Consider the following 56,431-nt stretch of genomic DNA (forward strand, 5'->3'; position numbering starts at 1 on the left):
GATGGATTCCATGTTGAGGTTGCGCTGGCCGTTCCAGGCCTGCCCGCCGACAATTTCAGACAACAGGCATTCGGACGCGGCATCGCCGTCGAGAATGCAGTTCTCGGCGCCTTCTTCGTAATTGACCACGAACTGGACGGCTATATTGGCCCCGCCGGGCCAGCGCGGATCAGGTGTGTTCCGGCCATAGCCGATCAGATTGCGTGGGTAACTCATGCCATATCCCCTTGATGTCAGCGCCAGCGCATTCCGAAAACCGTTTAACGGCATGCGGATCACGCTTTGGTTTTGCCCATGATAATAAAGATTTGCGGTGTGAATTCCCCTTCAAAATTTTGAAAGACATCCAATGAGAAAGCTCTTTCTTAATGCCGAATAAGGCGGAATACTTCACGATGGGAACAAAAGCGGGAACGCCGCCGGTCTGCCATATAAATGTGTTTTGATAGCAAAAACGATACTGGCAAACCGAGTGAAATCAGCGACTTGCAGCGGATCCGTTTCATGGACAAGGTTCATGGGCCGGAGAATCGCGCAAGGGGTCAGGAGTGCAAATGGGTCAGGGACATCACGGCGACGAGGGCAAGACGGGTCGGTTGACGACCCATGTGCTCGATACGGTCAGCGGCAAACCGGCTGCTGGATTGCGTATCGAACTGCGCCGGATCGAGAATCACACGCCGCACAGCATCAAGGAAATCCGCACCAATCAGGACGGGCGCAGCGGCGAGCCGCTACTTGCCAATGGCGACCTGCAACGTGGTTCCTATGAACTCCTGTTTCATGTCGGCGAATATTTCGGCAAAGACGAAGACGGCGTGCCGTTTCTCGATGTGGTGCCGTTGCGCTTTGGTGTTTCTGATGAAAAGGCGCATTATCATGTGCCGCTTCTGGTTTCGCCTTTTTCCTATTCGACCTATCGCGGGAGCTGAGCAGGATGGTTCAGTCTGTGAGAAACAGAATATGTTTTCTTCTCAATGGCGAGCGGGTTGAACTCGACCGGGTTTCGCCAACGGAAACGCTGCTCGATTATCTGCGTCTGGCCTGCAAGCTGCGCGGCACCAAGGAAGGCTGCGCCGAAGGCGATTGCGGCGCTTGCACGGTGCTGGTCGGCAAGATCGTGGGCAGCGAGCTGGTTTATGAAAGCGTCAATGCCTGCATTCGCTTCGTCGGTTCGCTGGATGGTTGCCATGTGGTAACGGTCGAGCATCTGCGCGGGGCGGATGGCGGTCTGCATCCGGTGCAAAAGGCGATGATCGACTTTCACGGGTCACAGTGCGGCTTCTGTACGCCGGGCTTCGTCATGTCGCTTTACGGGCTGTGGATGCGCAATCCCAAGCCCGCCGATCCGGCCATCGAAAAGGCGCTGCAAGGCAATCTCTGCCGCTGCACCGGCTATGAGGCGATCATTCGCGCCGCTCGCGCCATTTCCGATTACGGTAACACGACGGAAGATCCGCTGGCGGCAGAACGCGCCCATGTGCTCGAACAGTTGAAATCCATGCGCGACGGTTCGCGCGTCGAAGTGGGCGAGGGCAAGGACCGTCTGGTTGTGCCTGCCGATCTCGATGATTTCGCAGCACTGCTGGCCGATGAGCCGAAGGCGACCGTGGTGGCCGGTTCCACCGATGTGGGCCTCTGGGTCACGAAGATGATGCGCGATATTTCGCCGGTCGTCTTTATCGGCCATCTCACGGAATTGCGTTCTATTTCCGAGGACAACAACGTCGTCACCATTGGCGCGGGCGTAACCTATACGGAGGCCTTCTCCTTCCTCGCCAGGCGCATTCCGCAGCTCAGCGGTCTCATCAACCGCATCGGCGGGGAACAAGTGCGCAATATGGGCACCATCGGCGGCAATATCGCCAATGGTTCGCCGATTGGCGATACGCCACCACCGCTGATCGCACTCAATGCACGTCTGACGCTGCGCAAGGGCGATAGCCGCCGCACCATTCCGCTTGAAGATTTCTTCATCGCCTATGGCAAGCAGGACCGTCAGCCCGGCGAATTCGTCGAGGCGGTGCATGTGCCAATTCCGGCGGAAGGCAACCACTTTGCGATCTACAAGGTGTCCAAGCGTTTCGAGGAAGATATCACCGCAGCGCTGGGTGCATTCCATATGACGCTCGACGCGGCAGGCAAGGTCGCTTCCATCCGCATCGCCTATGGCGGCATGGCGGCGACGCCGAAACGCGCCTTTGCAGTTGAGGCTGCCCTGTTGGGTCAGTCATGGAGCGAAGAAACGGTGGAGGCCGCAATCGGTGCCTATGAGCAGGACTATCAGCCGCTCAGCGATATGCGCGCCACGGCGGATTATCGCCTGATGGTCTCGAAGAATTTGTTGCGCCGTTTCTATGACGAAACGCAAGGGCAAGCCGAACCCTTGCGCGCTCAGCATATCGAAGCGGTTTGAAGGAGGCAGGCATGAACAAACATCCTGCAAGCACGATCAAAGCTGCCGCTATCAAAGGTGGTGTCGCCACCGATCAGAGGCATGATTCCGCGCATAAGCATGTGACGGGCGATGCGGTCTATATCGACGATATTCCGGAACCCGAAGGCACGCTGCATGTCGGTGTCGGCCTTGCGTCGGTCGCCCATGCCAGTATCAAGTCTGTCGACCTTTCCGCCGTGCGTGCAGCGCCCGGCGTTGTCGATGTGCTGACCTATAAGGACATTCCCGGCGAAAACGATGTCTCGCCGTCCGGCATGCATGACGATCCGATCTTCGCAGTGGACACGGTACAGTTCCACGGGCAGCCGATCTTTGCCGTCATTGCCCGCACCCGCGATCAGGCCCGCCGCGCCGCGCGTCTGGCCAAGGTTGAATATGAGGAAATGCCGGGCCTGTTTTCCATTGCAGGCCTTGATGGCGCCAAGGACCGTCTCGTCTTCACGCCGCTCACGCTCAATCGCGGCGATGCCCGCAAGGCTATCGATGATGCGCCGCGCAAGGTGAAGGGCCGCATGATGGTTGGCGGTCAGGACCATTTCTATCTTGAAGGGCAGGCTTCGCTGGCTGTTCCCGGCGAGGATGAAGATGTCACCATCTATTGCTCCACACAGGGACCGAGCGAAACGCAGCATCTGGTTGCCCATGCGCTGGGCGTGCCGAGCCATTCGGTCACGGTTGAAGTGCGCCGCATGGGCGGCGGCTTCGGCGGCAAGGAAACGCAGGCCAATCAATGGGCTGCCATTGCCGCTATCGCCGCCAAGAAGCACAAGCGCGCGGTGAAAATCCGTCTCGACCGCGACGAGGACATGACTGCCACCGGCAAGCGTCATGATTTCATGATTGATTACGAGGTCGGCTTCGACGACGAAGGCAATATTCTGGGCGTCGACTATATGTTCGCGCTTAATGCCGGTTTCTCGGCGGATCTTTCGGGGCCGGTCGGCGATCGCGCGCTGTTCCATTGCGACAATGCCTATTTCTTCCCGGCAGTGCATGCGCAGTCCGCGCCGCTTTACACCAACACCGTGTCCAATACAGCGTTCCGCGGTTTTGGCGGTCCGCAGGGCATGGTCGGTGCGGAACGTGTCATCGAGGAAGTGGCCTTTGCGGTCGGCAAGGACCCGCTCGACATCCGCAAGCTCAATTTCTACGATGCGATGGGGACCGAAGGCGCAACGCGCAATATCACGCCCTATCACCAGAAGGTGGAAGACTGCATCATCCAGCGCATCGTCGCGGAACTGGAAGAGAGCGCCGATTACGCCGCGCGGCGTGAGGCAATCCGCGCATTCAACGCCAAAAGCCGCACTGTGAAGCGCGGCATGGCGTTGACGCCGGTGAAATTCGGCATTTCCTTCACCAAGACCGAGTCCAATCAGGCTGGTGCGCTGGTGCATGTCTATAATGACGGCTCGGTGCATATGAACCACGGCGGCACTGAAATGGGGCAGGGGCTCCATCTGAAAGTGGCGCAGGTCGTGGCGGAAGAATTCCAGATCGATCTCGACCGGGTGAAGATCACCGCGACCACCACTGCCAAGGTGCCGAACACTGCGCCAACGGCGGCATCGTCCGGCGCTGATCTCAACGGCATGGCGGCGCAGGATGCCGCGCGTCAGATCAAGAAGCGGCTGATCCGTTTTGCTGCCGAGCAGCATCAGGTGCCCGAAGATCAGGTTGTCTTCCTGCCCAACCGCATCCGCGTCGGCAATCAGGAAATCAGCTTCAACGAACTGGTGAAACAGGCCTATATCGGCCGCGTACAGCTTTCCGCTGCCGGGCATTACAAGACGCCGAAAATCCACTGGGATCGTGCCAAGGGCAAAGGCCATGCCTTCTATTACTACGCTTATGGCGCGGCCTGTTCGGAAGTCTCGGTCGATACGCTGACCGGCGAATATGTGGTGGAACGCACCGATATCCTCCACGATACCGGACGGTCGCTCAACCGTGTCATCGATATCGGCCAGATCGAAGGCGGCTTTGTGCAGGGCATGGGCTGGCTCACCACAGAAGAACTGGTCTGGGACAATAAGGGGCGGCTGCGCACCCATGCGCCGTCCACCTACAAGATCCCGCTGGCATCCGACCGGCCCAAGATTTTCAATGTGGCGCTGACCGACTGGTCGGAAGCCTATGAGCCGACCATTCATCGCTCAAAGGCGGTGGGCGAGCCGCCGCTGCCGCACGGCATGTCGGTGCTTTATGCACTGTCGGATGCGGTGGCGAGCGTTGCCGATCACAAGATCAGCCCGCGTCTCGATGCGCCAGCCACACCTGAGCGTGTGCTGATGGCTATCGAGCGGCTGCGCGGGCAAAAGGGGTAGCACCATGAGCAGCGGCACGCTGGGCAGGCGGGACGATATCCGGGCGTTCCTGAACCGTCGCCACGACAGCGTGCTGGTGGAGGTCACGGATGTGAAGGGCTCTGCGCCCCGCGATGCCGGGGCCTGGATGCTCGTCGCCCGCGACATGATCTTCCGCACCATCGGTGGTGGACAGCTCGAATATATGGCCATCGACCATGCCCGGAAAATACTTGCTGGCGGTCGCGATTCACCGATGGACGTGCCTTTAGGGCCGGAGATCGGCCAATGCTGCGGTGGGCATGTGGCCTTGAATTTCAGACGCGTCAATCGCGGCCTTGCGGATGAACTGGTCAGCAAGGTCGATGCGGAAATCGCCACCCGTCCACATGTCTATGTCTTTGGCGCAGGCCATGTCGGCGATGCGCTGGCCTATGCGCTGTCGCTGACGCCGGTACGGGTGGTGCTGGTGGATACGCGCGAGGCGGAGCTGATGGCTGTCGACGCGCCGGGTGTCGAAACCTGCCTCGCGGCGATGCCGGAACAGGTGGTGCGCTCCGCACCGCCGGGCAGTGCGTTCATCATCCTCACGCATGATCACGCGCTTGATTTTCTGATCGCCGCCGAGGCGCTGCAACGCCGCGATGCGATCTATGTCGGCATGATCGGCTCGAAGACCAAGAAGGCGACTTTCAAAAATTGGTTGAAACGCGAGTTCGGCAGCGATGATCTGTTTGAAGATCTGATCTGCCCGGTCGGCGGTGCTGTCGTGAAGGACAAACGCCCCGAAGTCATCGCAGCGCTTGCGGCGGCCGAAGTGCTGACCGCCGCATTATGCTCTGTTCGTGTTTTAGAATCTCAAGCATCAGATGCACGTTAGCATTTGCTTAATGGCTCGTTGCAGTTGGTCGCACTTGTCGTAAGACACGCATCGAATACGGCCTGGAAAAATCTATGTTAATACCGTTATGGGCCTCTACCCGCTTTAGATCCCAATTTTGTACAAACCCTGAAAAATCAGCAATCCGATTATATGAGAGATTATCCCAATCCGATAGCCTCACCATAGTTTCAGGCGCTGCCTGCACCTGTACTTCATGCCCATATATCCAAGACGGCAACGAGTAAGGATAGTCCTGTTCTATCGTTCGGCAATATTGCGCCGAGGATGTCAGGCTGATAATGCAGCTGACGGGAATTGTATTAGACAAAACTTGCATCGAATGCGGTCTCGAGAAATCGAGAACTTGGCCGTTATTTGCTTCTACACTCTTAAGTTCATCGTTTAAGACAGTTCCGTGAAATTCCGCCAAACGGTTGTATGCGAGGTTCTCATAATCTGACAACATCACAGTAGTGTCCGGTCCGGCATCCACGTAAATCTCCTGTCCATAAAAATCCGGTGGTAATTCGCTTATCTTTTCTCCGATCGGCAAACAGTACTTCAAATCTGTATTCAAAGTTACGATGCAGCCCTGTGGCTTCTCATTGGATAAAAAGCGAGCGTTCGGGTAAATTGACTTAATCCAATCCACGTATTTGGAAACACGCGCACCGGTAGAATTTTTTGATCCACCGCCGTTGGTGGTTGCAATGATGACCGGGTGGTTTCCACGAATTTGCCACCAAGCTGACCCACTATCTCCAGCTGCTACTCGTGCCCAAGACGCTGAGGGCCCGTCTGGCTGGTATGATGCGCCAATCCCGTACTCTAGCTCAAAAATACTATCAATCCGACTGCGTGCATACAGTCGTCTTTCGCCTTTCTCCGGCCAGTAACCACTGCTTTGATTCAAGCCAACGCCCCATGTACCATAGCCAGCAAAGATGACATCGCGTCCTTCTTCGTCCAGCGCATCGTTCAAAATTGGCCGTTCAATCGGCTGACCAGCGGCATCTACTATAGGATTTTTTGAAGGTAGCTTCAGGATAGCGATATCCGTTGATGCGCCACCCATGCCGGTTGGCACATTGACGCGTTGCGGCGGCACGTATGCTCGACCTTCGCCCGACGCAATAATGGTTCCATCCCACGCCCAAAAAAGACCTTCGTAGGGCGTGTCGGTTCCCTGATACCCGGAGCAATGGGCTGCAGTGAGGATATAACTCCAACCGGCCTCATCGCCCAACCAGGTTGCAGTGCATTCGCCAATGTTACCAACAGCAAGCCAAGGGGTTTCGTAACTAAACTCGCGTAGCTTATCATTGTGAGTTTTGAGACCGTCTTCTATATCGGCTGTATCTCCGCCATAGTATTTGAAAGTCGCTTCGTCAATAACCAAAGAATAAGCATTTGAGCATAAAAATAATAGAAGAGATGCAATCAAACCGGCGCATAATGAGCCTTTTTTCATTTTTTCCTCAAAAAAATATTTTAAATTTTTCTAGAATAGGTTACCGTTGATTTAATATTTAGAATTATCCTTTAAAAAAATTCAGAGTAGATATAGCGGTAATTTGTATTTATTGGTAGCTGGAATGTTTACTCACTTGTAAGCCTGTTGATTACTCAGGCCAGCGCTTCCCGTATCAGCCGCTGGCAGCGCTCCGTCATGAAATCGATGATCAGACGCACCTTCGGGTCCTGAAAACGCTTGTGCGGATAGATCGCCGCAAGCTGGATCGGTGCCGGCGGCGTGCTTTCGAGAAGCGGTATCAGCCGACCGTCGCGGAGATATTCCTTCACCTCGAACAGCGGCTTGTTGATGATGCCGCGCCCGCCCAGCGCCCATTGCGTCAATACGTCGCCATCATCGGAATCATAAGGCCCGGTTACTTCGAATTTGCGAAGACCTTCCGATGTTTGAAGCGACCAGTAATATTCCTTCGACCCCGGAAAACGCAGCAGCAAACAGTCATGCGTGTCGCCCAGAAGCTCTTCCGGCGATTGCGGAACTCCATGTTTTTCAAGATATTGCGGCGCAGCGCAGATTACGCGCTCACAATTCAGGATGCCGCGCATGCGCAAGTTGGAGTTTTCCAGAACCCCGAGTTTGAAGGCGACATCCACGCTTTCGCTCATAATGTCGATCTCGTGGTCAGATAGTCGCAGGCGCACTTCGATGTCCGGATATTTGTCGTGAAACTCCGGAATGCCCGATGCGATGAGCCTGCGGCCAAGCCCCAAAGGCGCGGTAATGCGAATCGATCCCTTGGGATTTTTCGCAAGTTCCGCGACGGCTGCTTCCGCCTCATCTACCGCTTCAAGGATTTTCAACGCGCCGTCATAGAATATGCGGCCATGCTCGGTCGGGGTCAGCTTGCGCGTGGTACGGTTGAAGAGCCGGACGCCAAGATGCTTCTCCAACTCCTTGATTCGATTGCTCGCAACCGCCGGAGAGGCGCGCTGGTCGCGCCCGGCGGCAGAAAGATTTCCCAATTCGACAACGCGCACGAAAACGCGCAGATTATCAAGATAAGACATGCGTCCCCTCCACGATTGTCTAGTTTTTTTTGAAAGTGATGGTCGTGTTGTGACGTTCCCTCGGACGCAAAGCTTTGGCACATAATAGGATAACGAACAATGGGGCGAACAATGGGAGTGCCTGATGTATGATTTTGCCGTAGCCTGGGACTGGCTGGGCTTCGCAGCGCGGTGGCTGCATGTCATTACCGCGATTGCGTGGATCGGCTCGTCTTTCTACTTCATCGCGCTTGATCTCGGTCTGCGCCAGCGTCCCGGCTTGCCGGTTGGCGCTCATGGCGAGGAATGGCAGGTCCATGGCGGCGGCTTCTATCACATCCAGAAATATCTGGTTGCGCCAGCCGAGATGCCGGAACATCTCACCTGGTTCAAATGGGAATCCTACGCCACCTGGCTGTCGGGCTTCACGCTGCTTTGCATCGTCTATTACACGGGCGCCGATCTTTACCTGATCGATCCGAATGTGCTCGATGTGTCTGTTCCGGTCGCCATTGCAATTTCCATCGGCTCGCTGGCGTTTGGCTGGGTCGCCTATAACACCATCTGCAAGCTGATGCTGGGCAAGAGCGATACGCTTTTGATGGTCATGCTCTATGTCGTGCTGGTGTTCGTGGCCTGGGGCTATACGCATCTGTTCACGAGCCGCGCAGCCTTCCTGCATCTGGGCGCTTTCACGGCGACGATCATGTCGGCCAACGTGTTCATGATCATCATCCCGAACCAGAAAATCGTGGTGGCCGATCTCATCGCCGGCCGCAAGCCCGATCCGAAATACGGCAAGATCGCCAAGCAGCGCTCGACGCATAACAACTATCTGACGCTGCCGGTTCTGTTCCTGATGCTGTCGAACCACAATCCGCTGGCTTTCGGCACGCAGTATAACTGGATCATCGCATCGCTGGTGTTCCTGATGGGCGTGACCATCCGCCATTGGTTCAACACCCAGCATGCCCGCAAGGGCAAGTCGACCTGGACCTGGCTGGTGACGGTCATCCTGTTCATCATCATCATGTGGCTTTCCACGGCCCCGAAGATTCTGACCGGCCAACCGGAAGAACAGAAGGTTTCCGCTTTACAGCAAACTTTCATCTCGGACCCGCACTTTGGCAAAGTGCGGGATACCGTTTTGGGACGCTGCGCTATGTGTCACGCGGCGCAGCCCGGCTGGGAAGGCATGATCACGCCGCCAAAAGGCGTGACGCTTGAAACGGACCGGGAAATCGCCGCCCATGCGCGCGAAATCTATTTGCAGGCCGGTCGCTCCCATGCCATGCCGCCCGCCAATGTCACCGGGGTAACGGATCAGGAGCGCCAGCTTCTCGCCTCCTGGTATGAATCCGCTACTGCTGGAGCAAAGTAACAATGACCAGACTTCTCATCCGTGGCCGCGTGCTGACCTTTCGCGATGAGCCGCAAAGTCTCGATGACAGCGCTTCCTATCGCTATATCGAAGATGGCGCCATTTTGGTCGAAGACGGACGCATTGCGCGCCTTGGCGATTACGCCGAATTAAGCGCGGAAGCGGGCAGCGATGTGAAACTGGCCGATCATCGCCCGCATCTGATCCTGCCGGGCTTCATCGATACGCATATCCATTATCCGCAGACCCAGGTGGTCGCGTCCTATGCCGCCAATCTTCTGGAATGGCTTAACACCTATACATTCGTGGCCGAACAGAAATTCGCCGATGAGCAGCACGCGGAATTCATCGCCGAGCGCTTTCTGGACGAACTGATCCGCCACGGCACCACCACGGCTGTCGCTTACTGCTCGGTGCATCCGCAGAGCGTCGACGCCTATTTCCGCGCTTCGCAGCATCGCAACATGCGCATGCTGGGCGGCAAGGTGATGATGGACCGCAACGCGCCGCCCGCTTTGTGTGATACGGCGCAATCCGGTTACGACGACAGCAAGGAACTGATCGCGCGCTGGCACGGCAAGGACCGCCTCGACTATGTGATCACGCCACGCTTCGCCATTACTTCGACCCCGGAACAGCTCGAAGCCAGTCAGGCGCTGGCCCGTGAACATCCCGAATGCTTCATCCAGACGCATCTGTCGGAGAACCACGACGAAATCGCCTTCACCAAGTCGCTCTATCCGGATGCGCCGGATTATCTCGGCATTTACGAGCATTACGGGTTGCTGGGAAACAAGACGCTGCTTGGCCATTCCATCCATCTGGAAGAACGCGAAGTGGGCGTGATGTCGGAAACCGGCTCGGTGGCCGTGTTCTGCCCGACCTCGAACCTGTTTCTCGGTTCCGGCCTGTTCGACCGTGATCGCCTGAAGGCGTCGGGCGTGCGCATGGCTGTGGCGACCGATGTCGGCGGCGGCACAAGCTTCTCCATGTTGCGTACCATGGACGAGGGTTACAAGATTTTGCAGTTGCGCGAACAGCGTCTGAACCCGTTCCAGTCCTTCTACATGATGACGCTTGGCAATGCTCGGGCGCTGTCGATGGAAGACAAGATCGGCACGCTGGACGAAGGCACGGAAGCCGATATCGTGGTGCTGGACTCAGCCGCCACATCGCCGATGCGTCTGCGCATGGCAGCAGGGGCTACGCTGGAACAGGAGCTGTTCCTGCTGCAAACGGTCGGTGATGACCGCGCGATTGTTGAAACCTATGTGGCGGGTAGGCCGCTCAAGGCGGAACTTGCCTAGGATTTGCTGATATTCCGGCTCTGACGGCCTGCAAATGGCGCTTTTCTGCGCTTCCGGTGCTCATGTACCTTTAAGTACACTCCGCTCCGGTTCTCGAAAAACACCATTTTCGGCTCGTCATAACCAGAATCTCAACAAATCCTCAGAGTTCTTCCGGCCGCTTGCCGCCAATGACGCGGGTCAGTTGATCGGCGGTCGCGCGGATGAGCGGCCCCAGCTCTTCAAGCTTCTTCTTTGGCAGGCGCACGGCGGGACCGGAAACGGAAATGCCCGCAATGCCCTCGCCATATTCGTTGAAAATCGGCGCGGCGATACAGCACATGCCGAGCGTGTGTTCCTCGTCATCGATGGACCAGCCGCGCATACGCGTCGCCTGAATGTCTTTCAAAAGTGCGGGCAGGCCATCGAGCGTGCGCTGGGTGAAATGCTCCAGCACCTTTCCCGAAAGCGCGCGGGCAATTTCGCCATCCGACCACGTTGACAGAATTGCCTTGCCGATGCCCGATGCGTGGATCGGTCCACGCCGCCCCGGACGAAAGAAGGCGCGCATCGGCGCGTGACTTTCGATCTGCGAGATGAACACGACATCGCCATCATCCTCGACGCCGATATTCGCGGTCTCGCCGCTTGTTTCCATGAGCTGCTTTAAATAGGGGCGCGCCAGCGTGCCCAGCTTGCGGAAACGGCGAAAGGCATTGCCAATCTCGAAAGCCTTGACGCCGATGGTCCAGTCGCCGGTTTCCACATCGTGGGAAACCATGCCGTGATTGGCGAGCGAGGATAACAGACGGTGCACCGTGGAAGGGGCCATGCCGCTCGCGTCAGCAAGGTCTGTCAGGGTCGAACCGTCATTATCGGCGATCAGCGCCAGAAGCTTGAGGCTGCGGTCCAGAACCTGCACGGATGAGGGCGCGGCATTCTCCGCCGCCTTGCGGCCCCGCTTTGCTTTGGCCTGTTCCATCACCCGTCTCCGAATCCCGCCTGAACTTCAGAGTTACCACTATCGCATCCATTGTCAGTCGGAAAGGCGCAGAGGGTATCGCCGATTATCTCCATTCCGTTGAAAATCTTTATTTCCATATAATGGTATGCATTTCCATTTTTAAATTATAGCTTTTGTAAATGGAGAATGTTTCCATAGGAGGATTGGCCATGGCCAGAATGCGTGCAGTCGATGCAGCCGTGCTTGTGCTGGAGAGGGAAGGGATCAATTGCGCTTTCGGCGTGCCGGGCGCGGCTATCAATCCATTTTATTCAGCGATGAAAGCGCGCGGTTCGATCCGCCATGTCCTGGCGCGTCACGTTGAGGGCGCTTCGCATATGGCCGAAGGCTATACGCGGGCAAAGCATGGCAATATCGGCCTGTGCATCGGCACCTCCGGCCCGGCGGGCACGGATATGATCACTGGCCTTTATTCGGCATCCGCTGATTCCATTCCGATCCTCTGCGTGACGGGTCAGGCGCCACGCGCGCGTCTCGACAAGGAAGATTTTCAGGCGGTCGATATCGCCAAGATCGCGGCGCCTGTCACCAAATGGGCGGTCACGGTCATGGAACCGGCGCTGGTGCCATTTGTCTTCCAAAAGGCGTTTCATATCATGAAGTCGGGCCGTCCCGGTCCGGTGCTGATCGATCTGCCAATCGACGTGCAGATGGCCGAAATCGAGTTCGACATCGACACCTATCAGCCGATGGAAGCCTATAAGCCAGCCGCCACGCGGGCGCAGGCCGAAAAGGCGATTGCCATGCTGAATGCAGCGGAACGTCCGCTGATTGTCGCAGGCGGCGGCATCATCAATGCCGATGCGTCGGATCTTCTGGTCGAATTCGCCGAGATCACCGGCATTCCGGTCATCCCGACCCTGATGGGCTGGGGCGTCATCCCGGACGATCACCGTCTGATGGCGGGCATGTGCGGTCTTCAGACCTCGCACCGTTATGGCAATGCCAACCTGCTGGCTTCCGATGCGGTCATCGGCATCGGCAATCGCTGGGCCAACCGGCATACCGGCAATGTCGATACCTATCGCAAGGATCGCACCTTCATCCATGTCGATATCGAACCGACGCAGATCGGGCGCGTCTTTGCGCCGGATTTCGGCATCGTGTCCGATGCGGGCAAGGCGCTGAAGCAGTTGCTCGACGTCGCAACCGAATGGAAGGCGGCAGGCAAGCTGCGCGACTGGTCCGGCTGGGCGAAGGAATGCGAAGGCCGCAAGCGCACCATGCTGCGCAAGACGCATTTCGACCAGACGCCGCTGAAACCCCAGCGGGTTTACGAGGAGATGAACAAGGCTTTCGGTCGCGACACCTGCTATGTCACCACCATCGGCCTCAGCCAGATTGCGGGTGCGCAGTTTCTGCATGTCTATCGCCCGCGCAACTGGATCAATTGCGGACAGGCTGGCCCGCTCGGCTGGACCCTGCCTGCGGCTCTGGGTGTCCGCGCTGCTGATCCGGAGCGGCCCATCGTGGCGCTGTCGGGCGACTATGACTTCCAGTTCATGATCGAGGAACTGGCGGTCGGCGCGCAGCACAAACTGCCTTACATCCATGTCGTCGTGAACAATTCCTATCTCGGCCTGATCCGTCAGGCGCAACGCGGCTTCAATATGGATTTCGAGGTCAGCCTTGCCTTCGACAACATCAATGCGTCCGGCGATGCAGAGAAGGGGTACGGCGTCGACCATGTGGCAGTTGCGGAAGGCCTCGGCTGCAAGGCAATCCGGGTGCGCAGCCCCAACCAGTTTGCAGAAAGTTTCGAGCAGGCCAAGGCGTTGATGCAGGAGCATCAGGTGCCGGTCGTGATGGAATTCATTCTGGAACGCGTCACCAATATTTCCATGGGAGCCGACATCGATCAGGTGGTCGAGTTCGAGGAACTGGCCGAACGCGGCGAGGATGCGCCGACTGCGATTGCGGCTTTGCTGGATTAGAATTGGAGAAGTTTAACATGCCAAGATTTGCAGCCAATCTCACCATGCTTTTCACCGAAGCGCCGTTCATGGATCGCTTCGCGCTCGCCGCCAAGGCGGGTTTCACCGGGGTGGAATATCTGTTCCCCTACGAGTTCAACCGGCATGAGCTGAAAGCAGCATTGACCCGTCACAATCTGGCGCAGGTGCTGCACAATCTGCCTGCGGGCAATTGGGCGGGCGGCGAGCGCGGCATTGCGGTGCTGCCGGATCGTGTAGACGAATTCCGTCGTGGGGTGGCCGACGCCATCGATTATGCCACGACGCTCAACTGTTCGCAGGTCAACTGCCTTGCCGGTATCGCACCGCAGGGCATCGACCCGGATGTGATGCGGGCGACTTTCGTCAGCAATCTGCGGCTGGCGGCGAAGGAACTGGGAAAGCACGGCATCCGCCTGCTGATCGAGCCGATCAACCATTACGACATTCCCGGCTTCTATCTGAACACGGTGGAGCAGGCGGTTTCGATCATCGATGAGGTGGGCAGCAACAACCTGTTCATCCAGTATGACCTTTATCACCAGCAGCGCACGCGCGGCGAACTCGTCGCCACCTATGAGCGCTACAAGCCGCTGATTGCGCATGTGCAGCTTGCCGACAATCCGGGGCGCAACGAGCCCGGCACCGGCGAGATCCATTATCCGAACGTCTTCGAAGCGCTGAAGGCAGCGGGCTACAAGGGCTGGATTGGCTGTGAGTATAAGCCGAAGACAACGACCGAGGAAGGTCTGGGCTGGTTCAGAGCATTTCCAGCAAAAGTGCGAAGCGGTTTTGCGTTGGATAATGCGTGAAAACAAAGACTTATATGAAGCCGAGCGTCTCAGCGCTTAATAAAATAGGGAGTAAGCGAAATGGCCAAGATCGGCTTTATCGGACTGGGTATCATGGGCAAACCGATGGCGCAGCATTTGCAGAATGCAGGCCACCAGCTTTTCACCTCGAAACATAGCCAGCCGCCACACAAGGACCTGCTGGATGCGGGGCTGACGGTTCTCGATACGCCCAAGGCGGTGGCCGCGGAATGTGAAACGACCATCCTCATGCTGCCGGATACGCCGCAGGTGGCCGAAGTCCTTTTCGGCGAAAATGGCGCGGTTGAAGGTCTGGGCAAGGGCAAGACGCTCATCGACATGAGTTCGATTTCGCCCATCGAGACAAAGGAATTTGCGAAAAAAGTCCGCGCTGCCGGGGCTGAATATATCGACGCGCCGGTATCGGGCGGCGAGGTCGGCGCGAAAAATGCCAGCCTCTCCATCATGGCTGGCGGCGCGCAGGCAAGCTTTGATGCGGCGTTGCCGCTTCTCAAGCTGATGGGCAAGAATATCACGCTGGTCGGTGATTGCGGCGATGGCCAGACCACCAAGGTCGCCAATCAGATTATCGTGGCGCTCAACATCGAAGCGGTTGCCGAAGCGCTGGTTTTTGCCTCAAAAGCGGGTGCAGATCCGACCAGGGTGCGCGAAGCGCTGATGGGCGGCTTTGCCTCCTCGCGCATTCTCGAAGTGCATGGAGAGCGCATGATCAAGCGGACCTTCGATCCGGGTTTCCGCATCTCCCTGCACCAGAAAGACCTCAATCTGGCGCTTCAGGGCGCGAAGGCTCTGGGTGTCTCGCTGCCCAACACGGCCACGGCGCAGGAACTGTTCAATTCCTGTGCGGCGCATGGCGATGACGGTCTCGACCATTCCGGTCTGGTGCGCGCGCTGGAGCGTATGGCCAATCACGATGTTGCCTGAGCCTCGGGCCTGATCGGTTCTCTGGAGGGGAGAGCGTGGAGCTGGCTATCTGGAGGGAGATGGCCGGCTCCATTGATTTTATATGCCGCGCGGGGAATAGTGCCGCCGTTGATTTGTGAAGCCGGGATTCTCATGACTGCCACGAGCGCCATCGCCGATCCGAAGAAATTTCTGACCAGCCTTTTCGATGCCGCCGTGGCGGCTGCCGATCCCGAACTGGTCATCCGCGCCAATTTGCCCGCCAAGCCAAAGGGGCGCACGATCGTCATCGGCGCAGGCAAAGGCTCCGCACAGATGGCGGCGGCTTTTGAAAGGGCGTGGGATGGCCCGATTGAGGGCATCGTGGTGACACGCTATGGCTATGGCACGCCTTGCGAACGCATCGAGATTATCGAGGCGGCGCATCCGGTTCCGGATGAAGCGGGACTTGTGGCATCCAGACGCCTGTTCGAAGCCGTATCGGGTCTCACGGAAGACGATCTCGTGGTGGCGCTGATATCCGGCGGCGGCTCGGCGCTGCTGCCGTCGCCCCCGGAAGGGCTGACGCTGCAAGACGAAATTGCCGTCAACAAGGCCTTGCTGGCGTCGGGCGCGCCGATCTCGGCCATGAATGCCGTGCGCAAGCATCTTTCGACCATCAAGGGCGGACGCCTTGCCGCTGCCGCCCATCCGGCCAAGGTGTTCTCACTGGTCGTCTCGGATATTCCGGGCGACAATCCGGCATTTGTGGCCTCCGGCCCGACGGTGCCTGACCAAACCAGCCGCGATGACGCGCTCAAGATCATCGAACGCTACCGGCTGGAATTGCCGGAGGCTGCACTTGCCCATATTCGCGGCGAAGGAGCGCATGCGCCAAAGCCGGATGACGCGGTTTTCGCGCAAAACGAAGTGCGGGTGATTGCATCTGCCGCCGTATCGCTGGAAGCGGCAGCGAAAGAGGCTGCCCGGCACGGCGTTGAAGCAGTGATCCTGTCGGACGCTATGGAAGGGGAATCGCGCGAAGTGGCGCATGTCCATGCTGCAATTGCGCGTGAAGTGGTCGAACGCGACCGTCCGTTTAAAAAGCCGGTGGTCATCCTGTCCGGCGGCGAAACCACTGTCACCATTCGCGGCAAAGGTGGTAAAGGCGGGCGCAATAGCGAATTCCTGCTGTCCTTTGCGCTTGATATTGATGGCTATGCCAATATTCATGCGCTCGCCGCCGATACGGACGGGATTGACGGTTCGGAAGACAACGCCGGTGCCTTTGCCGATGGCAGCACGGTTTCACGTCTGCAAAAGGCGGGCGAGGATGGTGCGGCGCGCCTCAACAACAACGATGCATGGACAGCCTTTGACGCCATCGGCGATCTGTTCATACCGGGTCCGACCGGCACCAATGTCAACGATCTGCGCGCGATTCTTGTAACGGGGTAAAGGCCGTCAGAGCCAGAAGATCAATCAGGCCGTGCGTCGTCGTCGAGCAGGATCCGGTTCGCCGCGCCGTCGAGGTCTTCATACTGGCCGTTTTTCAGCGACCAGAGAAAGGCGGCAAGCCCCACCGCGCCCATCAGCAGGGCGACGGGGATGAGAAAGAGAAGCCCGCTCATTTGTGCGCTTCCTTGATGACGGTAACCGGGGCGGCACGCTGCTGTTGCGCCTGCGGCTTCTGCTTCCCGGCCTTCAGCCGCAGTGCATTGCTGACAACCACGATGGACGACAGCGACATGGACAGTGCTGCCACCAGCGGCGTGACATAGCCGAAGATCGCAATTGGCACGGCGATGATATTATAGCCGATGGACAGCGCGAAATTCTGGCTGATCAGCCGACCTGCCTCCTTCGAGACCGCAAAGGCCAGCGGCACGGCGGCGAGGCTCTCACGCAGAAACACGAAGTCGGCGGCATTGCGCCCGATATCGGCGGCGGTTGCCGGAGCCATGGAAACATGGGCTGCGACGAGGGCAGGCGCATCGTTGAGACCGTCGCCAACCATCAGCACCTTGCGGCCTTCGCCGGAAAGCTCCTGCACGAGCTGCGACTTGTCGGCAGGCAGAACCGCGCCGCGATAGTCATCGACACCCAGATAATCCGCGAGCTTCCTAACGGCTGGCAATCGGTCGCCGGAGATGATGCCAAGCTTCAGCCCATCCGTTTTCAGGGCGGCGATGGCGGCGGCTGCGTCTTCGCGCGGGCTGTCCTCGAAATGGAAGGTTTCGACCAGCATGCCGTCGATGGAAAGGCAGGTTTCCGGCCCGTTTGCGGCAGTAGCATCGGCCATGCCGCCAGCCCATTCGGATTTGCCGAGACGATAAAGCTTGCCGTCGATTTCCGCCTCGATACCCGATCCCGGAACTTCCTCGATCCGGGTGAAGGCGCTCATCGGCCCCTGACCGGAAAACTGCGCCAGCGCCCGCGACAGCGGATGGCGGGAATAGAGCGACAGTTCGGCGGCGATTTCGAGATTGTGCGTATTGACGCTTTCAAGGCCGATCAGGCGCGGCTGGCCGAGCGTCAATGTGCCGGTCTTGTCGAAGATCGCGGTGTCAATCTCGGCCATGCGTTCCATGGCGGAGCCGTCCTTGATCATGATGCCGTTTTCGAACAGGCGGCGCGCTGCAACCACCTGCACAATCGGCACGGCCAGCGCCAATGCGCAGGGGCAGGTGATGATCAGCGTGCAGATGGCGATATAGATCGAGCGATACCAGTCGCCGCCGGTGTAGACCATCCAGCCCGTGAATGCGAGGAAGGCAATCGTGTGCACCATCGGCACATAGAGTTCGGAAGCGCGGTCGGCGAGGCGGCGATAATAGGCGCGGCCACCTTCAGCCACATCCATCAGGCGCACCATTTCGGCAAGGAAGGAATCCTTGGCTTCCGCCGTTGCCCGAATGACGAGTGGCGTGGAGAGGTTCAGCGTACCGGCGCGAATATCAGAACCGGGGCCAACCGGCACCGCATCGCTTTCGCCGGATGCAATGGCGCAATCGAGTTCGGAGCAGCCTTCCTCAATTCTGGCATCCACCGGCACGCGCTCGCCTGCTGCCAGAATGATGCGCATACCGGGGCGGATTTCATTGACCGGCAGATAGTTCCGCTCACCATTGTCGGCGATCACCACCGCGCCACGACTGCCAAGCTGCGCCAGACCGCGCACGGCGGAACGGGCACGGGCGCGCATCATATAGTCCAGCGTGCGACCGATCAGCAGGAAGAACAGAAGTGTCACCGAGGCATCGAAATAGGCATGATGACCATGGTTCATGGTCTCATAAATGCTCATCGCAAAGGCGAGCGAGATGGCCAGCGCAATCGGCACATCCATGTTCACACGCCTTGCGCGCAGTGCATTCCATGCGGAAACATAGAAGATGCGGCCCGAGAAGATCAGCGTCGGCAGGGCGATCAGGCCGGAGACCCAGTGAAACAGGTCGCGGGTTGCTGCATCCGCACCCGACCAGACAGCCACGGAAAGCAGCATGACATTGCTGGAGGCGAAAGCCGCGACACCAAGGGCGATCAGCAGGCGCGTGAAGGCTGGGTCCTTCTCCTGCGCCATGTCGAAAATATGCGCTTCATAGCCGAGGCGACGCAGCGGATCGACGACATTGGGCGGCGTTTCGCCGTCCTTCCAGCGGATCGCGACCCGTCGTGCAGTCAGGTTGACGCGCACATAGGCAACGCCTGCGATCTGCGCCAGCGCTTCTTCAATCGTCTTGATGCACAATCCGCAGTGAACGCCCGGCACCGACAGGTCGAGCTGGCGCAGCCCGTCGCCCAGCGTGCGGCTGGCGAGCTGCATTTCATCCGGGGAAACGGTCTGGATGACCGTCGCAATCTGTGCATTCTCGACGCAGCAGCTCATAACAGCTTCCCGTTCTTGATCAGAATGCGGACGATATGGCGATAGGGGTCTTCCAGACCCGCATCGGCGTTGATTTCCATGACCCACGCGCCATCGGCGAGGTCAATGTTTGCGCCGAGCACGCCCGCTTCCCGGGTGGCAAGTGCTGCCCTGGTATCGTTCACATCGCCAACGGGACGCTTGAACTCCACCGTTCCGCCCGTCACTGCAACCGGCTTGCCGTCGCGGTCGGCGAGCCGCCAGGTGAAGACACCCCCGGCATAGGCAGGCGTCGACTGCCAGTTGAGGGCTGCCTGCTCCTTGCCGGTCTGGGCCTTTTCGTTGAATTCCTGGCTTGCGACATAGGAATTGGCGACGACCAGCCCGCTCCAGCTGTGAATGGCGAGATAGGCCATGGTCACATTAACGGCGATGATCACCCCGAAAAACGCCACCATGATGCCCAGCATATGCCAGCCGGTGAATGTGCCCGACGAATTTGCGGATGCAGTCTTGGTTTCTGCCGACATTATCGTCCCTCCGGAGCCATGAAGGTTGCCTTGTAGCGGGCGTGTTCAGCGCCGTCCGCGTCGCGCACTTCGATTTCGTAATCCTTGCGGTGGTCCGAGATGGCGCTGTGCGGCAAGGTCACAAAGACACGCAATGTCTTCAGCCGGTCAGGTTCCACGGGCACGGCATAATTGCCGTCTGCGTCTGCCGTCTCGTCCTGCACGGTCAGGGTCGCGCCGGGCAGTCCTTCGATGGAAAGCCGGAAGGTGCGCGGTGTCGGGATCATGTTGAGAAGCTTGACCGTATAGCCGTTGCGGATCGAACCGTCCGACAGAAGCACATATTGCGGGTTACGGTCGTGCAGGACATTGATGCCGATGCGCTGGCGCATCGACAGCGAAATGACCAGCGTGAGGCCGATCAGCGCCCAGACGATGAAATAGAACAGGCTGCGCGGACGCAGCACTTTGCCCCATGACAGGTTCTGCACCTTGTCGGAAAGCACATTGGGCGTAGCGTAGACCCGGGCAGGGGTGATGGGCATCGTCCCGTTGTTGGTGGCAAGCGCCATATTGGCGTCGTAGTCGGCCAGCGTCGCATAGGAGATGAGGCCGCGCGCCTTGCCGATCTTGTCCATCACCGAATTGCAGGCATCGATGCACAGCGCACAGGTGATGCATTCCAGCTGCTGGCCGTCGCGAATGTCGATACCCATCGGGCAGGCGGCCACACAGGCATTGCAATCCACGCAATCACCGACGGATTCCCCGGTGGCGATTGCCTTCTTGGCATGGCGCGAACGCGGTTCGCCGCGCCAGTCATTATAGGTCACGGTCAGCGAATTCTCGTCGAGCATCGCGGCCTGAATGCGCGGCCACGGGCACATATAGGTGCAGACCTGTTCGCGCATCAGCCCGCCCAGCGTATAGGTGGTGGCGGTGAGAATGGCGACGGTGAAATAGGCGACGGGCGCTGCCTGTCCGGTCAGGAAATCGAGCAGCAGGCTTGGCGCATCGGCGAAGTAGAAAATCCACGCGCCGCCGGTCAGAACGCCGATCAGGAGCCAGACCGAATGTTTCGTCACCCGTTTCCAGATCTTGTCGAAGGTCCACGGCCCCTTGTCGAGTTTCATGCGGGCGTTGCGGTCACCTTCGATGGCGCGTTCCACCACGAGATAGAGATCGACCCAGACCGTCTGCGGGCAGGTATAGCCGCACCAAGCGCGGCCCGCGACGGAGGTGACCAGAAACAGGCCGAGGCCCGCCATGATGAGCAGGCCCGCGACGTAATAAAATTCCTGCGGCCAGATTTCGATGAAGAAGAAATAGAAGCGGCGGTTGGCGAGATCGATCAGCACGGCCTGATCCGGCGCATAAGGCCCGCGATCCCAGCGCAGCCATGGCGTCAGATAGTAGATGCCCAGCGTGATGAGCATGACGAGCCATTTGAAGCGCCGGAACTCACCCTGAACGCGCTTCGGAAAAATCTTGACCCGCGCCGCATAAAGCGACTGCCGCGTCTTGGGGGAATTCACTGCCTGAACGTCGATACGTTCGACTTGCTCTGACATTTTATGCTCCTAGGGAGGAGAAGGGAGTAGGGGAATAGGGGAGTAAGGGAGTATGAAGAACGGGGGGCGACGTTGCGGGCCTTCACAACCAAAACATAATCCCCTATTCCCCTACTGCCTTACTCCCCTCTCTTCATTCTCCCCCGCCCAGCGAATGGACGAATATCGCCAGCTGCTTGACGGTTGTGTCGCCGAGGCGCGGTTCCCATGCAGGCATCACGCCGTGCTTGGGATGCGACACCTGACGGATGATTGCGTCTTCGCCGGAACCATAGAACCAGATCGCATCGGTCAGGTTCGGCGCGCCGAATTCGCGGCTGCCCCTGGCGTCGGCGCCATGGCAGACAGCGCAGTTTTCCGAGAAGACCTTCTGGCCTGCGGGAACCATCGACGGGTCATGTGGTGTGCCGGTCAGGCTGACCACATAGGCTGCCACATCGCGGATCTGCTGCGGTTCCAGAATGTCGGCGTAAGCGGGCATTTCGGACGTGCGGGTATCCGCGTCATCCTTGGAACGAACGCCGTGACGGATGGTCGTCAGGATTTCGTCGATGGAACCGCCCCACAGCCAGTCATCGTCGTTGAGGTTCGGATAGCCGGGTGCGCCCTGCGCGCCGGAGCCATGGCACTGCACGCAGTTGACGCGGAAGGCAGCCGCGCCGCCCGCAATGGCGAACTGGCGCAGGTTTTCATCGGCCAGAATTTCATGCACATCCTTGGCCTTGATCTGGTCGAGAATGCCCTGCTTTTCCGCCGCCACCTGGCGCATGTCTTCCTGCAACGCGCCGCGGCTCGACCATTGGGTCAGCCCCGCAGTCGAGCTGGAAATCAGTGGCCATGCCGGATAGGCGATGGTGTAGCCGATGGCGAACAGGATGGTGGCGTAGAAGGTCCACAGCCACCAGCGCGGCATCGGATTGTCGAGTTCGCGGATGCCGTCCCATTCATGGCCGGTGGTCGAAACACCGCTGACGTCGTCGATATGCTTATCAGTCATTTGCGTCATCCTTGAACGGAATGGCTTTCACCTCGTCGGCGATCTTCTTGCTGCCGGGACGGAAGACATAGAAGACGGTGATAACGAAGAAGACCGTCATGCCGAGCAGGCCCCAGCTGTCGGCGAAGTGGCGCATGGCGTTGTAATCCATGGGAAGCTCCTATCGCGCTTTGGGGGATTGATCGTAGGTCGAGAAATCGACCAGCGTGCCGAGCATCTGGAGATAGGCGATAAGCGCATCCATCTCCGTTACCGCAGCCGGATTGCCGTCGAAATCGCCGAGCTTGGCCTTGGGATAACGCCCCTCGACGCCGGATGTGTCGGCTTCGGGATCGGCCTGCGCCTTCAGGTCGTCCAGCGCATTGTCGATCATATCCTGCGTATAGGGCACGCCCACTGCGACATTGGCCTTGAGATCGGCAGCAATGTTACTGGCGCTCAGCGGCGTATCCTTCAGGAAGCCGTAGCTCGGCATGACCGATTCCGGCACCACGTCGCGCGGGCGGATCAGGTGCTGGACGTGCCATTCGTTGGAATAGCGGCCCCCGACGCGGGCGAGGTCCGGCCCCGTGCGCTTGGAGCCCCACTGGAACGAATGGTCATACATGGATTCCGCCGCAAGGCTGTAATGCCCGTAGCGTTCCACCTCGTCACGGAAAGGGCGGATCATCTGGCTGTGGCACAGATAGCAGCCCTCGCGCACATAGATATTGCGTCCCGCAAGCTCGAGCGGTGAATAGGGACGCATCCCTTCCACCTTTTCGATGGTGTTTTCGAGATAGAAAAGCGGCGCGATTTCCACGATGCCGCCAATCAGCACCACGGTCAGCGATCCAACCAGCAGCAGCGTTGCGTTCTTTTCGATTACGGCGTGTTTTTTCAGAAAGGACATGTGTGTTCGATCCTTATTCCGCAGGCTGCATCGCTGATGCCGGCTTGGCCGGGGTTGCGCCGGCGATCGGCGCCTCATCGCGCAGGTTTCCGCGAATGGTCTGATAGACGTTCCAGGCCATGACGAGACCGCCCGTGAGGTAGAGCAGGCCGCCGGTCACGCGGATGACGTAGTAAGGGAACATCGCGGCGACCGTTTCTGCGAAGGAATAGACGAGGAAACCCTGATCGTCGTATTCGCGCCACATCAGGCCCTGCTGGATACCCGCAACCCACATGGCGGCGGCGTAGAGCACGATGCCGAGAATGGCGAGCCAGAAGTGCCAGTTGACCATGCGCACCGAGTAGAGGCGCTCACGGTTCCACAGTTTAGGAGCCAGATAATAGATCGCGCCGAAGGTGATCATGCCGTTCCAGCCAAGCGCGCCGGAATGAACGTGACCGATGGTCCAGTCGGTATAGTGCGACAGAGAATTGACCGCCTTGATCGACATCAGCGGGCCTTCGAAGGTCGCCATGCCGTAGAAGGCGATGGCAGCCACCATCATGCGGATGATCGGATCGGTGCGGATCTTGTCCCATGCGCCCGACAGCGTCATCAGGCCGTTGATCATGCCGCCCCAGGACGGCATCCACAGCATGATCGAGAACACCATGCCCAGAGTCTGCGCCCAGTCGGGCAGTGCGGTATAGTGCAGATGGTGCGGACCGGCCCAGATATAGAGGAAGATCAGCGACCAGAAGTGGATGATCGACAGGCGGTAGGAATAGACCGGACGGTTCGCCTGCTTCGGCACGAAGTAATACATCATGCCGAGGAATGAGGTGGTCAGGAAGAAGCCGACGGCATTGTGGCCGTACCACCATTGCGTCAGCGCATCCTGAACGCCCGAGAAGGCGGAATAGCTCTTGGTGCCAAGGAAGGAGACCGGCACGGCAAGGTTATTCACGATATGCAGCATGGCGATGGTGATGATGAAGCCGAGGAAGAACCAGTTGGCCACATAGATATGCGGCTCCTTGCGCTTCAGCACGGTGCCAAGGAACACGACCAGATAGGCGACCCAGACGATGGTCAGCCAGATGTCGACATACCATTCCGGCTCGGCATATTCGCGGCTCTGCGTGATGCCGAGCAGATAGCCGGTGGCGGCCATGACGATGAAAAGCTGGTAGCCCCAGAACACGAACCAGGCCAGATCGCCGCCGAACAGGCGGGCGCGGCAGGTGCGCTGCACCACATAGAAGGATGTGGTGATGAGCGCGGTGCCGCAGAAGGCGAAGATGACGGCGGAAGTGTGCAGCGGGCGCACGCGGCCGAAGTTCAGCCATGGTTCCAGATTGAGATCCGGAAAAGCGAGCTGCGCGGCGATAACAACGCCGACGAGGAAGCCGACAACGCCCCAGAACACTGTCGCAATCAGGCCGTAGCGGATCGGACCATCCATATAGACGGACTGATCCGTCTTTTTCGGCGTCAGACCGTAATCGGCGTTGCGCAACAGAAGAATGGTGAAAATGGCGAGCACGACGAACAGAATCCACATATGGGTTCTGAACAGCTCGTCATGGGAAAATCCGGCCAGGAGAACGGCAAAAAGCGCTCCCAGACCGGATAGGACTGTTCCAGCGGCGTAGTTCATGAAATCCCCTCGCAGCGCGTAACGAAGACCGCCCGTCAGGGGCAGTTGTAGCGACAGGATTTCTATCGGCGCTCCGTGGCGTGCTGTCATTGATCCTAATCAACGACGATTTTCTAGGGAGAGAAGTGACCCCGGAGCTTATGTCACCGGGATGGTCATCGAGGCGCGAAGACCGCCATCGGGACGGTTCACCAGATCGAATGTGCCTTCCATCCGCGTGACCGCCATTTGCACGATGGCAAGGCCGAGGCCACTGCCATTATCCTGCCGGTGCTTGCCGCGGAAAAAGCGCTCGGTGACATGCGGCATTTCGATGTCGGGAATACCGGGGCCGCTGTCTTCGACGGTGAGGGTGAGGCGGTTGTCCGCGACGGTAAAACCGCAGCGCACACAGCCACCCGGCGGGGAATGCAGCACTGCGTTTTCGATCAGGTTGCGCGCCGCCAGCGTGAAGAGATGCGGGAACGGCATCTGCACGAGCGGCATGCCCTCCAGCAGTTCGATGGCGACGCCGCGCTGGGCGCCGAGCATGCGCATATCGGTGGCGATAGTGTGCACGAGCCTGCAGGCCGGTTCCGGCGTCGGTGTTTCGGTTTCATCGGAAGTTTCAAGCGCTGCAAGATCGAGCAGCTGACCGACCAGCCTGCTGGTGCGGTCCACACCGGCTGCAATCTGGCGCACCGCGTTGGCGCGGACAGCTTCGTCCTTTGCGCCTTCGGCGATCTGCGCCTGCGTCTTCAGACCGGCGAGCGGCGTCTTCAGCTCATGGGCGGCGAAGATCGCGAAGTTGCGCTCGCGCTCGCGCGCTTCCTCGACACGGTGGAACAGCCCGTTCAGCGCGGTCACGACAGGGGCGATTTCCTTTGGCAGATTGTCTTCCGGCAGCGGGCGTAAATCCTGTGCCTGTCGCTTCGACAGCACGGCGGCAAGGTTGCTCAACGGGTTGAGCCCGCGCCGCACGCAAAGCCAGATCATGCCTGCCAGCAGTGGCAGCACCAGAAGGGCAGGTATGACCAGCCCCGTCACCACATTGCGGACCAGTCTTTCACGAACATAGAGACTATCACCGACCATCACGCGCAGACCAAGCTGCGTGTTTTCAACGGCAAATACCCGCCAGCGCTCGCCAGCGACAACCGTGTTGGAAAAGCCGTTCGCCACGCTCGTCAGCCGTGTGACAGGCGCGCTTTCCGAACGCCCGACCAGCTTGCCGTCCAGCGCCCAGATCTGGCAGAAAAGCTGCCGGTCATAGTCGGAAAATTCCGGCATGGGCTTGAGTGAGAGCTGCCCCCCATCGCCATTGGGGCCGACTTCCACGCGGTGATCGCTCAAAAGCGAATTGACCATGCGCGCGGCTTCCATGAGGCGCGCATCCAGAACCTTTTCCAGCTGGGCCTGAGTGGTCGTGTGAATCCAGACCACGGCAATCAGCCAGACGATGCAGGTTACACCAATCAGAATGCCGGTCAGACGGCCACGGATCGAACTCATGCGCAGGCCCCCGCCAGACGATAGCCGACACCGCGCACCGTCTCGATGAAATCGGAGCCGAGCTTGGAGCGCAGGTGATGGACATGCACCTCCACTGCATTGCTCTCCACTTCTTCCTGCCAGCCATAAAGCGCTTCTTCCAGCGATGATTTGGAAAGCGTTGCATTGGGGCGCTCCATCAGCGCGCGCAGGATCGAGAATTCACGCCGCGTCAGCCGCAGCGGTTCGCCCTTGAAGCGCGCCGACATTTCCGCCGGATCAAGCTCGACGCCGCGCCATTCCAGCATGGCATTGGCGCGACCAGCCCCGCGCCGCGCAATGGCGCGCACCCGGGCGGCCAGCTCATGCAGGTCGAACGGTTTGCCGACATAGTCGTCGGCGCCGGCGTCCAGCCCTGCAATGCGTTCCGGCACCTGATCGCGAGCGGTCAGAAGCAGTACCGGCGTGTCGTCGCGACCGCGCCGCATGGTCTTCAGAATGTCGAGGCCGGAGCCGTCTGGCAGCATAAGATCGAGCACGACGGCGTTGTAATTCTGCGCTGCTAGGGCTGCTTCGGCATCGCCGCAGGTCGAGACCGCATCCACGGTGAAACCGGCAATGCCCAAACCAACGGACAGCCCGTCGAGCAGGATTGCATCGTCTTCAACCACCAGAATGCGCATTGGTCTTCCTGTTTTCGCCTTGTTGTCGTTTTAAATCAGCCCGGCTTCTGGCCATCCCAGCTTAAGGCTGTCTTAAGGTGGCGGCGGCATTCGCCTTTTGCAACATAATCAATTTTCTACGAATCAGTTCGGAAAACCGGAATGCGTCTTTCTGCGAGCCTTGTGAGTTTCGCCCTCCTGATCTTCACGGCGTTCTCGTCAGCCCTGGCCGCTGGCCCTTTGCCGGTGAACGATGCTTTTCGTCTTGGCGTGACGAAGGATGCCGATGGACGTCTCGTGCTCGGCTGGACCATTGCCGAAGGCTATTATCTCTATCGCGATCATATTGCCGCAAAAGACGACAAGGGCAATGCGCTCAATGTCGATACGCAGCCCGGCATTGCCAAGGACGACCCGAATTTCGGCAGGCTCGAAGTCTATTATCGCTATGCCAGTGCCAGCCTTAACGCGGAAACCGCACCGGTGGAAATCACCTATCAGGGTTGTCAGGAAGACGGCATCTGCTACCGGCCCGAAACGCTGACAGTCGACCCGGTGACGCTGGCCGTTTCAAGCCAGATGGGCACCCTGGCCAAGGCCCAATCCCAGTCTTTTGCGCAAGGCACTGCTTTCACCACCGCTGCGCCGCAGATGGCTGCAAGCACGGCCACTGAAAGCAAGGCTTTTGCGCTCGCGCCTGAAAAGGGCATGGTCGAAAACCTGCTGGCCGAGGGCGGCACGGGCTTTGTCATTGCGGCCTTTCTTGCCTTCGGGGTGCTGCTGGCCTTCACGCCGTGTGTCTTCCCGATCTATCCCATCGTCGCCGGAACGCTGGCGCGCGAAGGTGAAAAACTGACGGCAAAACGCGGCTTCGTCCTCTCCTCCATCTATGTGGTCAGTCTGGCTTTGGGCTTTGCGCTGGTGGGGGCGATCGCTGGCTGGTCGGGGCAGAACCTGCAAATGGTCCTGCAATCGAAATGGACGGCACTCGCTCTGGCGGCGCTGTTCACCTTGCTGGCCGTATCCATGTTCGGCCTGTTCCAGATCCAGCTTCCAAGCCGGTGGGTCAGCGCGGTTTCCGCGCAGACCGGCCAGCGCACAGGCTCCAAGCGCTCTGCCGCCGTGCTCGGCTTCTCGTCGGTGCTGATTGTCGGCCCTTGCGTGACCGCACCGCTGGCGGGCGCGCTTCTCTATATTGCACAGACGGCCAATGTCGCGCTGGGTGCCGGGGCACTCTTCGCGCTTGGCATCGGCAAGGGCTTGCCGCTGATCGCTTTCGCGACCCTTGGCGCGGGCACGCTGCCGCGCGCAGGCGCATGGATGGAAACCGTGAAGCAGATTTTCGGCTTCGGTTTTCTGGCAACCGCCATCTTCATGGCTGCACCGCTTTTGCCTTCGGGCGTGGATATGGCGCTCTGGGCCATTCTGCTGTTCGGCGTGGCAAGTTTTGCCTTCCTCAAAGTGCCGGGGCATGGCGTTGTGGCCCGCACGATTGGCGCGGCGGCCTTCGTTTACGCAACCATTCTGATGCTCGGCCTTGCGTCTGGCGGCAGAGATCCGTTGCAACCGCTGGCCGTATTCGCTAACCGTGGCGACAACCAGAATATGGCCGAGCTGCGATTCGCGCCGGTCGATACGGTTTCTTCCCTTCAGGAGAAGCTTGCGACAGTGGAAGGCTCGCGCCCGACACTGATCTATTTCACGGCGGATTGGTGCGTGAGTTGCTCCACCGTGGAAAAGCGCGTGTTGCCGGATGCCGATGTGAAGAAAAGCCTGAACGGCTATCAGCTCATCAAGGCTGATATTTCCGATCTGACCAATGGCAATGCAGACCTGATGGCGAAGCTGAAAGTGGCTGGCCCGCCGACGATGATTTTCTTCGACAAGGCAAGCCGCGAGCGGGAGGGGACGAGACTGGTGGGCGATGTCACGTCTGCCACCATTGCCCGGTCGGCTGGTCTCACCACCGATGGCCGGATGTAATCGCAGAAACAAGGATTGAAGATGATGCCGGGGGCTTGGACTATTATGAAGCGCGGGGACGACAGATACCGTATTGCAGCGCGACTGTTGCGCATTGCCACCATCGCTTTGCTGCCGCTGGCAGCCGCCGCCTGCACGACGACTTCCGCCGAGCAGCCGGTCGCGGTCATCATGCCTCAGCCTGTTGTTCAGCCGGTTGTGGCGGAACCGCAGCCGGTGCAAGTCGCAGCCGTGGCAGAACCGGAAGTGCAGACGGCGCGCAGCGAATATGAAGTGATGTATGGCGCTGTCACCGACGGCAAGAACTTCATTCCCGCGCTTGATGTGAACAAGATTGCCGAGCGCAACCTGCGCAAGCAGGTGGATTATGCGACCGATCATCCGGTTGGCACCATCATTGTCGATCCCTATGCGCGCTATCTTTATCTCGTGCAGCCGGGCGGCAAGGCCATGCGCTATTCGGTCGGTGTCGGCCGCGCCGGGCTGACCTTCAAGGGCGAAGCCAAGGTTGCCTATAAATCGCAATGGCCGCGCTGGACCCCGACCGCCAACATGATCAAGCGCAATCCCGACCACTACGCGAAATATGCCAATGGTCTGGAGGGCGGCATCCGCAATCCGCTTGGCGCCCGCGCACTCTATCTTTATCGCGACGGCAAGGACACGCTCTATCGTATCCATGGCACCAATGAGCCGTGGTCGGTCGGCAAGGCGGCGTCCTCGGGCTGTATCCGTCTTTTCAATCAGGACATTCTCGATCTCTACAAGCGCGCCCCGACGGGTGCCCGCGTTGTGGTGCTCGACAAGTCCCAATCTGGCATGGGAGCTAGTTCATGATAAACCGCCGTCAGATGCTGGCTGTTTCAGCCGGGACCATTGCGACACTCGGATTCTCGGGTGCGCAGGGTCTGGCACAGGCCGTTCCGACCGTGGCCGAGGTTCTCTACGACAAGGAAATCCCGGTTCTCGGTAATCCGCATGGCAATGTCACCATCGTCGAATATTTCGACTATCAATGCCCCTATTGTAAAAAGGGCCATGGTGAACTGATGCGTGTCGTCAAGGATGACGGCAATGTGCGGCTGGTTCTGAAGGACTGGATCATTTTCGGCGATATGTCGGCCTATGCGGCGCGGCTTGTTCTGGCTGCGGAAAAGTCCGGCAATTACGCCAAGGCCATGGAAGCGCTGATGGCCACGCCGGGCCGTCTGACCAAGGAGCAGGTTGATGCGGCCATGAAGAAGGGCGGTCTCGACGCCGCCAAGCTTGAAGCAGCCTATAAGGCTGATTCCAGGCGGATCAATGGCATTCTCGAGCGCAACATGAATCAGGGTGAAGCGTTCAATTTCAGCGGCACTCCGTCTTTCGTCATCGGCACCAAGCTTTATGGCGGCGTGATGAAGCAGCAGGAATTGATCGCGGCCATTGCGGATGCGCGTAAATCCTGATCGCTGGTATCGATCGATATTTCGATGAAGGCGGGTCTGCAAAGGCCCGCTTTTCTCATTTCGAATTTGAAAGCAAGCAGCGGAGTGTGAGCGCCCTTGTAAGGTCCTATGTCTGGTTCATATAAAGAAGGAACACGGACATGAACCTTATGACCCTCAAAACGCATGATCCCGATGAAAGCCGCTGGCAGAAGGTGCTCGGACGCGACAAGGCGTCGGATGGTGCCTTCGTTTATGCCGTGCGCACCACTGGCGTTTATTGCCGCCCATCCTGCCCGTCGCGGCGGGGAAAGCGCGACAATGTGCAGTTTTTCGATCGTTGTGAAGATGCGGAGCAGGCAGGTTTTCGCCCCTGCATGCGCTGCAAGCCGCATCTGACCGAAACGCTCGCAACACAGAACAATGCGCGCCATGCCGAAATCGTGGCCGCTGCCTGCCGGTATATCGAAGCAGCAGAAGAAGTGCCGTCTCTGGAAGAAATCGCGGATGCAGTGAAGACCAGCCCGGCGCATTTCCATCGCATTTTCAAAGCCTTCACCGGGCTGACGCCCAAGGCTTATGCCGACGCACATCGCGCCCGGAAAATGCGTGTGGCGCTCGACGCGCCGGAAATCCGCGTGACCGATGCGATCTATGACGCCGGTTACAATTCCAGCAGCCGCTTCTATGAAGCCTCAGACCGGATTCTTGGAATGACACCAAAGGCTTACCGGCAGGGCGGCAAGGATGCCGACATTCGTTTCGCCATCGGGCAATCGGCGCTTGGCGCAGTCCTTGTGGCGGCGAGCGAGAAGGGCGTCTGCGCCATCTTGATGGGCGACGACCCGGAAGCACTGATCCGCGATCTGGAAAAGCGCTTTCCCAAAGCCAATCTCATCGGCGCTGATCGCGATTTTGAAGACATGATCGCGCAGGTGGTCGGCTTTGTCGAAGCGCCGGGCATCGGTCTCGATCTGCCGCTCGACCTGCGCGGCACGGCGTTCCAGCAGCGCGTCTGGCAGGCCTTGCGTGAAATTCCCGCAGGAAAAACAGCGAGCTATACGGATATTGCCGAACGGATCGGCGCGCCGAAAGCCGTTCGCGCCGTTGCGCAGGCCTGCGCCGCCAATAAGATCGCCGTCGCGGTGCCATGCCATCGTGTGGTGCGCAATGATGGCGGGCTGTCTGGCTATCGCTGGGGTGTCGAGCGCAAGCGCGACCTCCTGAAGCGGGAGCGTGAAGCATGAGCGGCGACGTGGAAAAGGCGGCGGCAAAAGTCGCCGCCTATGACTGGGAGAAGATTGGCGTCGAACTCGACACATTCGGTACGGCCATTCTCCCGAAACTTCTCTCCGAAAACGAGTGCCACAATTTCGCCACGAGATGGCATGATTCCGCCGCATTTCGCACCACCATTTCCATGGCGCGGCACGGTTTTGGACGCGGCGAATACAAATATTACGCCAATCCGCTGCCTGCCTTAATTGGGAGCCTGCGCGCCAGCCTCTATCCGCAGCTCGCGCCCATCGCCAATGGGTGGAGCCGGAGAATGGGCAGCGACACCCGCTATCCGCCGACCCATGACGCATTTCTGGAACGCTGCCATGCAGCCGGGCAGTCGCGCCCGACACCGCTTCTCCTGCAATATGTGGAGGGGGATTATAATTGTCTGCATCAGGACCTTTATGGTGACATCGCCTTCCCGTTACAGGTGGCCATTCTCCTGTCGAAACCGGGCGAGGATTTCATGGGTGGCGAATTCGTGCTCACCGAGCAACGCCCGCGTATGCAGAGCAGGGCGGAGGTGGTGCCGCTTCAACAGGGCGATGCGGTGATCTTCGCCGTCAACGACCGACCGGTACAAGGCACGCGCGGCGACTACCGGGTCAAGATGCGGCACGGCGTCAGCCGTATCCGCTCCGGCATGCGACATACGCTGGGCATAATCTTTCACGATGCGCGATAGGCCGACATAAAGGGTTGAACCGAAATGCGTATTAGCCTTTGATCGCGCAAAGGATTGAAGGAGTCGACCATGAGCGTAACCATCTACGGTATCAAAAACTGCGACACCATGAAGAAGGCGCGCACATGGCTTGAGGACCATGGCATCGACTATGGTTTTCACGATTACAAGAAGGAAGGGCTCGATGCGGCAACACTCGACCGCTTCCTGAAAACCGTCGCCTGGGAACAGCTTTTGAACCGCGCTGGCACGACTTTTCGCAAATTGCCGGAAGAAGCGCGCCAGAATGTCGATGCCGCCAAGGCGCGGGCGCTGATGCTGGAACAGCCATCCATGGTCAAGCGTCCGGTGCTCGACAAGGACGGCGTGCTGACGGTCGGTTTCAAGCCGGATCAGTATGAGGCCTTCTTCAAGTCTTGAGCTGCCGGGCTTCTGCCATAGATATCTGCGGATAGGTCTGTCGAAGCGGAGAAAGCCATGCATCAACGCTTGAACAAGATCGTTCAGCAATGGTCGGTGAGCTGGCGCGATGCGCTGGTTGCGTCCATTGCGGGCGCTGTGGCGTGGCTGATCTGTCAGTGGCTTCTCGGCCAGCCGCGGCCGGTCTTTGCCATGGTCACGGCGGTGATCTGCCTTGCGCCTAACCTGCCAAACCACGGCAAGCAGGCTATCGGCGTCATGGTCGGCGTAACGACAGGTGTGGTGATCGGAGAACTGTCGCTTCTGTTGCCCGAAACCATTCCCGTCATGCATATGGCGGTGGTGACCTTCATCGCCATGGTGCTGGCGACATCGTTCGGCATGGCGCCAGCGATTGCCATCCAGTCCGGTGTTTCGGCCATTCTGGTGCTGGCCATGGGGCCGCAAGTGGCGGGTGTGACCCGCCTGATCGACGTTCTGGTGGGGGCAGGTGTCGGGCTTTTGTTCAGCCAGATCTTGCTGACGCCTGACCCGGTGCGCCTGATCGACAGGGCGGCGCGTGGCCTGCTGGACCGGCTGGCAAATGGCCTGAAACAGGCGGCCATGGCGCTTGATAAACAGGACCCGGTGCGTGCGCAAAATGCGGTCAATCAGTTCACTTCCGCCCATCGGGCGGTCATCGCGCTGGGCGACGGCATTGCGCTTGCCCGCAGCAATGCGCGCTGGTCATTGCGCGGGCGGTTGGCGGCGCGCGAAGTGACCGAAATGGCCGGACGCTATGATCGTCGCGGCATTCGTCTTTATGCCTCGGCGCTGCTGTTCGGCGAAGCGCTTGGCAATGCGCTGCGCAAGAAAGAAGCTCCCCCGCCACCATGGGTCGGTGAGGCGTTGCAGATCATCATCGCCAATTGTTCGCTGGATGAAGGCGTGGTGCCGCAGCGCATTCCGCCCGTGCCGAAGGAAATACCCTTCGGCTGGCGCGACTGCGTGCATCGGCTGGAGTCTGTGCAGGATACGCTGCTGCACTTCCTGCATTCGGGAATTCCCGACAGCGTGCCGGTCCAGACAACGAAGACGGCACATTCTTGAGCAATTTCAGTTGAAATTGCTTGCCGGACCTTGGGAAGCGTTGCGCACCTTTTCGGCTGTTACGTTACTACCATGGATGCGTCCGCACCGGACTTGCCAGAACACTGGATTCTATCGAACCCCGATCGGCGGATATTTGCCGTTCCCGTTGAATGGCGTCGGCTTCAATAGCGGAAACGCGACTGTTTCCAGAAGAAGGAGATACAAAAGTGCGAGATGATTGCCCCGCACAGCCTGCAAGAACGATCATGGATAAAACAACACAGGAACTGAAATTCATTATGTCCACTTATTGATAGGGTTCAAAATATTGGGATGTAAAATTACTACATAGAATCAATCGGTTAGTTGCCAATTGATGATAACACGCTGTGAGATAGTTCACATATGTCCGGGTTGCAAGACCCGGGCCATGTATCGTCCGTCATCAGCCGGATTGAAATGGCGAATAGGGGAATAGGGGAATAGGGGAATAGGGTGGGAACTCGGAGCCTCTAAAAAAATTGCTTGCGCTGAACGAGCGCCCGCGATCCTCTTCCCTTACTCCCTTACTCCCTTACTCCCTTACTCCCTTACTCCCTTACTCCCTTACTCCCTTACTCCCTTACTCCCCTTGATCGCTGCCATCAGAAAAATTCAATTGTACGCCCGCGCTTGAGGGGTATTTTGCGGCGCAAGATGCAGTTCTCTCCCAGCACCACAGTTGCATTCTTCGTGATGCCGGGCTGCAACGAGCAATTTCCTGTGCTCCGGTGCTCACGTACGTTGAAGTACGCTCCGCTCCGGTGCGCGAAAATCACTCGTTTCGCCACGGCCTGACGAATTTGCAACTGCAGTGCTAAGTCGAACTTTCTCAAGTCAGCTTTTTCCCGTTCGGATATTTCAATGTCATCCTCCCCCAACTCCGCTCAACACCAGACGGCGATCCGTTATGCGCTGGGCGGTTTTCTCGCCATGGCGTCTGCAATGGGCATTGGCCGTTTCATCTATACGCCGATCCTCCCGGGCATGATGGCCGATCTTGGCTTCAACGCCGCTGATGCAGGCTTCATCGCTTCCGCCAATTATATCGGCTATCTGCTTGGCGCTGTGGCGGCGGGCTATGGCTGGTCGGCAGGCATTGAACGGGCCAGCGTCATCACCGGTCTCATCATCAGCGCGGTGCTTTGCGCGGCGATGGCGCTGTTCGACGGCGTCTGGATGTTTGCAGCCATCCGCTTTGCTGCCGGTTTCATCAGCGCGGTGACCATGATCCTCTGCACGGCTATCGTGCTCAGCCATGTGACCGCCGCAGAGCGCAGCGGGCTTGGTGCGGTGCATTTCGGCGGTGTGGGCAGCGGTATCGCCATTTCGGCGGTGCTGGTTGCCGCCATCCGCTTTTCCGGCCTTGGCTGGCGTGCGGATTGGGTCGGTGCGGCTTTACTCACGCTGGTCATGCTGGTGGGCGTGATCTTTCTGGTGCGCGAAGGGCCGCGCGGCAATGGCGGCAACACCCGTGAACCGGCTTTGCCGAAAAGCTTTGCCTTCAACGCATTGGCGCTTGCCTATGGCATTTTCGGCTTCGGCTATGTCATCACGGCCACGTTTCTGATCGCCATCGTGCGCGCCAATGAAGGCGGACCGCTGATGGAAGCAGCCGTGTGGATCGTCACCGGCCTGACCGCCGCGCCATCCATCTGGCTTTGGTCTCCGGCGGCGAAAAAGTTCGGCCTGTTCAACGCTTTCGCGCTGACGGCGCTACTGGAAGCCATAGGCGTTGCTGCCAGCGTCGTTATTGCGCCGCCCGTTGGCCCGCTGGTTGGCGGTGCGCTTCTGGGCATGACCTTCATGGCGCTGACGGCTTTCGGTCTCCAGATTGCGCGGGTACTGGCTCCGGCATCGCCAAAGCGGGCGCTGGCGCGCATGACCGTGTCGTTCAGTGTCGGGCAGATTGTCGGGCCGCTGGTCGCCGGTTACATGGCGCAGCGTTCCGGCTCGTTCACCTCGGCCAGTCTCGCTGCAGCGCTTTCGCTGGTGGCTGTTGCCGTCATTGGCGTGCTCGCCGGTCAAAAGGCCAAGTAGAGCGCTAAAAGCAGGAAACTAATAAGATTTCTGGCAAAATCTTACAAATATTTAACTGGTAAAGGCACGGTAACAGGCATTCTATGGGGCCGATAACCCCATAGAATCGGGACCTTTTTCGTGTTCGTATCTTTCTTCCCCCGCCCCAAATTGTTCTTTCCGTCTGTCGTGCTCTGGAGCCTGCTGGCTGTCCTTAGCTGGTATATGGGGGGAGAAAATCTCGGGCGTCTTTTCGGCCTGCCGCCCGCAGCGCCGGATGCCGCGCCGATCATCGGCGCAAGCATTTTCTGGTCCGCGCCGTTCCTCTGGTTCTATATCTATTTCGCTGTGGTGACTTTTGCGTTCTACGCGTTCTGGGCAGTGTTCTCGCCGCATCCATGGCAGCGTTGGTCGATTCTCGGTTCAGCGCTGATCCTGTTCACGACCTATTTTTCGGTGCAGGCCAGCGTGGCGGTGAATGCCTGGTATGGGCCGTTCTATGATATGGTGCAGAAGGCGCTGTCGACGCCGGGTTCGGTCACGGCCAGCGATTTCTATTGGGGCACGGTCGACTTTCTCGGTATCGCCTTCATCGCGGTCACGATCGGCGTGCTGAGCCTGTTCTTCGTCAGCCATTACATCTTCCGCTGGCGCACGGCGATGAATGATTATTACATGAGCCACTGGCCGCAACTGCGCCACATCGAAGGTGCCGCGCAGCGCGTGCAGGAAGACACGATGCGCTTTTCCTCAACACTGGAACAGTTGGGCGTCAGTCTGGTGAAGGCCGTCATGACATTGATCGCCTTCTTGCCCGTCTTGTTCAGTTTTTCCGAGAAGATCAATGAACTGCCGATCATCGGCGTCATCCCGCATGCGCTTGTCTGGGCGGCGGTTTTCTGGGCGGTATTCGGTACAGGCCTGCTGGCGCTGGTCGGCATCAAGCTGCCGGGGCTGGAATTCAACAATCAGCGCGTGGAAGCGGCCTATCGTAAGGAACTGGTCTATGGCGAGGATCATGATGATCGCGCTGGACCGGTTACGATGCGCGAATTGTTCCGCAATGTCCGGCACAATTACTTCCGGCTCTATTTCCACTATGTCTATTTCAACGTGGCCCGCATTCTCTATATCCAGGCGGACAATGTGTTTCCGACGGTCATCCTCATTCCGTCCATCGTGGCAGGCAAGCTGACATTGGGCCTGATGAACCAGATCAGCAACGTGTTCTCGCAGGTGCAGGGCTCGTTCCAGTATCTTGTCAATTCATGGACGACGATCATCGAGCTTCTGTCGATCTACAAACGTCTGCGGGCTTTCGAGGCGACCATCCATGGCGAGCCGCTGCCGTCGCTGGATCGTGAAAATCTGGAAACACCGCAGGGCGTTTAAGGATGGGCACCAGCACCCTCGTGCTTCGAGACGGCGCTTACGTGCCTCCTCAGCATGAGGATTTGGAAAACCGGCTACGACCTGTTCTGCGCAGCGTGGCCGGTGTTTTTGTCGAGGCTGTTCAGATAATCGCCATAGGTGGTGCATTTGACATCGGGCTTGGTGCAGACTTCCGAAACAAGCCGCTCCATGGCGCGCCAGTAAGCGCCGTCATTCATCAGCACGAAATGGAAGCCAAGCTGCAAGGGAATGCGCTCGCCATCATATTGCTTGTCGAAGGCGGCACGAAACGCCTTATAGGCGCGGTCTTCAAAGGCTGCCGACTGTTCCGGCGCTTCCTTAGCCTTGGAATGGCGGACATAGAGATTGTAATCCATGCCGACGATGGGGCGCTGCGACGGGCCTTCCGGGATCAGCGGCAGGCCAAAGGATGCGAACTGGCCTGTGATCTGGGGCAGTTCCGGCCCGCGTGTGACGGATGAGGCCTGATAGCGGAAGCCATTGGCCTTCAGCGCGTCCTGCACCGGCTTCGAAGCGGCGAGATAGGGCGCGCGAAAGCCGTTGATGCCGCTGAGCGCGAGATCGCGCCAGCCATCCGGCTCGCCGTCGATACCGTTGTTCTTGTAGGCGTCGGCGACGATGCGTCGAAACTCGCCGACTTCCTTGTTCCAGTCGGCGGTGGACCAGCTCGTGCCGTCGAAATGGCCGCAGCCGTGGCTGGCAATCTCGTTGCCCTCCAGATGCGCCTGCCAGATATTGCCAAGCCGGGTCACGACTTCATCCCGGGTCTGGGCAAAGCCGACATTGGACGCACCCGCCTTTTTGTGCGGCGGCTGATAGCTGGCGCGGTCCTTTCGGGTCATCAGAAAGACGCAGGACAGGAAATAGGTGAAATGGGCGTTGTTCTTCTTCGCGAGTTCGCGTGAGCGCGTCCACAAGGTATTGTCATGCGCGCCGTCGAAGGAAATCAGCACATATTGCGTTTTGGCGGCAGTAGCGTCGGCTCCGGCACTCAGGTCCGGCGATGTCGCCCCGGCAGGCGCACAAAAAGCCGTCGACAGGGAAAGAGCGAGAAGGGTTTTGGGGGAGAAAACGCGCATTGCCATCAGATACCGGGAAAATCGGAGGCCGGGAAGGGGGATAAGACCTCGCTATCCCTTGAATATGGCGAAGGTCGGACCGAAATTCACTTTTACGCGGGGCTTGATCTGCTTATTTCGCAGACGGGTCTTACATATGGCGACAATTCCGACTAAAAGCGCCAGAACATCTATTTCGTAAACCAGATTCAAGAACAATGGCAGGTCCATGGCAGACGACAGTTTCATTCGCGAGGTAAACGAAGAACTCCGTTCGGAACGGGCGAAGCAGGTCTGGAAGAATTTCGGCCCGATCGTGATCGGTGCTGCCGTTGCTATCGTTTTGGGCACTGCGGGCTGGGTCGGCTATCAGCATTGGACCGACAGCAAGGCGTCTGCATCCGGCGACAAGTTCCTCGCGGCGATTGACCTCGCATCGGCAGGCAAGAACGACGAAGCGCTTGCCGCGCTCGACGATCTGGAAAAGACCGGCTACGGTTCTTATCCGGTTCTGGCGCGCCTGCGTGCGGCTTCGGTTCTTGCCGACAAGGGCGATGCGGCTGGCGCTGTGAAGGCGTTCGATGATATCGCTGTCGACAATGCCGTGCCGGGGCCTCTGCGTGATGTGGCGCGCCTGCGTGCGGGCTATCTGCTGGTTGATAGCGGTTCTTATGACGATGTTGCCAAGCGCGTCGAAACCCTGTCTGCCGATGGCAATGCGATGCGCTCCAGCGCGCGCGAAGCCCTTGGTCTTGCGGCCTGGAAGGCCGAGCGTTACGACGATGCGGCTAAATTGTTCAAGCAGATCGCCGATGACGGCCTGGCTCAGGCCAATATCCGCCAGCGCGCCAACACCATGCTGGATCTGATGCGCAGCGCAGGCGTTGCGGCACAAAGTTAAACAAAGGCTACCTTCGGGGCTGGTCTTGAACCGGCCCTGTTTCTTTCTGGAGTAATTTTCGTTCATGGGTTTCACTCTCGCTATCGTCGGGCGTCCCAATGTCGGCAAGTCCACGCTGTTCAATCGTCTCGTCGGCCGCAAGCTGGCGCTGGTGGACGACCTGCCGGGTGTCACGCGCGACAGGCGCATCCATGACGCCAAGCTCTACGACCTCAAGTTTCAGGTGATCGACACGGCTGGTCTCGAAGAGGCTGCTAACGACTCGCTGGAAGCGCGCATGCGCGCCCAGACAGAAGCCGCCATCAGCGAAGCTGATGCGGTTCTGTTCGTGGTCGATGCCAAGAACGGGCTGACGCCTGCCGACAACACCTTTGCCGAACTGGTGCGCCGTTCCGGCAAGCCGGTGGTGCTGGTGGCCAACAAGGCTGAAGCGCGCGGCGCGCAGTCGGGCCTTTACGACGCCTTCCAGCTCGGTCTTGGCGAACCGTGCCCGATTTCAGCGGAACATGGTCAGGGCATGCCCGACCTGCGCGACGCCATTGTTGAGCTTCTGGGCGAAGAGCGCGTCTTTGCCGACGAGAAGGAAGCGGAAACCGCAGACGAGGTCTTCACGCCGAAGGCTGTCGGCGAGCTGATCGGTGATGACATCGAAGATCCGGATGAAGAAGTCATCCCGGCCTATGATGCCACCAAGCCGCTGCGCATTGCCATTGTCGGACGCCCGAATGCGGGCAAGTCCACGATGATCAACACGATGCTCGGTGAAGATCGCCTGCTGACCGGCCCGGAAGCGGGCATTACACGTGACTCGATTTCGGTTGACTGGGAATGGCATGGTCGCAAGATCAAGCTGTTCGACACTGCCGGTCTGCGCCGCAAGTCGCGCGTGCAGGAAAAGCTGGAAAAGCTGTCGGTTGCCGACGGCCTTCGCGCCATCCGCTTTGCAGAAGTGGTGATCATCGTGCTCGACGCGACGATCCCTTTCGAAAAGCAGGATTTGCAGATCGCCGATCTGATCATCCGTGAAGGTCGTGCGCCGGTCATCGCCTTCAACAAGTGGGACCTGATCGAAGACCGCCAGATGGTTCTGGCCGATCTTTACGAAAAGACCGCCCGCCTTCTGCCGCAGGTGCGCGGACTTCGCGCCGTGCCGATTTCGGGCGAACGCGGACAGGGTCTCGACAAGCTCATGGAAAATGTCGTGAAGACCCATGAGATATGGAACCGCCGTATTTCTACCGGTCGCCTCAATCGCTGGCTGGAAGGCGTGATTGCCCATCAGCCGCCGCCGGCCGTTTCCGGTCGCCGCCTGAAGGTGAAATATATGACGCAGGTGAAGACCCGCCCGCCGGGCTTCGTCGTGTCCTGCTCGCGCCCCGATGCGATGCCGCAATCTTATGTGCGCTATCTGATCAACGGCCTGCGCGAAACCTTCGATATGCCGGGCGTGCCGATCCGCCTTGCGCTGCGCACCTCGGACAATCCGTTCGCCGGTCGCGCCAAGAAGAAGCGATAAGCATGATGCAAAAAAGCCCGGAGCGATCCGGGCTTTTTCTTTTGACGCTATTGAACAGACGGCATCATGCCTTTGGCAGCACGAATTCGACGCGCCTGTTCTGGGCGCGTCCATCGGGGTTGTCCTTGCCCTCCATGTCGTTGGGCGCGACAGGTTCGCTTTCGCCACGCCCTTCCGGCTTCAGGCGCGCCGACGGCACGCCATTGCCGACAAGAAATTCGACGACCGCCCCGGCACGCGCTTTGGAGAGCTTGAGGTTGTAGCTGTCGGAACCCTTGGAATCCGTATGGCCGACAACCTGCACGGTGGAATCCGGTGTGCTGTCCAATATCTTGACGACATCACCCAGTGTGGACTTGGCCTTAGCCGTCAGCTTGGCGCTGTCGAAGCCGAACAGGATATCGCTCGTGACAGACAGGACGATGCTGTTGTCTGTCTCGCGCATGGTGATGTTGCCGCTCTTCTCGACAATCTGTTGCGCTGCGCCCGAAAGGCCGCGCGCGTTGCCATCCGTGCCGCCCGATGCTGAAACCAGATCGCGGATTTCCGGCACAAGATCACGAATATAGGCGCTCTTATCCGTATTCAGCCCTGCATCCTGCGCTGTTCCGACCGATGGCAGGCACAGCGCAGCAAGGCCGATGAGACCGAAACGGGTCAATCGATGGATCGTAGCCATTGGCTGTTCCCCCTATTCAGCGGGAACGGCGAATGGTCCGAGCGGCTCGACCCCCTTGATATAGAGTGTCACCTTCTGGTCTTTCGGTGGTGCCGGAAAGACGCCATGCCAGACGCCGACCACAGGCCCTTTGCCGAACAGCGAAACGGAGGTGGGCGTGAGCGGCTTGCCCTCAGAGTCCTTCAACAGCAGATACTTCTTGTCGCCGGCGAGAAGGTAATAATCGTTCTCGTACTCCTTGTCCGACATGGAGCTATAAAGCGTCGAGGAAACGTTGTCGCCTTCCGTGGCATTCTTGAAACGAACCTTGACGGTCAGCTTGTCGCCGTCGCGTATGGCGCCGCTGACCTCGGCGGTAACCTGACCGCTGCTGTGATAGCCGGTTGCGAGCGGCTGGCCTGCTGCATCTTCGGCCTGCGCTGCAAAGGGCAGGGCGCTTGCAGACAGCAAGACGGTGGCGAGAAGTGTACGTGAGAGAAACGCCATGAGTATCGCTTTCATTTGTTGGACAGCCTGGAGCATCATGCAGTCGGACGAAATCACCCGGCGTTGCATTCATGCGGTGAGAACAAATAAGGGAGCAGTTCTGGCGGTATCATGAGAGCAGGTTTGATCGGATTATGCTCTAAAAGGTGAACCACTCCGGATGCGGGGCTGAAACCTAACAGTCTGAAAACAAAAATTCTATAAAGTTTCAAAAAACCTACAATCTTTTACTTCAAACTTCTTTTCCGTTCGTTACATGACGGATTGGGCCGGTGTTTCAGGTATTTATTTTCGCGCCGATCTAGAGCGGTTCCGGTTAAAACGGAATCGTGGAACCGCTCTATCTATTTGTTTCTACGCATTATCCTACGGCAAACCGCTACGCACTTTTGCTGGAAATGCTCTCATCCATTGGCATCAAAACACACATTAACGGGTTGAGCTTGGTCGTCGCGGCTGCTAATCCGCCCGCTCCCCGATTTTCTCCCAAAAGGTGCAGTGATGACGAAGGCTGTTGAGAGCCCATTTGATGGCGTGACATTAGGCATCGATTTCGGCACCACCAACACGGTTCTGTCCGTTGCCAGCCCCGATGGTTCGGCGGCGGTGCTGAGCGTCGTCAAGGATGGCGCTGACGTGACCGGCTATCGCTCGATCCTCTGTTTCTGGCAGGATCGCGAAACCGGCGAACGCACGGTGGAAAGCGGCCCATGGGCGATGGATGCTTTTGTCAACGCACCGCATTCGACGCGCATGCTGCAATCCTTCAAGACCTTCGCGGCGTCCAAATCCTTCACCGACACGCCGGTCTTCGGCAAGCGCTTCAAGTTCGAGGATATTCTGACGACCTTTCTCGAAACGGTTGCGGCGCGCCTCGGTGACCGGCTGCCGCCCAAGGGCAATCGCGTGGTGATCGGGCGTCCGGTTATTTTCGCAGGCGCTTCGCCGGACGAGGAGCTGGCGATGCAGCGCTATGAAAAGGCGTTTCGCGCCTTTGGCTTCACCGACATTCACTATGTCTATGAACCGGTGGCGGCGGCCTATTTCTATGCGCAGGAATTGAAGGCGGATTCAACCGTTCTGGTGGCCGACTTTGGCGGCGGCACGAGCGACTTTTCCATCGTGCGTTTCGAAGTGGGTAAGGGTGGTCTTTCCTTCACGCCGATGAGCCAGACAGGTCTTGGCATTGCAGGCGATACATTCGACTATCGCATCATCGACAATGCGGTTTCACCACTGCTCGGCAAGGGCACGGAATACAAATCCTTCGGCAAGCGCCTGACCATGCCGAACCATTATTACGCAAATTTCGCGCGCTGGAACACGCTGTTCCTGATGAACTCGCCCGCGACGATCCGCGACCTGACCGAACTTGCCAAGCAGGCGGTCGAGCCGGAAGCGCTGGAGCATTTCATCAATCTCATCGAGAATGATTACGGCTACGAAATCTACCGCGCCGTTTCGAACCTCAAGGTCCGGCTGTCATCCGAACGCATGGCGGAGCTGCATTTCAAGGCGGATGATTTCGAAATCCGCTCGGATATCACCCGCAACGATTTCGAAAACTGGATCGCCGAGGATGTGCGCCAGATCGAGCAGTCGGTGGAAGAAGCGGTCGAAAAGGCCGGCATTCAATCCGGCAATATCGACCGTGTGTTTCTGACCGGCGGCACGTCCTTCGTGCCGGTGATCCGCACTGTGTTCGAAAGCCGCTTCCCCGATGCGGCAGTGACCAGCTCCAACCAGTTCGATTCCATTGCCACCGGTCTGGCGCTGATCGGTCAGGATGCGGATATCGACCGCTGGTCCGTGAAGTGATTGCTGAAGGTGCGTTGTCCTGACGGGTATCGTCAGGACGCTGTCGCCGTATCGGCAAAGCAACTGGCAACCTTGTCATTCGCACCAAGCTTCTTCGCCCATTTGACCAGCTCCGGCACCTCACTTCTGTCAGCCATGCCGCCCCAAACGTCTTTGAGTTTCGGCGTCTTGCCTGAAAGTTTGAAGAAGAAATAGCCGGGGTCCGCGACTGGAACATCGGCATAAACGACGGCCCAGTCGCCGCTCTTCATGAATGTCTCGATGGTGATGGCGGTTGGTTTCACTTTCTTGCGAAAGCTCTTGGCAATCAGGGCTGTGTAATCGGCCCGCTGTTGCTTGGTCAAACTGGCGGTAACCCCGTCGCAAGGCGACTTGGCGTCGGCGCTTCCCGCGGATGCCAGAACCGCCATTGCAATGAAACCACCTATACAGGCCGACTTGAAAACCGCTGTCATCATTCCCCTCCAAACGTGTGTGATCCCGTTGGGTGAGCATAGTCGGATTATGTGGAAGCGATAGAGCGTTACGGCAGGATTTCGATCGGCGTGCCGTTTGGCACTTTTGCCCAGATGTCGCGCATTTCCGTGTCAGTGACGGCAATGCAGCCATCGGTCCAGTCCCACAAATGGTGCATGGATGCCAGCCAGCCCCAGCCGTTCGGCAGGCCATGGATCATGATATTGCCGCCCGGCGCATAACCGCCCGCCGCGGCTGCCCGCTGATCCTCTTCGTTCGGATAGGAAATATGCAGGCTCAGATGCGCCATCGAACGCGGATTGCGCCAGTCGATGACATATTGCCCTTCCGGTGTCTTCTCGTCACCCTCGCGCTGCTTGTGGCCGCCATCGCCATTGCTGCCAAGCGATATGCGATAGGTGCCAATCGTCTGCCCCTGGCGCAGCAAGGTCATCTGGCGGCTGGCCTTTTCAACCCGGATCGCGTCGGCCTGCTGTTCTGCGGGCGCGGCGACGGGAGGCTCGACCAGACTGACCCGCGCCATGACCTTGGTATAGCCAAACAACGCGACAGCAATGAGCACGACGGCAGCGAGAGTTTTCTTGATCATGATGTCCACTCTGACCCGAATATGCGCAAATGAAGAGATGAAGTGCTTTTCACAGATGATTGGGGCTTTCACAAGGTCGGCATCGGAACCCATCTTCGAAAGCCTTGGGACTGTTGTCACACCAATTTGATTTTAGAAAGGACGAACTGATCCAAAAGTAACAGGATCAGAAACTGCGCAGGCGGTGCTACAAATGTAGTTGCGGGGGACGATGTACATGAAGTGACTGGAGGGCCGGCGAAATGGAGATAGGTGACGTTATCCGTGTAGTACGAAGTATACTTGCAGCGCCGGTAGCGCGAGCCATGGGGCAGCATTCGCGAGAGCCAACTCTTCTTGGCGCGACGAACCGAGGGCGCATTGGGTATAGTCGTCTGGACGACAGCTTTGAAGAAATAGCGGGCGATACGATAAGAGAAAATTGTCATCCTGCGGATATGGCACCCAGCCATCCTGGTGCCATCCATCCGTCGGCATCAAAAATAATCCGCCTTGGAGGTGGGGTAAAAGGAAAACATACGGTATTAATTTTAAAAGAATTCATGGAAACAGGTGAGGATTTTGTCGTAATACACAGTAATAAAATTGGATACGTAAAGTATGATAATAAAAAAATGAGTTTAACAAGCCTGTTTGATAATCTTTATAAAGATGGATATTTAAAAGCGGATACGAATGAGAGGCTAAATATTGTTGCAAATAATATAAACCGCATACTCGTTAAAGGTCGTAAATCAGATGTGCCGGGAGCAATGTATCCTCTTGGCGAGGCGGTGTCGGGGCATTTAAATGTTCCTGTGTCTACATACGAGCCTATTGGTGGAGTTTTGTATGATACCGCCAGTATAGTGAGGGGTAAATCCAGTCTTGTTGTTGCTGGCGTCGCGCGTGCTACTGGTCAGAAGACGTCCTCGTTATATCCGGCGACTGTTCATTCATACGATGCCGCTGGGTATTCCGGCTTGTTTGGGGCGCCTTGGGAAATGTGAGTTCCTTAAAGACCATTAAAAAAGGATCGTCGAGATGATGAAAGATGAAACTCATTTATTGGGCCATGAATTCACAGTGCGGGCCACTATGGTTGGTCCGTCGAGCCCGAGGCGAAATTATAGTAATGGAAACTGGAGTATTGAGCCGTGCCATTAAGAGGGTCCCTTCCTGGGCTGGGTAGTGAATTTGAGTCAATTGCAACCGTAGTGGCTAATACTGTTAGTAATGATTCCGCAAGTCTTAACCTTGTTCGTGCTGCAATGGCTCCAGAGTCCATGAGTACTAACCTGGATGCTAACGAGGAACCGTTTACGGGCTTTCTACAACTCGGCCCTCGTCGTACAAATGCTGGAAGAACGAAAGTTACAGGCTTTCCTATGCGTCAGTCTCGATTCGCTGCCAGTCCTCTAACAGACGAAGCGCGATTAAACGTTACTGGCGGTATCACGAATAATTTTGGCGGAAAAAAAGAGCAGGCCATTGTCTTTCCAGGTTTGGAGCATCTTCCCGGAGGGCGAGTTTCGAAGGAAAAATATATAAATAAAGTACTGGGACAAGAGCTCAGAGGAAATATAATAGAAAAAAATGGACCGGGTCCTCTTCATATCGTTGCCAATGGCTTCGAAAAAATGAAAGTAAGAGGAATTCCAGCTGGCCAATATTATTCAAATAGATTTGGCAGGCGAGTAATAACCTATGGTGATGGAGGTGAGCTAATTTACAATACGCATGATGTATTGATGGGTAGGAATGTTCAATTTATGGAAAGAGATATTATGAAGTATAGTACTGGAGAACGGACTTTTAACCATGCTCCCGCTTCCCATCATATATATGAAGTACCAGACCCTCCAGGGCGCTGCAGGATAATATGATCTTGCTATTCCGTGTATTGATGGCTTGCCGAGCCGTGTTTCGGAGTCAGTTCAGGCTGAATATTTTGCTGAGAGCGCCGGTGGGAAGTCAATAGTCTTTCAATTATATGAATCCCATGGAATTTTTCGAGAATTGCTGTGCGATTTCTAAAAGTCACTTTCAAGGAAGCCTAGTTGATCGCTGCCCGCTGATCCTTTTCGTTCGGATAGGAAATATGCAGGCTCAGATGCGCCATCGAACGCGGATTGCGCCAGTCGATGACATATTGCCCTTCCGGTGTCTTCTCGTCTCCCTCGCGCTGCTTGTGGCCGCCATCGCCATTGCTGCCAAGCGATATGCGATAGGTGCCAATCGTCTGGCCCTGGCGCAGCAGGGTCATCTGGCGACTGGCCTTTTCAACCCGGATCGCGTCGGCCTGTTGTTCTGCGGGCGCGGCGACGGGAGGCTCGACCAGGCTGACCCGCGCCATGACCTTGGTATAGCCAAACAAAGCAATAGCAATGAGCACGATGGCAGCGAGAGTTTTCTTGATCATGATGTCCGCTCTGATCGGAATATACGCAAATGAAGAGATGAAGTGCTTTTCACAGATGATTGGGGCTTTCACAAGTTCATTGTGAACTGTGGTTGACGCCGATAAGGTCCGGCTTCCGATATACGCGCCATGGAGCAACGTCTTGTCTATGCTGAACAATGTCGAAGCCGCGTCCGAACGATTTACCGATCATTTGCGGCAGAGCACGGAACCTTTCTGGACACAGGCAGTGACGCATCGTCTGGTCCGGGAAATCTATGCTGGAACGGCATCGAAAGACGTGATGACACGCTATCTGGTTCAGGATCATCGTTTTATCGATTGTTTCCTGTCTTTGCTGGGCGGTGCGCTCGTCAATTGCGACAGGATGGACGCGAAGCTGACCTTGGGTCGCTTCATCGGCATGATCAGCAATGACGAGAACTCCTATTTCGAGCGCGCTTTCGAAACACTGAATGTTGATGATGCGACACGCTTCGATATGCCCGATGCGACAGCGACGACCGGGTTCAAGGCGCTGATGCTGGAAGCGGCAAAGTCCGGTTCCTATGCGGCTTGCCTGTCTGTGCTGGCCGTTGCCGAGTGGCTTTATCTCGACTGGGCAGAGAAGGCGCCGAAACCTCTGCCGAAGGATTTCGTTTTCGCCGAATGGATTATCCTGCACGACAATCCGTATTTTGTGGAATTCGTCGGCTTTCTGCGTTCAGAACTCGACCGTGTCGGCCCGGCCGCTGCATCAAAGTGCGGGGATTTCTTCCGACGGGCAGTGGAACTGGAGAAAGCCTTTTTCGACGCGGCCTATGAAGCTGAAACCTAATCAGCTGCCGCAGCCTTCAGGCATTCTTCGATTGTCGTCTTACAGATCGGGGTTTGCGCCTGTTCCTGTCTGTTGGCGAGCCAATGCTCGTAGACGATGCGAAACTCGACATCCTTGTAAGCATAGGTTCTGGTGCGTGACGCGATGCTGCTTTTCTCAAGTGCTTCGCCGGTTATCACCATATGCAGTGACAGCCGCTCGAAGACCCATGGCTTCGCGCCCTTCGGGTGTTCGAAAACCTCGACATGATAATAGGGGTCGCCAACCGCTTCATCCGGCGTGACGTGTACTGCCGCCCAGCGTGTGATTTTCGGCGTATCCGCGAGAATGACCACGCTTTCGCGTTGAAGCTCTGCCTTGGCCGGGACCGGCAATAGCGTGAGCATGGGGAGGAGGGTCGCAAATATCTGTCCGGGCTTCCAGTTTCGCATCGCGGCTCCTTATCGGTATTCTGCGTGTAGAATTTTGACGAAGTAAGTTTCGTCCCGTCAGGTCGGCTTTTGCCCTTTTGGCCCGCTCGCTCCAAAAACGCAATGAAAACAAAAGCCGGGCTGATAGCGTTAATTCTAAATTAATCAATCTTTTCAAATAGTAAACGCAAGGCCGTTAACGATACAGCAAGGTTAATACTCCATTATCAGCGTTGTTAAGCATATCCCGAAATGCGCGGAAACGCGCCTCGGACACGATGTGCGCGAGAACAACAGAAGTCTGTGTGAGTGGAGTGTGCGGTGCGTCTTGTGTCGATACGAGCGCTGTTTGGTCGTCGGAAGGCCGTCGCTGAGCCGGTATGGCATTATCCTGTCACGGGCTATTGCCCGGAAGAGGGTCGCTATTATGCCGTGCGCGCGAAACCGCGTCATATCGCCCGCAAGCCGCAGCGCCTGATCCCGCTGGCTCTCACCGCCATCGTCTATCTCTTCAATTCCAATGCGATTGCCTTTCAGGATATGGCGAGCCTCGTGCCGTCCGCCGATCTTGGCACACATCGCTGGACGGCGTTCGTCGCCAAGGCGCCGGTCGGCTCCGTGCATCAGGCGGAAATGCCGTTTGTTGATGCAACGACGGTCACCGGCAGCATTGCGACCAACGGTATTGAAGTGCCGGGCATCGGCCGCGTGGCGCTTTCGGGCGGCAAGAAGACTGCGAAGCTCGGCCCGGATGATCCCAATCCGGATGAAAACCGCATCAACCGCGCTGACAAGACGGGCCGTCTTGTCTCGGTCAAGCCAAAGGCGCCCGCCAAGGCGTTCACGGCGGGCAGCATGTTCGACAAGATCAGCATGATCACCCGCCCGCCGGAAAAGACCGACGCGAAGATGGCTTTCTCCAACAAGCTCGAGGGCAAGGAAATCGGCATCACCATGGCCTTCCATGCCGTGAAGCCGCCAAAGCCGAGAGCAGAAATGCCGGTGCAACTGGCCAAGCTGATCACCAACGACCAGCCGGATGTGCTGGCGCTGGGTTATGCGCCTTCTACCCCCGATTATGGAAAGACCTCTCCCTTTGAGAGTATCCTGAAACCGGACCCGAGCGCGGGGCGGTTTGTCCCGCCAATTGGCGAAGAAGATCATGGATGGGCGGCAACTCCGTTGCCGCCTTCGGCATTTAGTACAAGCGAACAGAAGTGCCTTGCCGAGGCGATCTATTTCGAAGCGCGCGGCGAGACGGTCAAGGGGCAGGTGGCTGTGGCGCAAGTGGTGCTCAACCGCGTGCGCAACCCGGCCTATCCGAACACGATCTGCGGTGCGGTCTATCAGAATCGCGACTGGCTCAATGCCTGCCAGTTTTCCTTTGCATGCGACGGTCAGAAGCACCGTGTGACCGAGATGCCGCAATGGCGCATGGCGCAGCAGGTGGCAAAGACGGTATCGTCCGGCCAGATCTGGCTGCCGGAAGTGGGTTCAGCCACACATTATCATGCGACCTATGTGAAGCCCTTCTGGGCGCCGACGATGAAGAAGCTGACCACGATCGGCCTTCATGTGTTCTACCGCACCTATGGCGGCGGCTGGAGCTGATCAAGCATTTCCAGCAAAAGTGCGAAGCGGTTTTGCGTAGGACAATGCGTAGGAAAAAAGCATTTTCAGCAAAAGTGCGAAGCGTCTACGCGGGGAAATCAGTCCATTGGACTGATTCCTGATCCCGCTGCGATGCGCAGGATAATGTGTAGGAAACAGCATTTCCCGAGTAAAGCGCGTAGCGCATCCGCGAAGGCCAGCCTGTCGGGCTGTCGGCTGATCCCGCTGCGCTGACCCTTGCGCAATAATAATAACCCTCATCATCAAGATAATTATGGATCGCAAGTTTAAGCTCATACTTTCTGCATTAAATATTAGTAAATTTAAAATTAAAATTGTGATATAGACATAGTTTTTTAAATAAATATATGATCGGAATCAGATGATGGAGAGTTTTATTTTATAATGTGAGGGATTATGAATATAATTAATAAGCAATTGGCTTATTTGCTTATTGGTTCATCTGCTTTATTAGGCTGCGCACATGTTGCAATGGCCCAGCAGCTGGAACTGGGGTCGGCGCCAACTTTGGTTGAAGGTGCGGATTGGCATAGCTCTGCCACCTATGGCATTTCTGCTGATGGCAACGTGATTGTCGGCGAGGTAAACGGGGGGGTCTATGATGTCCCTGCGGTCTGGAGCAGCACAACAGGCGCGCTGACCGTCCTGAAGACTTTATCTGGAGGTGAGACCAAAAACTCTCACGCCATGTATGTCTCTGCTGATGGTGGTGTTATTGTTGGTGTTTCGAGCGGGGCTGATGGGAACGGCCACGCTGTGGCTTGGCTGAATGGATCGTCGATAGCGACTGACCTCGGTGCTATTGATGCCATTAGTAGTGCCTATCCCAATGCGGTTTCCGCTGACGGAAAGGTGATTGTCGGATATTCGGCCATAAATGGTGCTCAAAACAGCAATCATGCGGTTGTTTGGTCGCTTGCTAACGGTGCCGCGACGATTCACAATCTTGGGACTTTGGGGGGAAATGGCTCCGCTGCTGCTGCGGTTTCCGCTGACGGAAAGGTGATTGTCGGTTCGGCAGACCTGACACCCACTGAGCGCCATGCAGCGGCATGGTATAATAAAGGAAGTTCTGCGGTCGATCTTGGGACTTTGGGCGGCAGTAACTCCAGCGCGTCTGGTCTGTCTGCAGATGGAACGATAATCGTCGGGCAGGCAGACCTGGTCGGCGGAGATAAACACGCTGTAGCATGGTACGGCCAAGGCGCGAATCCGACGGATCTCGGCGTTTTGAATGGCGATACGACTTCGTTAGCGCATACCGTGTCCACTGATGGCTCTGTCATCATCGGAAATTCGATGAGTACGGTAGCCGATAGGCACGCCGTAGCATGGTATAATCAAGGGACAACACCGACCGATCTTGGCACTTTGGGTGGTGCGACTTCCGACACAGTTGCCGTGTCAGCAAATGGCTCTGTTATTGTGGGGACGGCGGCGAATGCGGACAGTAAAAACCATGCTGTGGTTTGGATTGGTTCGGGAGCATCGCCGACGGATCTCGGAACATTGGGCGGTGTGAGTTCCTTGACCACTGGTGTTTCTGCTGATGGGACTGTGATTGTTGGTCGTTCGACGGGAGCAGATAATAAGTTGCATGCCGCGCTCTGGAAACTCGTGACGGTAACGCCACCCGATCCTGAGCCAGAGCTGACACCAGCGCTAAATCCTGAGCCGAATGTAAACCCAACGCCGACCCCCGAGCCGACGCCAACGCCAACGCCTGTGGGCATTGATGTGACCAATACGGTTGATACGGTGGCCGCACTTGCGCACGACACCTTCGCCGTCATGGGATCGCAAGGCGCTATCGTCGGTCGCCTGATGGGCGGCAGCAGCAGCGGTCAGGGCTTCAATGATTTCTCCGGTGCTGGCCTCGGAATGGCGAAGGCGGGCGAAAGCTGGTACGGCATCTATTCCGATGTCGGTCGCGCTGGCGACAGCAAGGATGTGCTGGGCTGGATGACGCTGGGCCATGCCTTCACCGATAATTTTTCGGCCGGCGCAACCATCGCGCACACGTTCTGGCAGGACATGCCGGACAATTACGATCACACCAACAACAATCTTGGCGGTGGCATCTACGCGCAATGGAAAGACACCACCCAGAGCGGAACCTGGTATATGCGCGGTTCTGCTGCAATCAATCGCTATGATGTTGAGCGGACACGACAGGTTCTGGGCTATACCGAACCCGGCACCGGCGACAGCACCATTAATGGCTGGGGCGTTCAGCTGGAAGCAGGCCAGTCCTTCGATCTCGGCAACAAATCGTCCTTCGGCTATTATGGCGGCTTGAGCTATACCGATCTGAAAATGGACGGCTATACGGAAACCAATGCCTATTTCCCGTTCACCTATTCGGATGTGAAGTCGCAGCGCACGACGGCCTATTTCGGCCTCAACTATGGTATGGCGCTGACCGATAAGGTCAATTGGTCCGTGAATGCGGAAATCGAGCAAGATCTTTCGCACAAGGACCCGAGCGTGATCGCAAGCGCTGATTATATCGGCGCATATGAGTTCGGCTCGGATACGGCACATACCCGCGGCAGTCTGTCGACCACGGTTTCCTATGCGTTGAGCGATGCCGTCAGCATCGGTGTAACGCCTTATGTGAATCGCACGCTGGACAAGGATACCGCTTTCGGGGCCATTATTGGTCTTTCCGGCAAGTTCTAAAACTTTACCGACGTCGCGGGCGTCTCGCTTTAACGAGCGTGGCTCCAGCGAGAACAAACAGGCGGGAGAGGGCGACCTTTCCCGCCTTTGTCATTTGAATACACGCCATTCTCATCCGCTTTGCAGGCTGCCGTTGACCGCGCGGCTTCGGTGCTTTTCCGGAACCCGTTGCCAGCAAGAACGCGAGCTGGGGCCTGCTCGCCGTGAAATGCGCTCACTGGTGCAGTGCTCGTCGCGATCTGCTGGGGATAGCGGCAACGAAAAAGTGAAGGATTCGCGCCACATTCTTCGTCTTTGGGCGGAAAATGAGTCGCACCATTAGCTATCCAATTGTTTTTTATGGATAAAAAACCTTCTGGAGCAGTGGCTTCACCGCCTTGACTAGCGGGCGGCGTGTCAATATGTTGCGCGCAACTTGGAAATGGGTTTTTGAACCTGCCTTTCTTGAAAAAAGGAGCTGCCAATGGCACGGGGAATAGAGCCCGAAAAGCCATCCGGTGCTGTCAAGGATGGGCAAGGGCAACCTGCTTCCGGGGAGCTGGATCAGCGTTTGAACCGTCTTGAGGCCGAATTGGTCAAGAAGGGCATGTTCAAAAAGCCAGCTTCCGAGGAGGAGCGGTCGGAAACGGCAAGTTCGGTCGCGCAGGCCATGAAGCTTTCCAGCGAGTTTATCGCGGGAATCGTGGTGGGTGCGGTGCTTGGCTGGTTTATCGATCGTGTCGCCGACACGTCGCCTTGGGGATTGATCGTATTTCTCCTACTGGGCTTCGCAGCGGGTGTCCTCAATGTGCTTCGTTCCGTAGGTTATGTCGCCGATCAAGGCGGCATTAAGACTAACGCGGAAAAGAGTGACAGGAAATAAGTCTTGTCGGACTTTACGGTAAAGTTCGTTCAAGTGTAAGTGATAGGCGGACCGGATGCATATCGGGCCGCGAGACTGAAACGCCCTCGGGTAGACCAAGTCGCCTTCGGGCGGACCAAATCGCCTTAGGGCAGGCCAAATCGCCTTCGGGCAGGGAAGACAGACGAGGTTAAGGTGGCGAACGATCCGATCCATCAGTTCCAGATTTCTCGGTGGATTCCCATCGATGTAGGCGGCGTTGACCTGTCGTTCACGAATGTTTCGGCTTTCATGGTCGCAACTGTCGTGGTCGCTTCGGGCTTCCTTTATCTGACGTCGTCGGGCCGCGGTCTGATCCCGACCCGTCTGCAGTCGGTCTCGGAAATGGCCTATGAATTCGTGGCGACAAGCCTCAGGGATTCGGCCGGGTCGAAGGGCATGAAGTTCTTCCCCTTCGTTTTCTCGCTGTTCATGTTCGTGCTGGTCGCGAACTTCATCGGTCTCTTCCCGTATTTCTACACTGTAACCAGCCAGATCATCGTGACGTTCGCTCTCGCATGTCTGGTCATCGGTACGGTCATCGTCTACGGTTTCTTCAAGCACGGTTTCGGCTTCCTCAAGCTGTTCGTGCCGAGCGGTGTTCCCGGCATTATCGTGCCGCTGGTTGTCGCCATTGAAATCATCTCGTTCCTGTCGCGTCCGATCAGCCTCTCAGTTCGTCTTTTTGCGAACATGCTTGCAGGCCACATCACGCTCAAGGTTTTCGCCGGTTTCGTTGTTTCGCTGGCCGCTCTCGGCCCGATCGGCGTCGGCGGCGCGGTCCTGCCGCTCATCATGACGGTTGCGATCACCGCACTCGAATTCCTCGTAGCCTTCCTCCAGGCCTACGTGTTTACCGTTCTCACCTGCATGTACATCAACGACGCAGTACATCCGGGACACTGAGTTCAAACCGGCGGGCGACCGCCAGAACTGAAATCCGCGCTTATATTTCAATCCAGAAGGAGCTTAACATGGAAGCGGAAGCAGCAAAGTACATCGGCGCCGGTCTCGCCTGTTTCGGTATGGCCGGTACGGCTCTCGGCCTCGGCAACATTTTCGGCCAATACCTCTCCGGCGCTCTGCGCAACCCGTCCGCTGCTGACAGCCAGTTCGGCCGTCTGGTGTTCGGTTTCGCCGTTACGGAAGCTCTGGGCATCTTCTCGCTGCTCATCGCGCTTCTGCTCCTCTTCGCCGTCTAATAAACGGTTTAAGAGTTTGGCCTGCCGCGATCTGTATCTTGAAATGCAGCGCGGCTGGCCTTTGCATATGACGTTCGAGTAGGCATGATCCCGGAAGACGGGAACCGGTTTTCGGATCAGATCATGCTCGATTTAAGGGGAAATCTGGATGTTCGTGTCCACGGCGTTTGCCCAAACCGCCACCGAATCGCAACCGGCACCAGCTGCTGGTGAGCACGGCGCAGCTGATGCTGTGCACACCGAAACCGGGGTCGCGCAGGATGCCGGACACGGCAGCGGCGTATTCCCTCCGTTCGATTCCACCCATTACGCCTCACAGCTTCTGTGGCTGGCGATTACGTTCGGTCTTTTCTATCTGTTCATGTCCCGCGTGGTTCTGCCGCGTATCGGCGGCGTGATCGAAACCCGTCGTGACCGTATTGCGCAGGATCTGGAGCAGGCTGCCCGTCTCAAGCAGGATGCCGACAACGCCATCGTTGCTTATGAGCAGGAATTGGCCCAGGCCCGCACCAAGGCTGCTTCGATTGCTGAAGCTGCTCGCGAAAAGGGCAAGGGCGAAGCAGACGCCGAGCGCGCTGCTGCTGAAGCCACTCTGGAAAGCAAGCTCAAGGACGCCGAAGACCGCATCGCTGCGATCAAGGCCAAGGCCATGAGCGACGTCGGCACCATCGCCGAGGAAACCACGGCTGAAATCGTCGAACAGCTTCTGGGCACCAAGGCCGACAAGGCTTCGGTAACCGCCGCTGTCAAGGCCGCGAACGCCTGAGGAGAGGACAATGGACGCTACATTTTGGGCACTTGTTGGCCTCATCATCTTCCTGGCGATCCTCGCCTATCTGAAAGTTCCGGCTATGGTTGGCCGTTCGCTCGATGAGCGCGCCGAACATATCAAGAAGGAACTGGAAGAAGCCCGTACGCTGCGCGAAGAAGCACAGCAGCTTCTGGCCGAATATCATCGCAAGCGTAAGGAAGCCGAAAAGGAAGCTGGCGATATCGTCGCCGCTGCCGAGCGCGAAGCCAAGGCCCTTCTCGAAGATGCCAAGCGTGCGACTGAAGAATATGTGGCCCGCCGTAACAAGCTGGCTGAACAGAAGATCGCAACCGCTGAAGTCGACGCTATCAATGCCGTCCGCGCTTCGGCAGTGGATCTTGCCGTTGCTGCCGCTGGCAAGCTTGTCGCAGACAAGGTTGACACGAAGGTCTCCGGCGGTCTGTTCAAGGACGCACTGGTTCAGGTCAAGTCGAACATGAACTAAGGTTCTCACGAGTTTGAGAGTTTTGAAATGCCGCCTGAAAGGGCGGCATTTTTGTTTCACGAGAAGAAAACCTTCGCCTCTGGCGGAGGATTGGAAGAGTTTTACGCTGTATGAAAGAAACCTCCGGCTTGGATCACGAAGTGATCGAAACCG

The 56,431-nt window shown here is 57.8% G+C and carries 53 protein-coding genes and 1 pseudogene (1 of these 54 only partly in view); 32 read left to right on the forward strand and 22 right to left on the reverse strand.

Translation table 11 applies throughout. The annotated features are described in order from the left end of the window. Positions 1-216, reverse strand: partial view of an allantoinase PuuE gene (puuE, locus tag FGI60_RS16020; RefSeq protein WP_138786038.1) — the 5' end (the start) only. The gene continues 1,212 nt to the left of window position 1, outside the view; 216 of the gene's 1,428 nt are visible here — the first part of the coding sequence; the start codon lies at positions 214-216; its stop codon lies off the left edge, out of view. 338 nt (positions 217-554) lie between these two features. Between puuE and uraH the strand changes: the two genes are divergently transcribed. Genes uraH through xdhC form a run of 4 tightly spaced genes read left to right on the forward strand, consistent with a single transcriptional unit; the run spans position 555 to position 5,644 of the window. Beyond that, positions 555-932, forward strand: coding sequence for a hydroxyisourate hydrolase (uraH, locus tag FGI60_RS16025; RefSeq protein ID WP_078337955.1), 378 nt, complete (start codon positions 555-557; stop codon positions 930-932). 5 nt (positions 933-937) lie between these two features. Beyond that, on the forward strand, positions 938-2,416 hold the full coding sequence (gene xdhA, locus FGI60_RS16030) for a xanthine dehydrogenase small subunit (protein WP_138786039.1): 1,479 nt from the start codon (positions 938-940) through the stop codon (positions 2,414-2,416). Positions 2,417-2,427: 11 nt separating this feature from the next. Further along, on the forward strand, positions 2,428-4,785 hold the full coding sequence (gene xdhB, locus FGI60_RS16035) for a xanthine dehydrogenase molybdopterin binding subunit (RefSeq protein ID WP_138786040.1): 2,358 nt from the start codon (positions 2,428-2,430) through the stop codon (positions 4,783-4,785). A gap of 4 nt (positions 4,786-4,789) precedes the next feature. Beyond that, positions 4,790-5,644 (forward strand): xanthine dehydrogenase accessory protein XdhC, encoded by an 855-nt coding sequence (gene xdhC / locus FGI60_RS16040; protein ID WP_138786041.1) that lies wholly within the window; start codon positions 4,790-4,792, stop codon positions 5,642-5,644. A gap of 7 nt (positions 5,645-5,651) precedes the next feature. On the opposite strand, the gene FGI60_RS16045 is transcribed toward xdhC, so the two are convergent. Then, positions 5,652-7,118 (reverse strand): trypsin-like serine protease, encoded by a 1,467-nt coding sequence (locus FGI60_RS16045; RefSeq protein ID WP_138786042.1) that lies wholly within the window; start codon positions 7,116-7,118, stop codon positions 5,652-5,654. 155 nt (positions 7,119-7,273) lie between these two features. After that, positions 7,274-8,188 (reverse strand): LysR family transcriptional regulator, encoded by a 915-nt coding sequence (locus FGI60_RS16050; RefSeq protein ID WP_078337959.1) that lies wholly within the window; start codon positions 8,186-8,188, stop codon positions 7,274-7,276. A gap of 124 nt (positions 8,189-8,312) precedes the next feature. On the opposite strand from FGI60_RS16050, the gene FGI60_RS16055 reads away from it, so the two are divergent. Both FGI60_RS16055 and guaD read left to right on the forward strand, forming a co-directional pair. Then, complete coding sequence (locus FGI60_RS16055; RefSeq protein WP_138786043.1) at positions 8,313-9,548, forward strand: urate hydroxylase PuuD; 1,236 nt, start codon at positions 8,313-8,315, stop codon at positions 9,546-9,548. 2 nt (positions 9,549-9,550) lie between these two features. Continuing rightward, entirely contained in the window at positions 9,551-10,855 is a 1,305-nt protein-coding gene (gene guaD / locus FGI60_RS16060) for a guanine deaminase (RefSeq protein WP_138786044.1), read from the forward strand. 142 nt (positions 10,856-10,997) lie between these two features. On the opposite strand, the gene FGI60_RS16065 is transcribed toward guaD, so the two are convergent. Then, on the reverse strand, positions 10,998-11,816 hold the full coding sequence (locus FGI60_RS16065; protein ID WP_138786045.1) for an IclR family transcriptional regulator: 819 nt from the start codon (positions 11,814-11,816) through the stop codon (positions 10,998-11,000). A 191-nt stretch (positions 11,817-12,007) separates the two neighbouring features. Between FGI60_RS16065 and gcl the strand changes: the two genes are divergently transcribed. The 4 genes from gcl (at position 12,008) to FGI60_RS16085 (ending at position 16,983) form a co-directional block, all read left to right on the forward strand. Beyond that, positions 12,008-13,792 carry a glyoxylate carboligase gene (gcl, locus tag FGI60_RS16070; RefSeq protein WP_138786046.1) on the forward strand — a complete coding sequence of 595 codons (1,785 nt, stop codon included), beginning with the start codon at positions 12,008-12,010 and terminating at the stop codon, positions 13,790-13,792. Positions 13,793-13,809: 17 nt separating this feature from the next. Continuing rightward, positions 13,810-14,622: a hydroxypyruvate isomerase gene (gene hyi / locus FGI60_RS16075; protein WP_138786047.1), complete on the forward strand. Its 813-nt coding sequence runs from the start codon at positions 13,810-13,812 to the stop codon at positions 14,620-14,622. A 60-nt stretch (positions 14,623-14,682) separates the two neighbouring features. Next, complete coding sequence (locus tag FGI60_RS16080) at positions 14,683-15,567, forward strand: 2-hydroxy-3-oxopropionate reductase (RefSeq protein WP_138786048.1); 885 nt, start codon at positions 14,683-14,685, stop codon at positions 15,565-15,567. 132 nt (positions 15,568-15,699) lie between these two features. Continuing rightward, positions 15,700-16,983 carry a glycerate kinase type-2 family protein gene (locus FGI60_RS16085; protein WP_138786049.1) on the forward strand — a complete coding sequence of 428 codons (1,284 nt, stop codon included), beginning with the start codon at positions 15,700-15,702 and terminating at the stop codon, positions 16,981-16,983. Between the two features lie 20 nt (positions 16,984-17,003). Here FGI60_RS16085 and ccoS read toward each other — a convergent pair whose 3' ends face one another. The 10 genes from ccoS to FGI60_RS16135 form a co-directional block, all read right to left on the reverse strand. Continuing rightward, positions 17,004-17,156, reverse strand: a complete 153-nt coding sequence (gene ccoS, locus FGI60_RS16090) for a cbb3-type cytochrome oxidase assembly protein CcoS (protein ID WP_138786050.1) — start codon at positions 17,154-17,156, stop codon at positions 17,004-17,006. After that, positions 17,153-19,414, reverse strand: a complete 2,262-nt coding sequence (locus tag FGI60_RS16095; RefSeq protein ID WP_138786051.1) for a cation-translocating P-type ATPase — start codon at positions 19,412-19,414, stop codon at positions 17,153-17,155. Before FGI60_RS16095 ends, ccoS begins: the two co-directional genes overlap by 4 nt. Continuing rightward, positions 19,411-19,923 carry a FixH family protein gene (locus tag FGI60_RS16100; RefSeq protein ID WP_138786052.1) on the reverse strand — a complete coding sequence of 171 codons (513 nt, stop codon included), beginning with the start codon at positions 19,921-19,923 and terminating at the stop codon, positions 19,411-19,413. Before FGI60_RS16100 ends, FGI60_RS16095 begins: the two co-directional genes overlap by 4 nt. Next, positions 19,923-21,473, reverse strand: coding sequence for a cytochrome c oxidase accessory protein CcoG (gene ccoG, locus FGI60_RS16105; RefSeq protein ID WP_138786053.1), 1,551 nt, complete (start codon positions 21,471-21,473; stop codon positions 19,923-19,925). The genes FGI60_RS16100 and ccoG overlap by 1 nt, the downstream gene beginning before the upstream one ends. A 133-nt stretch (positions 21,474-21,606) precedes the next feature. Continuing rightward, positions 21,607-22,470: a cytochrome-c oxidase, cbb3-type subunit III gene (ccoP, locus tag FGI60_RS16110; protein ID WP_138786054.1), complete on the reverse strand. Its 864-nt coding sequence runs from the start codon at positions 22,468-22,470 to the stop codon at positions 21,607-21,609. Next, positions 22,463-22,621, reverse strand: a complete 159-nt coding sequence (locus tag FGI60_RS16115) for a cbb3-type cytochrome c oxidase subunit 3 (RefSeq protein WP_078337972.1) — start codon at positions 22,619-22,621, stop codon at positions 22,463-22,465. Before FGI60_RS16115 ends, ccoP begins: the two co-directional genes overlap by 8 nt. A gap of 9 nt (positions 22,622-22,630) precedes the next feature. Next, positions 22,631-23,362 carry a cytochrome-c oxidase, cbb3-type subunit II gene (gene ccoO / locus FGI60_RS16120; protein WP_138786055.1) on the reverse strand — a complete coding sequence of 244 codons (732 nt, stop codon included), beginning with the start codon at positions 23,360-23,362 and terminating at the stop codon, positions 22,631-22,633. A 13-nt stretch (positions 23,363-23,375) separates the two neighbouring features. Next, entirely contained in the window at positions 23,376-25,004 is a 1,629-nt protein-coding gene (ccoN, locus tag FGI60_RS16125) for a cytochrome-c oxidase, cbb3-type subunit I (protein ID WP_078337974.1), read from the reverse strand. A 138-nt stretch (positions 25,005-25,142) separates the two neighbouring features. After that, the gene (locus FGI60_RS16130) at positions 25,143-26,495 is read right to left on the reverse strand and encodes an ATP-binding protein (RefSeq protein ID WP_138786056.1); all 1,353 of its coding nucleotides are present in this window, start codon (positions 26,493-26,495) and stop codon (positions 25,143-25,145) included. Then, on the reverse strand, positions 26,492-27,157 hold the full coding sequence (locus FGI60_RS16135) for a response regulator (RefSeq protein ID WP_138786057.1): 666 nt from the start codon (positions 27,155-27,157) through the stop codon (positions 26,492-26,494). The genes FGI60_RS16130 and FGI60_RS16135 overlap by 4 nt, the downstream gene beginning before the upstream one ends. A 141-nt stretch (positions 27,158-27,298) precedes the next feature. Here FGI60_RS16135 and dsbD point away from each other — a divergent pair, with 141 nt between their 5' ends. The 7 genes from dsbD to FGI60_RS16170 all read left to right on the forward strand — a co-directional run bounded on the left by dsbD (position 27,299) and on the right by FGI60_RS16170 (position 34,021). Then, positions 27,299-29,119 carry a protein-disulfide reductase DsbD gene (gene dsbD / locus FGI60_RS16140; protein WP_138786058.1) on the forward strand — a complete coding sequence of 607 codons (1,821 nt, stop codon included), beginning with the start codon at positions 27,299-27,301 and terminating at the stop codon, positions 29,117-29,119. 45 nt (positions 29,120-29,164) lie between these two features. Further along, on the forward strand, positions 29,165-29,956 hold the full coding sequence (locus tag FGI60_RS16145; RefSeq protein ID WP_138786059.1) for a L,D-transpeptidase: 792 nt from the start codon (positions 29,165-29,167) through the stop codon (positions 29,954-29,956). Then, the gene (locus FGI60_RS16150; RefSeq protein WP_138786060.1) at positions 29,953-30,567 is read left to right on the forward strand and encodes a DsbA family protein; all 615 of its coding nucleotides are present in this window, start codon (positions 29,953-29,955) and stop codon (positions 30,565-30,567) included. Before FGI60_RS16145 ends, FGI60_RS16150 begins: the two co-directional genes overlap by 4 nt. 140 nt (positions 30,568-30,707) lie before the next feature. Next, positions 30,708-31,793 carry a bifunctional DNA-binding transcriptional regulator/O6-methylguanine-DNA methyltransferase Ada gene (ada, locus tag FGI60_RS16155; protein ID WP_138786061.1) on the forward strand — a complete coding sequence of 362 codons (1,086 nt, stop codon included), beginning with the start codon at positions 30,708-30,710 and terminating at the stop codon, positions 31,791-31,793. Continuing rightward, positions 31,790-32,512, forward strand: coding sequence for a 2OG-Fe(II) oxygenase (locus tag FGI60_RS16160; RefSeq protein WP_138786062.1), 723 nt, complete (start codon positions 31,790-31,792; stop codon positions 32,510-32,512). Before ada ends, FGI60_RS16160 begins: the two co-directional genes overlap by 4 nt. Before the next feature lie 69 nt (positions 32,513-32,581). Beyond that, complete coding sequence (locus FGI60_RS16165) at positions 32,582-32,932, forward strand: ArsC family reductase (RefSeq protein ID WP_138786063.1); 351 nt, start codon at positions 32,582-32,584, stop codon at positions 32,930-32,932. A gap of 57 nt (positions 32,933-32,989) precedes the next feature. Continuing rightward, positions 32,990-34,021 carry an FUSC family protein gene (locus FGI60_RS16170; RefSeq protein WP_138786064.1) on the forward strand — a complete coding sequence of 344 codons (1,032 nt, stop codon included), beginning with the start codon at positions 32,990-32,992 and terminating at the stop codon, positions 34,019-34,021. 626 nt (positions 34,022-34,647) lie between these two features. On the opposite strand, the gene FGI60_RS16175 is transcribed toward FGI60_RS16170, so the two are convergent. Continuing rightward, the gene (locus FGI60_RS16175) at positions 34,648-34,878 is read right to left on the reverse strand and encodes a hypothetical protein (RefSeq protein ID WP_138786065.1); all 231 of its coding nucleotides are present in this window, start codon (positions 34,876-34,878) and stop codon (positions 34,648-34,650) included. A 28-nt stretch (positions 34,879-34,906) separates the two neighbouring features. Here FGI60_RS16175 and FGI60_RS16180 point away from each other — a divergent pair, with 28 nt between their 5' ends. Beyond that, positions 34,907-36,082, forward strand: coding sequence for a YbfB/YjiJ family MFS transporter (locus tag FGI60_RS16180; RefSeq protein WP_138786066.1), 1,176 nt, complete (start codon positions 34,907-34,909; stop codon positions 36,080-36,082). Positions 36,083-36,202: 120 nt separating this feature from the next. After that, positions 36,203-37,453, forward strand: coding sequence for a peptide antibiotic transporter SbmA (gene sbmA, locus FGI60_RS16185; RefSeq protein ID WP_138786067.1), 1,251 nt, complete (start codon positions 36,203-36,205; stop codon positions 37,451-37,453). Between the two features lie 74 nt (positions 37,454-37,527). On the opposite strand, the gene FGI60_RS16190 is transcribed toward sbmA, so the two are convergent. Beyond that, positions 37,528-38,553: a polysaccharide deacetylase family protein gene (locus FGI60_RS16190; RefSeq protein ID WP_138786086.1), complete on the reverse strand. Its 1,026-nt coding sequence runs from the start codon at positions 38,551-38,553 to the stop codon at positions 37,528-37,530. Positions 38,554-38,761: 208 nt separating this feature from the next. On the opposite strand from FGI60_RS16190, the gene FGI60_RS16195 reads away from it, so the two are divergent. Together FGI60_RS16195 and der are read left to right on the forward strand one after the other, a co-directional pair. Next, positions 38,762-39,433 (forward strand): tetratricopeptide repeat protein, encoded by a 672-nt coding sequence (locus FGI60_RS16195; RefSeq protein ID WP_138786068.1) that lies wholly within the window; start codon positions 38,762-38,764, stop codon positions 39,431-39,433. Positions 39,434-39,497: 64 nt separating this feature from the next. Then, positions 39,498-40,949, forward strand: coding sequence for a ribosome biogenesis GTPase Der (gene der / locus FGI60_RS16200; protein WP_078337988.1), 1,452 nt, complete (start codon positions 39,498-39,500; stop codon positions 40,947-40,949). Between the two features lie 64 nt (positions 40,950-41,013). Here the strand turns inward: der and FGI60_RS26755 are convergent, their stop codons facing one another. Further along, a complete protein-coding gene (locus FGI60_RS26755) occupies positions 41,014-41,628 on the reverse strand; it encodes an OmpA family protein (protein ID WP_138786069.1) in 615 nt (204 codons plus the stop codon). Positions 41,629-41,640: 12 nt separating this feature from the next. Beyond that, complete coding sequence (locus FGI60_RS16210; RefSeq protein ID WP_138786070.1) at positions 41,641-42,129, reverse strand: hypothetical protein; 489 nt, start codon at positions 42,127-42,129, stop codon at positions 41,641-41,643. A 486-nt stretch (positions 42,130-42,615) separates the two neighbouring features. Here FGI60_RS16210 and FGI60_RS16215 point away from each other — a divergent pair, with 486 nt between their 5' ends. Next, a complete protein-coding gene (locus FGI60_RS16215; RefSeq protein ID WP_138786071.1) occupies positions 42,616-43,932 on the forward strand; it encodes an Hsp70 family protein in 1,317 nt (438 codons plus the stop codon). A gap of 32 nt (positions 43,933-43,964) precedes the next feature. Here the strand turns inward: FGI60_RS16215 and FGI60_RS16220 are convergent, their stop codons facing one another. Together FGI60_RS16220 and FGI60_RS16225 are read right to left on the reverse strand one after the other, a co-directional pair. Continuing rightward, positions 43,965-44,387: a hypothetical protein gene (locus FGI60_RS16220; protein WP_138786087.1), complete on the reverse strand. Its 423-nt coding sequence runs from the start codon at positions 44,385-44,387 to the stop codon at positions 43,965-43,967. 68 nt (positions 44,388-44,455) lie between these two features. After that, complete coding sequence (locus FGI60_RS16225; RefSeq protein WP_138786072.1) at positions 44,456-44,998, reverse strand: L,D-transpeptidase family protein; 543 nt, start codon at positions 44,996-44,998, stop codon at positions 44,456-44,458. A 242-nt stretch (positions 44,999-45,240) separates the two neighbouring features. Between FGI60_RS16225 and FGI60_RS16230 the strand changes: the two genes are divergently transcribed. Both FGI60_RS16230 and FGI60_RS16235 read left to right on the forward strand, forming a co-directional pair. Next, positions 45,241-45,987: a hypothetical protein gene (locus FGI60_RS16230; RefSeq protein WP_138786073.1), complete on the forward strand. Its 747-nt coding sequence runs from the start codon at positions 45,241-45,243 to the stop codon at positions 45,985-45,987. A 207-nt stretch (positions 45,988-46,194) separates the two neighbouring features. Continuing rightward, on the forward strand, positions 46,195-46,863 hold the full coding sequence (locus tag FGI60_RS16235; protein WP_138786074.1) for a hypothetical protein: 669 nt from the start codon (positions 46,195-46,197) through the stop codon (positions 46,861-46,863). Positions 46,864-47,042: 179 nt separating this feature from the next. Here FGI60_RS16235 and FGI60_RS16240 read toward each other — a convergent pair. After that, a pseudogene (locus FGI60_RS16240) lies at positions 47,043-47,399 on the reverse strand (L,D-transpeptidase family protein); the annotation flags it as partial. Between the two features lie 148 nt (positions 47,400-47,547). On the opposite strand from FGI60_RS16240, the gene FGI60_RS16245 reads away from it, so the two are divergent. Further along, the gene (locus tag FGI60_RS16245; protein ID WP_138786088.1) at positions 47,548-48,216 is read left to right on the forward strand and encodes a TenA family protein; all 669 of its coding nucleotides are present in this window, start codon (positions 47,548-47,550) and stop codon (positions 48,214-48,216) included. On the opposite strand, the gene FGI60_RS16250 is transcribed toward FGI60_RS16245, so the two are convergent. Continuing rightward, positions 48,213-48,647, reverse strand: a complete 435-nt coding sequence (locus tag FGI60_RS16250) for a DUF5086 family protein (RefSeq protein WP_235889832.1) — start codon at positions 48,645-48,647, stop codon at positions 48,213-48,215. The two genes, FGI60_RS16245 and FGI60_RS16250, sit on opposite strands and share 4 nt — an antisense overlap. Positions 48,648-48,947: 300 nt before the next feature. Here FGI60_RS16250 and FGI60_RS16255 point away from each other — a divergent pair, with 300 nt between their 5' ends. From FGI60_RS16255 to FGI60_RS16285, 7 genes are all read left to right on the forward strand, one after another. After that, positions 48,948-50,237, forward strand: a complete 1,290-nt coding sequence (locus tag FGI60_RS16255) for a cell wall hydrolase (RefSeq protein WP_138786076.1) — start codon at positions 48,948-48,950, stop codon at positions 50,235-50,237. Positions 50,238-50,729: 492 nt separating this feature from the next. Next, positions 50,730-52,940 (forward strand): autotransporter domain-containing protein, encoded by a 2,211-nt coding sequence (locus tag FGI60_RS16260; RefSeq protein ID WP_171058786.1) that lies wholly within the window; start codon positions 50,730-50,732, stop codon positions 52,938-52,940. A 463-nt stretch (positions 52,941-53,403) separates the two neighbouring features. Then, positions 53,404-53,802, forward strand: coding sequence for an AtpZ/AtpI family protein (locus tag FGI60_RS16265; protein WP_138786078.1), 399 nt, complete (start codon positions 53,404-53,406; stop codon positions 53,800-53,802). Between the two features lie 174 nt (positions 53,803-53,976). Continuing rightward, positions 53,977-54,726, forward strand: coding sequence for a F0F1 ATP synthase subunit A (locus tag FGI60_RS16270; protein ID WP_109368422.1), 750 nt, complete (start codon positions 53,977-53,979; stop codon positions 54,724-54,726). 68 nt (positions 54,727-54,794) lie between these two features. Then, positions 54,795-55,022 (forward strand): F0F1 ATP synthase subunit C, encoded by a 228-nt coding sequence (locus FGI60_RS16275; protein WP_002963544.1) that lies wholly within the window; start codon positions 54,795-54,797, stop codon positions 55,020-55,022. A gap of 148 nt (positions 55,023-55,170) precedes the next feature. Continuing rightward, complete coding sequence (locus tag FGI60_RS16280; protein ID WP_138786079.1) at positions 55,171-55,788, forward strand: F0F1 ATP synthase subunit B; 618 nt, start codon at positions 55,171-55,173, stop codon at positions 55,786-55,788. A gap of 10 nt (positions 55,789-55,798) precedes the next feature. After that, positions 55,799-56,278 (forward strand): F0F1 ATP synthase subunit B, encoded by a 480-nt coding sequence (locus tag FGI60_RS16285; RefSeq protein WP_078337999.1) that lies wholly within the window; start codon positions 55,799-55,801, stop codon positions 56,276-56,278. The last annotated feature ends 153 nt before the right edge of the window (positions 56,279-56,431 follow it).

The organism is Brucella haematophila (genome assembly GCF_005938105.1).
GTDB lineage: Bacteria > Pseudomonadota > Alphaproteobacteria > Rhizobiales > Rhizobiaceae > Brucella > Brucella haematophila.

Coding starts and splice junctions, on each gene's coding strand:
- FGI60_RS16145 (WP_138786059.1), top strand. CDS start 29,165: ATGAAGCGCGGGGACGACAGATACCGTATTGCAGCGCGACTGTTGCGC.
- FGI60_RS16065 (WP_138786045.1), bottom strand. CDS start 11,816: ATGGAACAGGCCAAAGCAAAGCGGGGCCGCAAGGCGGCGGAGAATGCC.
- hyi (WP_138786047.1), top strand. CDS start 13,810: ATGCCAAGATTTGCAGCCAATCTCACCATGCTTTTCACCGAAGCGCCG.
- FGI60_RS16280 (WP_138786079.1), top strand. CDS start 55,171: ATGTTCGTGTCCACGGCGTTTGCCCAAACCGCCACCGAATCGCAACCG.
- FGI60_RS16045 (WP_138786042.1), bottom strand. CDS start 7,118: ATGAAAAAAGGCTCATTATGCGCCGGTTTGATTGCATCTCTTCTATTA.
- FGI60_RS16210 (WP_138786070.1), bottom strand. CDS start 42,129: ATGAAAGCGATACTCATGGCGTTTCTCTCACGTACACTTCTCGCCACC.
- FGI60_RS16190 (WP_138786086.1), bottom strand. CDS start 38,553: ATGCGCGTTTTCTCCCCCAAAACCCTTCTCGCTCTTTCCCTGTCGACG.
- ccoG (WP_138786053.1), bottom strand. CDS start 21,473: ATGTCAGAGCAAGTCGAACGTATCGACGTTCAGGCAGTGAATTCCCCC.
- der (WP_078337988.1), top strand. CDS start 39,498: ATGGGTTTCACTCTCGCTATCGTCGGGCGTCCCAATGTCGGCAAGTCC.
- xdhC (WP_138786041.1), top strand. CDS start 4,790: ATGAGCAGCGGCACGCTGGGCAGGCGGGACGATATCCGGGCGTTCCTG.
- xdhA (WP_138786039.1), top strand. CDS start 938: ATGGTTCAGTCTGTGAGAAACAGAATATGTTTTCTTCTCAATGGCGAG.
- ccoP (WP_138786054.1), bottom strand. CDS start 22,470: ATGACTGATAAGCATATCGACGACGTCAGCGGTGTTTCGACCACCGGC.
- xdhB (WP_138786040.1), top strand. CDS start 2,428: ATGAACAAACATCCTGCAAGCACGATCAAAGCTGCCGCTATCAAAGGT.
- FGI60_RS16135 (WP_138786057.1), bottom strand. CDS start 27,157: ATGCGCATTCTGGTGGTTGAAGACGATGCAATCCTGCTCGACGGGCTG.
- FGI60_RS16265 (WP_138786078.1), top strand. CDS start 53,404: ATGGCACGGGGAATAGAGCCCGAAAAGCCATCCGGTGCTGTCAAGGAT.
- FGI60_RS16250 (WP_235889832.1), bottom strand. CDS start 48,647: ATGCGAAACTGGAAGCCCGGACAGATATTTGCGACCCTCCTCCCCATG.
- FGI60_RS16160 (WP_138786062.1), top strand. CDS start 31,790: ATGAGCGGCGACGTGGAAAAGGCGGCGGCAAAAGTCGCCGCCTATGAC.
- FGI60_RS16165 (WP_138786063.1), top strand. CDS start 32,582: ATGAGCGTAACCATCTACGGTATCAAAAACTGCGACACCATGAAGAAG.
- FGI60_RS16150 (WP_138786060.1), top strand. CDS start 29,953: ATGATAAACCGCCGTCAGATGCTGGCTGTTTCAGCCGGGACCATTGCG.
- guaD (WP_138786044.1), top strand. CDS start 9,551: ATGACCAGACTTCTCATCCGTGGCCGCGTGCTGACCTTTCGCGATGAG.
- ada (WP_138786061.1), top strand. CDS start 30,708: ATGAACCTTATGACCCTCAAAACGCATGATCCCGATGAAAGCCGCTGG.
- FGI60_RS16260 (WP_171058786.1), top strand. CDS start 50,730: ATGGCCCAGCAGCTGGAACTGGGGTCGGCGCCAACTTTGGTTGAAGGT.
- ccoO (WP_138786055.1), bottom strand. CDS start 23,362: ATGTCCTTTCTGAAAAAACACGCCGTAATCGAAAAGAACGCAACGCTG.
- FGI60_RS16220 (WP_138786087.1), bottom strand. CDS start 44,387: ATGACAGCGGTTTTCAAGTCGGCCTGTATAGGTGGTTTCATTGCAATG.
- dsbD (WP_138786058.1), top strand. CDS start 27,299: ATGCGTCTTTCTGCGAGCCTTGTGAGTTTCGCCCTCCTGATCTTCACG.
- FGI60_RS16195 (WP_138786068.1), top strand. CDS start 38,762: ATGGCAGACGACAGTTTCATTCGCGAGGTAAACGAAGAACTCCGTTCG.
- FGI60_RS16095 (WP_138786051.1), bottom strand. CDS start 19,414: ATGAGCTGCTGCGTCGAGAATGCACAGATTGCGACGGTCATCCAGACC.
- FGI60_RS16115 (WP_078337972.1), bottom strand. CDS start 22,621: ATGGATTACAACGCCATGCGCCACTTCGCCGACAGCTGGGGCCTGCTC.
- FGI60_RS16245 (WP_138786088.1), top strand. CDS start 47,548: ATGCTGAACAATGTCGAAGCCGCGTCCGAACGATTTACCGATCATTTG.
- FGI60_RS16180 (WP_138786066.1), top strand. CDS start 34,907: ATGTCATCCTCCCCCAACTCCGCTCAACACCAGACGGCGATCCGTTAT.
- FGI60_RS16130 (WP_138786056.1), bottom strand. CDS start 26,495: ATGAGTTCGATCCGTGGCCGTCTGACCGGCATTCTGATTGGTGTAACC.
- gcl (WP_138786046.1), top strand. CDS start 12,008: ATGGCCAGAATGCGTGCAGTCGATGCAGCCGTGCTTGTGCTGGAGAGG.
- FGI60_RS16230 (WP_138786073.1), top strand. CDS start 45,241: ATGGAGATAGGTGACGTTATCCGTGTAGTACGAAGTATACTTGCAGCG.
- FGI60_RS16085 (WP_138786049.1), top strand. CDS start 15,700: ATGACTGCCACGAGCGCCATCGCCGATCCGAAGAAATTTCTGACCAGC.
- FGI60_RS16055 (WP_138786043.1), top strand. CDS start 8,313: ATGTATGATTTTGCCGTAGCCTGGGACTGGCTGGGCTTCGCAGCGCGG.
- FGI60_RS16080 (WP_138786048.1), top strand. CDS start 14,683: ATGGCCAAGATCGGCTTTATCGGACTGGGTATCATGGGCAAACCGATG.
- FGI60_RS26755 (WP_138786069.1), bottom strand. CDS start 41,628: ATGGCTACGATCCATCGATTGACCCGTTTCGGTCTCATCGGCCTTGCT.
- FGI60_RS16275 (WP_002963544.1), top strand. CDS start 54,795: ATGGAAGCGGAAGCAGCAAAGTACATCGGCGCCGGTCTCGCCTGTTTC.
- FGI60_RS16285 (WP_078337999.1), top strand. CDS start 55,799: ATGGACGCTACATTTTGGGCACTTGTTGGCCTCATCATCTTCCTGGCG.
- FGI60_RS16170 (WP_138786064.1), top strand. CDS start 32,990: ATGCATCAACGCTTGAACAAGATCGTTCAGCAATGGTCGGTGAGCTGG.
- FGI60_RS16215 (WP_138786071.1), top strand. CDS start 42,616: ATGACGAAGGCTGTTGAGAGCCCATTTGATGGCGTGACATTAGGCATC.
- ccoN (WP_078337974.1), bottom strand. CDS start 25,004: ATGAACTACGCCGCTGGAACAGTCCTATCCGGTCTGGGAGCGCTTTTT.
- FGI60_RS16100 (WP_138786052.1), bottom strand. CDS start 19,923: ATGTCGGCAGAAACCAAGACTGCATCCGCAAATTCGTCGGGCACATTC.
- FGI60_RS16225 (WP_138786072.1), bottom strand. CDS start 44,998: ATGATCAAGAAAACTCTCGCTGCCGTCGTGCTCATTGCTGTCGCGTTG.
- FGI60_RS16050 (WP_078337959.1), bottom strand. CDS start 8,188: ATGTCTTATCTTGATAATCTGCGCGTTTTCGTGCGCGTTGTCGAATTG.
- ccoS (WP_138786050.1), bottom strand. CDS start 17,156: ATGAGCGGGCTTCTCTTTCTCATCCCCGTCGCCCTGCTGATGGGCGCG.
- uraH (WP_078337955.1), top strand. CDS start 555: ATGGGTCAGGGACATCACGGCGACGAGGGCAAGACGGGTCGGTTGACG.